Below are 40,516 nucleotides of genomic sequence, written 5' to 3'. Positions count from 1 at the left end.
TACTTGATGTATGCTCCGCTTCGTGCTCAAAAATCAACTTCATTCTGGCTCAATCTAGCGAAATGTTAACAGCCCCTAGTGTAACGCTATAAAATAAAAAGCGAAACTTAATTTTTTTGACGCATTATTGATAAATGGCTGTACAAAAAATAGCCTTTTTATGTGGATTTATTACACTGATTGCGTTAAAATAGTGTTTTTCTTGATTGTGCGTACCTATGCCTACTCCTCACCTTTTATTGGCTCTTTTAGTTGTTCTTGTTTGGGGATTTAATTTTATTTTTGTGAGTTTTGGTCTCACCGAAATTTCTCCTCTTCTGCTTTGCGCTCTGCGTTTTCTGCTGGCTAGCGTTCCAGCCATATTTTTTGTTAAATTGCCAGATGCTTCATTCAAAATGATTGCTTTATATGGCTTAGTAATGTTTGCTTTGCAATTTGCCTTGCTTTTTTTGGGTATGAGCCTTGGTATGCCTGCAGGAATTGCCTCCATTCTGATTCAAGTCCAGGTCTTTTTTAGTATGTTCTTTGCCATTGTGTTTTTAGGTGAACAACCTAATATGGGGCAAATTGCGGGCGCAATAGTTTCTTTTTCCGGAATTGTTTTGGTAGCCATGCATTTTGACAAAGACATTTCCCTTGCAGGCTTTATGTTTATTCTTGCGGCTGCAGCCACTTGGGGAATCGGTAATTTAATTACGAAACAAATAAAAGGGAATAGTAGCAACATGATGGCGTTAATTGTTTGGGGTAGTTTTGTCGCGTGTATTCCTATGTTTCTCATTTCCTTGATTATTGAAGGCCCTGCTAATTTGGTCTCAACTTTTTCTCAGGTAACTTGGAAAGGAATAGGCTCATTATTTTACATCGTGTTTGCTTCAACTTGGGTGGGGTATGGTGTATGGAATTGGTTAATGGCACGATATCCGGTGGGTATGGTTGCTCCATTTACCTTATTAGTACCCGTGGTGGCAATGCTGGGTTCCGTTATATTTTTAGGTGAATCTTTGCAAACGTGGAAGCTTGTCGCTGGGTTGTTGGTGATTGGTGGTTTGTGCATCAATATTCTGGGATCGCGTTTCTTTGCGGCAAAAGTTTCTGTTGAGGCGGCTGAGATTTAAGCGAATTTTATTGCCTGAATGAGCTGGACGTATTGAATGGATGATATATGATAGCGCTTTGTCCTTACGCAATAGGTAATTGGTTGTGATTGCATTAAAAACCATCGTATTATGCGCTGATGATTTTGGGTTAAATGCGGGTGTATCTCAAGGAATTCTAAAATTAGTACGCATGAACCGTTTGTCTGCAGTAAGCTGCATGGTGAATATGCCAGACTTCCTTGTCCATGCCCCGGAATTAAGGGCGTTAAAAAAACAAGTGCAGATTGGATTGCATTTTAATTTAACGGAAGGAACTTTCTTATCAATTCCAGGCAAACCGTGTTTCTCTTTAAATGAGTTATTAATTAAAACGCATCTGGCATCCATTAAATTAGCTTTTATTGCCCAAGAATTTAAACAACAGCTCGAGCAATTCGTACAGGTTATCGGGCGTTTTCCTGATTTTATTGATGGCCATCAGCATGTTCATCAATTTCCCCGTATTAGACAGGTAATTCTTGATCTCTATGAGCAGCAATTAAGACAGCATGGAACGTCTATTCGCGCTACTTATCCGACGATTAGTACGCAGCAATACACGCGTAAAGCAAAAATATTGGCACTAACAGGGGGAAAAGCGTTACGTGCTCAGCTAAATAAAGCATCTATCCCACATAACGACTATTTTTCTGGAATTTATGATTTTGCTCCAAAGACCAATTACCGCTTTTTATTTCGCAGCTGGTTGAGCTCACTCGCACAGTGCGCATTAATTATGTGTCATCCCGGGGAAGCCAGCAGTGAACCAGACGTTATTGCCCCTACACGGTTAATTGAGTTGCATTATTTTTTAAGCGATGAGTTCGTTACCGATTGTCGTGAATATGGTGTTCAATTGGCAGGGACATCAGATAGCAATGTACTATAATTAAATTCTTAATGGACTTCCCTTTATAAGGAGATTGCACTATGGCTATTGATGCATCAATTTTATTCACGCCCTTTGATTTACGCGGACATCAATTAAAAAATCGTATTGTCATGGCCCCATTGACGCGTAATCGCGCAATCCATGGCAGCGATGCGCCTCAGGCTTTAAATGCAGAATATTATGCACAACGTGCTTCTGCTGGTTTAATTATTTCCGAAGCAACACAAATTTCGCCCACAGCGAAAGGCTATGCCTGGACCCCGGGAATTTATTCACCAGAACAAGTAGCTGGCTGGAAGTTAGTTACTGGCGCCGTACATGCTCAAGGCGGAACTATTTTTGCACAGTTGTGGCATGTTGGGCGTATTTCTCATCCTAGCTTACAACCTGGGGGTGTTGCGCCTGTTGCCCCATCGGCGTTGACTCCAGTAGGGCAAAAAACATTTATCGAAAATGGCACCTTTGCCGATATTAGCCAACCCCGTGCCTTGAGGCTGGAAGAAATCCCACTCATTATTGAGGATTATCGTAAGGCCGCGAGAAATGCCATTGATGCAGGCTTTGATGGGGTTGAAATCCATGCCGCCAATGGTTACCTTATCCAACAATTTTTATCTGATGGTGCCAATCATCGTACAGATGCTTATGGTGGTTCGGTGAGCAACCGTTTACGTTTTGCTTTGGATGTGGTGGAGGCGATAACTGCTGAAATTGGCAGTGAGCGGACTGCGATTCGTCTGTCACCGATTGGGGCGATTAATGGCATCGTTGAAACCGCGCCTGCGGCTGTTTATTTTCCTTTAATACGTGAATTGGATCGCTTCGCATTAGCGTATGTTCATATCATAGAAGGAATGACACGCGGCCCGCGTGAATTCTTGGGCTTTGATTTCCATGCTTTGCGTAAGGAATTTAATGGTGCATGGATGGTTAATAATAATTACACCCGTGAATTAGCTATTGAGGCAATTGCTTCGGGTTATGCTGATTTAGTTGCCTTTGGTAGACCGTTTATTGCCAATCCAGATTTGGTCGCGCGCTTCAAGAACAATGCACCACTTAACGAAGCAGAGAGCAGTACTTTTTATGGTGGCACGGCAAAAGGTTATACTGATTATCCTACTCTCTAATGGGCGCTAACCTTACAATATTACCTATTGTCGTAATTTCAAAATTATAAAGTGTGTGCTCTCTTAGAGCTCGTTCGGATTGAACTGTTCTAAGAGAGAAGCGGTTTAGATCGGCACTATATTGTTTGAGCGGTCTAATGGTATATCATTAGTGGTGGTTTAATGCTAAATAAAGAGGCAAAGAACACATTACTCACACCAGCAAAATTAATTAGGCTAGAGATTACCGGGACAGAAATGCTAAGCTAGGATGCATCGTTAGGGATAATAAAGGAGATACGGATGTTGATCCCCCCTGCATTACAAAATTTTTTAGACGAGGTAAATACACAGTCTCCTGTCTATGTCCCACAACGTACTCGTGATTTATTTGAAAAGCTGACAGAACATTTTGCCTTGCCCAAAGTTAATGTATCTTGGATCTGTAATCGTTCCCTACAATTGGTTACCCATGAGGTTGCTGTACGTATTTATCATCCGCATCCGCAAAAAAAATTGCCCGTTATTTTTTATTTTCATGGTGGAGGGCATATGTGTGGAAGCTTGGACTCCTATGATGCCTTGTGTCGACGTCTTGCTGTAACCAGTAATTGTGTGCTGGTATCGGTTGCTTATCGTCTGGCTCCAGAGTTTCCTTATCCTGCCGGCCTATCTGATTGTCTTGCGGTTTTTCAACAGCGCGCCGAGTTATTAAAAGAGATTCAGGTTAAGCCTGAGTGTATCTTTTTGGCAGGGGATAGTGCGGGGGGAAATTTAGCGCTTTCAGTGGCTTATGCAATGAAAAAACAAGGTGATGAAGTTATTAAAGGCTTGGTATTAATTTATCCTTCCGTTGATTATTCAATGAATCATAATTCATTTCAACGCAATGGGGTGGGTTTTTTATTAACCCAGGCAAAGGTTAAATGGTATTTTGATAATTATTTTGCACGAGGTGGCGACCGCATTAACGCATCACCACTGTGTTTTGCTCATTTGAATTTATTACCACCGACGTATCTTGCCGTGGCTGAATATGATCCTTTATTTGATGAAGGCATTTTGTTCGCAAAAAAAATGCGTGACGCAGGCGTTGCGATCGTTGTGGAAGAGTTCGCGGGCATGATCCATGTTTTTGCCCAATTAGAAACATTAGTACCCGCCGAAATAGTTCGCTTGCATCGGTCAATAAAAAACTTTATAAGCCGATTCACTTAATAAGAAATGTACTTGCATTTTATTTAGTCACCAAGCTTTCGTTGAAAACCAATATGTTCTTCGGGTTCATTTGTTGCGTCATTTTGGGGAAAATGAAGCCTGGCATCATGAGGATAAGCAGGTTCTTGGAAATCAAATTGCTCAAATTTCTGGAAGCCACAATTGTTATAAAAAGCTAACGCTGATAAATTATCTTTTCTTGCATACAACTCCAAACCCAGCGAATCAGGATAATGTTTGCTCACTTCGTCCAAAATAATTTTGGCCAGGCCAAGTCGATTAAAGCTCGGTGCAATATTAATGAAACGAAGATAGGTATAGCCAGACTTATAGTTTAATTCGCACGTAAAAAATGCGATGGGTTGCTCATGAAACTTTAAAACCAAGTATTCAATAATAGTATTGTTCTGATGTATTTTATTTTTTTCATGGTCAAAAATTTCTTCAAAATAACTTCTAATCTTAAATAATTTGATTAAATACTCTTGAGTTGCGCTAATATCTTTTTCTTTATCAATAAGATACTCCTTGATGGTATTAATTTCATTGTGTAATGGATTTTTTTCATAAAATACATAACCTTGCAGCGGTTTAATAAAAGAATTCATTATGAGCTCTAGTGCTCGCTCTCGTGGTGAGATACAGGCTTCCTGCCATAATATGCGAGCGTAGGATTCAATCTGAGCACCTAAGGTGGGATTAGAAGAATTCATATAAGTAAACAGGTAAGAATCCACAAAATTCCGTCTAATTTTCAACCAGTCGGATGCGGTTGAGCTATTCCATTCGAAGTAAAGATTATTGGCGTTTCTTGAGAAAAAATTATACTTCATGTGTTGCTATCCTAGATGATAAATTCTATTTATTACACAATTTTTCTGTTAATCGCAATGATATTATTATTCTTTTGTAGTATAAAAAATCACAAGGCTTCGCTGTATAATTAGGATGCCAACACTGCAAGTACGTTTTTAAATTTACGCGGATATTTTTTTTCTGTATTATCAATGAAGAGCAATTGAACGCTAATTTGTAGAAGGATGGGATGTCTTGAATGACACGCTATGGATTTCTTTGGGCGCGATTATCGGTGCCAATTTACGCTACTTCGTTAATCGTTTTTCACTTCGCTATTTATCGTCAGATATTCCATTTGGCACGTTCATTGTGAATATAACGGGCAGTTTTATTCTGGGTTTTTTTCTTGCCTGGACTTTGGAGCGAGTTGAAGTTGATCCGCGTTGGCGCTCTTTTGTCGCCGTTGGCTTTTGTGGCGCGTACACCACCTTTTCAAGCTTTAGTTTCGAAACCTACACGCTATTAGAGCAAAGCGATTACGCTCTTGCTGCGATGAATTTTATCTGTAATAATCTTTTTTCCTTACTTGCTGTTGTTGCGGGGATTACCCTCGCTCGGGCAATCTAATATGAAGCACGTAAAAATTACTATTTATCTGCATGAAGACGACAAATGGCAACACCGGCCGTTGCATCTTGAATTACTTTCGGTGCTTGATCAGTTGGAAATTGCCGGGGGAACCGTATTACGCGCTATCGCAGGGTTTACTTATCATCACCCAGTTGAAACATCCTCATTAGTTGATGTCGGTAGTAAGTTGCCTTTAGTGGTGCAATTTATTGATACCGTTGCCAAGATAGAATCAGTATTACCTACCGTACTTTCCATGGTTGGCTCACGTTTGGTGATTCGCGAACCAGTGCAGGTGTTAAACGGTATCTAGCGGCAGGCCCAATAGCGTGAAAGAATAAAGCTATAAATGGAAACAACGCTTAAAACTAAAAATAAGGCCAGCATGTAGTTTAGATGGGTGAGGCGTAAAACAAGAAAATAAAGGCCTTCATTAATCGCACCAGCAGAAACAGCCACCATAAAAAAATGCGGTAATTTGAGCGTTTTTTGGTCGTGCAATTGTGAAAAGGTTAGATATTTATGACCAAAATAACTGACATTAAACGCAGTAAAAAAAGCAAATATATTGGCAATCAATGCAGAAGAATACACATAACTTACCAGTAGATAGACCATTGCTAAATGTACCAATGCTGCAGTACCGCCAATCCCCACATAATAAATAAGCCGATGTTTTAAATTAAGCGACGCTGTCGTCAAAACTAGATTCCTCATCAATAATATAATGGGGTCTATGCTTAACCTCATCAAATACGCGACCGATGTATTCTCCGACTACCCCTAAGGCAAAAAGCTGCAAGCCACCAAAAAAAGTAATGGTTGTTACAATCGTTGCCCAACCTGGAGTTTTGATTCCGAAAACCAAGGTGCTGAAAATAATCCATAATGCATAGATAATTGCTATGGTTGCGACGCCAATGCCGCCCAAGGCAATCAGTCGTAGGGGAAATGCGGTAAATGAGGTAATGCCTGTTATGGCTAAATCCAACAGGGAATAAAAGTTCCACTGCGATGTGCCGGCTTTTCGCGGTTGTACTTCAAAAGGAATAGCAATTTGTTTAAAGCCAACCCAGCTGTATAAACCCTTCATAAAACGGTTGCGTTCAGGCAGTTTTTGTAAGGCATTTACTATTTTTCGATCTAATAGCCGAAAATCCCCCGCGTTGGCTGGTATGTTAACGCGGTTAATTCTGGAGGTAAATTGATAAAACGTCTTGGCACAGGTTCGTTTTAGCCATGATTCATCGGCACGATTTTGGCGTACGGCATAAACCATGTCATAACCTTCTTCCCATTGGGCAATAAACTCACTTAAGAGTTCCAGTGGGTGCTGAAAGTCGCTGTCCATTAAGATAACCGCATCTCCTTGTGCATAATCAAGTCCGGCGCTGATGGCTTTTTCTTTACCAAAATTACGGCTAAAACGAAGATAACGAAGATTATATTGAGTTTTTAGTTGCTGGATAATAGTAGAGGTGCTGTCTTGGCTGCCATCATCAACCAGCAAAATTTCATAAGCGTAAGGTAATTGCTTGAGGGTATTGTCCAGTGCCGCAACAAATTCAGCAATAACTGTTTCTTCGTTATAAATAGGAACGACGCAGGAGATACGTTTTTTAGCATTTATTGACTTGGGCATGATTTTGTTTAATTGATGTACTTCTTATTTGTTTAGTTGACTATATTAACCTGAATCAGTAGTTCTCGTAAGTAGATTTGCACTTTTTTTAGGAATAGGGAAATCTTCCTTTATTTCACGTAAGATGTATTTTCCCTTGGTCGATTAAAATCTATAAATAATGATTACCTTAAACGAGTCCAAAGCTTAGTGAACGCATGGAAATAGAGCCGTTTTGCATTTCTTCATATTCAAATTGCAGCGCATCATGCGTATCGGTAGCCCCTAAAATATAAAGTAATGGAAAATAATGATCGGGAATGGGCACACTGAGCTGTCCACTAGGAGCATCCCAATAGTCGGTGATTAATGCCTGGAAATCCCGCGTAATTAACTTATTTTTTGCCCATTCGTCAAATTCAATGGCCCAATCATAAGGTTTGGGATGAGCTCCCCAGACAATTTTTGACAGGTTGTGCACGATGTTGCCGCTGCCGACAATTAAAATACCTTGCTGGCGTAAGGCATTTAATTGTTTGCCAATTTGATAATGATATTCACCTGGTTGTTCTAGATAGATACTCAGTTGCACTATCGGGATGGATGCATCAGGATAAAGGTGGCGCATGACAGACCACGTGCCGTGATCCAATCCCCACAAGTCATTATCGGCATGCACTTTGGGATGCAGTACGGTTGTCCTCACTAAATCAGCCAGCATCGGTGAACCCGGTGCGGGGTATTGCGCCGCAAATAAGGCGGGTGGGAAACCATAAAAATCGTGAATTGTTTTGGGCTGCGACATATTCGTCACCCATGTCCCTTCAGTCAACCAGTGGGCAGAGATGCATAAAATCGCCTTAGGCGTGGGGATTTTCTGGCCTAGGCCTTGCAATTTTTTGGTGAATTCATTGCTCGCAATCGCATTCATGGGTGAACCATGACCTAAAAAGAGAACGGGCATGCGCTTTGTATTCATCAGGATGTCCTTAATATCAAGTAATTTATTTAAACATTAGACTAGACTTCTTGTATAACCTTGTTAACGCTCAAAATTATAAATTCCAGCAATCAAATTAAATCTCAATTCAAATCGTTTCATCATACCAATCACATTCTCATTCAAAACAGGCTCACAGGACAACACATGATGGTTCTTTTTATCGTCTTTAGTTAGTGGATTCTTTTTTGTTTTCTTCTTTGGCCGCGCTGAATTAGGACGCAGCTTATGTATGCCTTGATAGTCTGCATCTGTAAGGCTTTTAATTTCTGGATGAATATGAACACTCGATTCCTTAACTAACCTAAAATCATGCTGCTTACCATTAGAGAAGTGAGTACCAATTATTTCCTTCTTTTTCTTGCCTACAATAATCTGCGCTTTTAGGGTATGTCACTTCTTTTTTCCGGAATAAAAGTATTTTTGTTTTTTTAGGTCGTTCAATTGGTGTTTCAGTTGCGTCAATTAGCACCACTTCATATTCAGCATCACTTTTATTCATTTCATTGGGTTGTGCATGAGCCCTAGAAAGTTCTAATTCGAGGCAATTAGAGCTTAATATGGTCAGTCCCGGTTCATATTTCCTTAATGTAAATGTGCTTAAATGCAAATAATAGACAAAGTGCTTTGGAAGTTAACAATGAATGTTGAAAATCAGTTAGGTTCTATATTAACGGCGCTAGATGAATATATGAAAATGCAGGCTGGTGATGTTTACATTACACCAGGACAGAGCTTATTTTTAGCAATACTCGCTTGTGAAAAAAATAATGTACCATCTGAGACTATAAAAGCCCTAAAATCATTATATCTGAATGGTGTTCGATCAGATGATGATAAAAAAGTGATACGCTTAATCGGTAATTATCTGAGTGACAACTTTAATTATAACATAACGACTCACCATGGAGATATTAACAACGACCCACTAAGGCGTTATTTTGAAACACATGCGGCCTACAATATGCTGGAGTGTTCGGCACAATCGTTACAAGTTGAAAAACTAACAGAATTCACCAACCATTTGAAAGAAAATCTATATGAGCATATGTCTCACGATAAAAGAGAAAAAATCGAGTACATTCTTGCGGGTAATATGCATAAATCACTCAATAAATATGAGTTAGAATATGCTGAGATGATTCATAGGTTAAAAAGCCATAGTTTTCACGGATTATCTCCAGCAGCATGTGATAATCTTTGTGAGATTGCTAGAAGCACGATATTAGCAACAAATAACACCATGTTTGATAAAAATATGCCTGCAGATATATATGCAGATAGTATCTTTACTATGGGGATGGATGGTCGAGGAAGAATGAGTCGTGGAGAGCAGAATAGGGAAGGTTCATCATTTAAAGGTTTAATTCGTGAAGGTACTGAACTACCTGAGCATGATATTGCGCGATCTGAACAATCACCCTTTTTGAGATCAGCGGATCAAGCAACTTACATGATTGAGTCTCAATGGTCTCAACATTTATTTGCAAGACAAACACACGTGTTTTCAAATGGGATATCAAGCACAACCTTGGCAACTCTTCGAAATATTCTCATGCAAAAACGTCTTGGACATAACCATCATGTTGATGATTTTCAACAGTATATGACAGCATTTGCATCTTTAATGATTTTTAATAGTGGGGGCCACTCACTCTTTGAAATCTTCGAGGTGTTTAAATTGCCCCAACTTCGAGAAGTGATGGTTGATGCTGGAGTGGAGGAGTTCTTAGATAATGATACTTTGATGGATGAATGGCTTTTAGAAGGTCAATTAGCTGCGCTTGATAAAGCATTTGAATCTAGCAGTAAGTATTATCTAGAATTTGAAACTCATATACTTGAACAGCAGGGACCACGTGAGTCTCTAGACTATCAAGATAGTGGATTGCATCAGAACGTGGTTGAGATGGATGCTGATACATTTCAAGCGTATCTTCAAGGAAATGAAGTGAACTTGGTAAAAAAATTAATGAAGGGAACAAACAGGTTAAATCTATCGACTTGAAAAATAAGTCAGGTTATACGCCATTTATGGTTGCTGCTCAAATCGGAAAGCTTGAGCACATAAAGTTGTTAAAAGACGCGGGCGCAAATGTGACCAGGAACATGCGTCAAAAAGGATGTAATAATGGACTAAGTGCTCTTGAGCTTGCCATTAAGAGTGAGAAATATCCAGTAGTTAGCTATCTCCTGAATGAGGTGTCTGAGCTAACTATCAAGAAAGATAATAGCCATAATTTAAGAGATAGCGCCCCAGCTCTTTATTATGCTTGCCGACAAAAAGATGTAAGAATATTAGATATGGTCATTGACGTCGATAAAATTCGAGGTGAAAAGCTGACCGCTTCTGATAAAATATTGGCTCTTTTAGAAACAGTTCGTTTTGAAAATCTAGATGGAATGGAAAAACTTCTAGATAAATTCAATAAAGAAGGTTTCAAGTTAAATGCTAAGGATCAGCAAATGCTAATACAGACAGCTGCCGGACGAGGTAACGTATTGTTGTTTCAAAAACTTCTTGACTCAGTTGCAATGAGCACACTTAAAAAAGTCAATTATAGTTCCTTGATGGGTATTGCGTCAGATAAATATTATGTGCCAATGATGCGCGAGATATTGAGTAGACAGCACTTAATTGAACATAAAAATGGGGGCCTTTCTCAGGAAAACCTTGAGCAGATGATGAATAAGGCGCTTGAAAAAAGGAAATTTGATATGGCAGTTTTGGCTATCTTATACGGTGCTAATCCTACTAATATTTCTATCATTAACAATAACGCGTTGAGCGCATTTACTGACTATCTTAGAATGGAACCACTAGAGCATTTTAATGCATTTTTTACGGCTAAAGACTGTAAAATAATTAGCCAAAGGCATCAGCAATTACAATCGGTATATAAGGGTACTAAAGGCATACTTGGGGAAAGTTGTTGGCTTTTATTTCCTTGCTTCCCGGTGTTAATTTAGGCACTCAATACGAGAATAAAAAGGAAGTTGTGGCACGAATAACGTATCAATTAGTTGCAGATAAGGACCAATATAAAACAACCGAACAGCTTGGTTTGTTTACAAAATCGACTCATGAAAAAGTATATCAAGTTAGTGGTAGCGGCTATTCATTATTTTCTCAGAAGAAACCATTCGATAGTGGTACACGTCCCAGCCAAGAAAAAGATGACCAATATGACTCTTATGATAGTTATGACACAGGTAAAACTGATATTTCGCACGGCTTTGTTGCTTAGCCCAAAAATCAATCAAAAGCAAGCATAGTAATAACTAAATCGTCATTGACAATTTTTCCTGGGGCCGGTGGGGGCAAGGAACAATAATGCATCTTCACCGGAGCAATTTCTAGTTATCCAGCATCCTTAATTATATCATTTTTCGGGCATATCTTTATGACCATATTAATGGTGAGGGATAATGAGAATAAGCCAAATAATGAACGCATTAATGATTGCCAGCATGACCGCGGCAGAGCCTATGTCTTTTGCTTTTTTAGTTAAGGGATTCCACGCAACATCAATGCGGTTTAGTGCGGTTTCGATGGCCGAGTTGAGCAATTCAATAACGGGAATTAATAAAAAAGAACCAATTAGTGCGATGCGTTCTAGCGCAGTACTCCCTACAAAAAACGCTGCAGGTAAGGCAATTAAACCACACAGTACTTCAAGTCGAAAAGCAAACTCTTCTTTAAAAGCAATGCTCAGTCCTGCGAGTGAATAAAAAGTTGCTTTTTTGATTTGTAGTCCTGCTTTTGCTAAAAATTTCAGCATTCAAATAACCTCTAATTTATCCTGGTAGATGCTTAAGTCTGGCTCAGATTGTCGTATTTTTTTAATCAATATGCCAGAACATGATGAAAAAAATTAAATAAATAATTGTAGGCTGTTGGCAATTGACAATACGCTCTATTAAACGGCTTTATTTTAAGCAAAGACAATGAACGCTCAAATTAAATTACGTGTACATTTTTTTTGGTTCATTTTGACAATATATTGCACATAAGCTACCTTTTATGACATCGAGCCATACCATTTATATGGATGTACTCACGTAGTGCTTATGCAACTTTTCATGCAGCTGGAGAATCTGGTTTTCCTGAGTCTTGCTCGCGAAAGGTGGTTATTTAACTCGCAAGTTAGAGAGAAAGGCATCATGGCGACGTTACACCAAAAGGACACCTCAATACAGGATACTTCCTTTGACAAATCATTGCTTACACATCTGATTCGAACGCCTGCTTATCAATTGCTGGGCTTTATTTTACACCATCGTTTTAAGATTGATGTGTATGGCAGAGAGCATCTCCCTGTTGATAGGCCATTTATTCTTGCTGCTAATCATTCAAGCCATTTAGATAGTCTCTCATTGATTATTGCCGGTGGTTTTTCTTTTGATAAGTATGTTTTTCTGGCTGCAAAAGATTATTTCTTTGACCACAAATCTTTGCGGCTATTGCTGTTGCAAGTCTTTTTTAATTTGGCGCCCTTTGACCGGAGTCCCACGCCATCTGCTATGAAAAATAATCTTAATTGGTGTAGAGCCTGTGTGGTACAGAATAAGAATTTAATTATTTTTCCCGAAGCAACCCGTTCGTTAAATGGTGAACTGCAACCGTTTAAATGTGGATGCTCTTTATTGGCTTATGAATTAAATCTACCCATTGTGCCGGCGTACATTAAAGGCGCATACGATTGTTTGCCCAAGGGGGTGTTCTGGCCGAAAAATGGTCAGATTGCGGTGCGTTTTGGACAACCATTGCTTATGGAGCATTATGCGCAGACAACTTCGAAATTGAAGTCTCAAATTTATAAAAAAATTACTCACGATCTTGAGCAGCAAATTAAATATTTGAGGACGTTTTCTGCGTAGTTTGATTAATATGGGTTCGATTTGTGGTATGATAATGAACAATATTGTTCCTATTGTGAAGGGTTGTTATGAAAGATGTTAACGGAAATCTAATTGGTGTCACTATTTTTGAAAGTTATTTAAGTAAGTTTCTTATTGAAAATGTTCCCTCTTTTGAACCGGTTTATCAAAAAATTCTTAACGCCATCCAAGAAATAATCCTTTTAAATCAGTCGGATAGGACTTTTGATAGAGTAATGTATGGTGTTGATAGTTTAATGCGAGAAGAGTTTAACTATTTTAAAGACCTGCAGGATCTTAAAGAAAATTTTAATCTATTCACAACAAATAATTATATTAAATTATGGTGTGATAATGTCTTTAAAAGCACACTGATAAAAGTTTTACCAACAGAACCGTCGACAAAAGAGATACCCAGCCTTTCAATTCTTTGCCAACACGCATTATTTAAACACCCCAAAAGTAAGAAACAATTAAGCACGTTCCTAAAACCTGAGGAATTATTCCATGAAGATAATCGTGGGGTGAGTGTATTGGATGACGCTCCAATTATTCGCACAAGGAAATTAGGAATAGCTACTCCAGAGTATACACCTGAAGATCTTATAGATTATTTTCCTGAGCCTCATGAGCCTGCGCAATTTGGATATATGCCAAATCGTATGAGTAATGTTGGCAAATGGATGAGTAAGTACAATTTACCTATCATCTCAGGCAGTTCGGGTAGTGCGCGTGAATACCTAAGTACTTTATTGGAATTTGTTAAGCTTGAACCTGAAGAGATACAACTATTGCTGGTATCACAAGCAGCAACCTTAGTTGCGAAGGGGCATCATTCTTATTTTGAAGTAATTATCTTGCTTGACCGATTTGGATTTAAACTGCAAGACGCTCCAGACTTATATGCCTTTTATGAACAGACCCTGCCAAAGTCGATTCTTATCAGTGAATTATATCAACAATTTAAACATTCCAAAGTGGGGGCAATGCTTTTAGAAAATATTTCTGCTAACTCTGATGCTGATTGTCAATCTAAAGAACTTCCTACATTAACGATTGGTACATTGAGTAAGAAATTATAAAAATTTACCTGATAAAATAGAGGATAGGCTATTATTAAATATATTGATGTCCTCTAGAAGTCGGTCATGGCCAAACTCGATGAAACTATTGCAATACCTAGTGCTGAGCTCGAGGTATGTGTTAGCAAGGAAGAGCATGGTTTTGGTTTATTTGAAATGCGAGGTCGGCGCCCATCGCAAGAAGATGCAGCGGCAACACGTTGGTATCCTAAATCTGCATTTTCCTCCTTTACTCCTGAGGAAATAGGCCAGCGCTTATGGACTACATATAAGGTATTGAATCAACACTGTTGCCAACCCCAGTTTGCTGGTGCAACGGCTTCCACCACTATTTATGATGGTAAAGGACATTTAATTACGGCAACTTTGGGAGATACTGTAGCCTTTGCGGTTGTGTACGGAGTTGAGAGTATCCCGCTTTCTGTTACTCGCTTAAATAAAGTAATTCATCATCCTGAGGCAGATAAAGAGCGTCTAAAGAACGCTGGGGGCGTTATTATTCAGGGGCGAGTACAAGGCATCAATGGCACATTGGCTTTGTCGCGCGCTTTGGGTGACTATGAATACAGCAAACTGGGAGTTTGTGATGATGCGCATATTGATATTACTCCGATTGCCGAGTTGGGCGCAGGGCCGCTAGGGAAAATTCAAATTATTACCACTTGTGATGGATTTACTGATCCTGCTCGTGCGCAAACGAAAAAGGGGCATGAATACTGGTTACTGCGTTGTTTACAGGAAATTATCCATCGTGAGCAGATGCCAGAATCTGTATTGGCTAAGCAATTGGCGTTAAAAGCATTTAATGCTCATTCTCAAGATAATATTTCTATTGCCGTGCAAACTTTATCGGCAACCCAAGCTTTTTTATTAGGAATTTACGACGGCCATGGTGGCGTTCATACGTCAACGTATATTGCGGCGCATATTGGTGATGTGTTTGCGCAGCAATGTGCATTAAATCCCCAAAAATATGCGCAGCAACGTTTGAGCGCTGCACGTTACTTTGAGCTCTATTATCGTGATAATAAAGATAAATTCTTTTATGAGTCTCTGCTTACTGAAAAAAAAAGGCGTCTTGGCGAATTATCTAAAACAGGTGGTATTCAGGAGCAATTACAACATCTTAACGTGAAAAAAGATGTCTTTGTTGATGCAGTTGTTGTCGCCGGAGAGGATATCGGTGCGCCGATGCGGGCTGTGCTTGCGATTACCGAGCTCTGTGTTTTTGTTGAATCCTTATGTACCCGGTATGCTGATCTGGAACTCGATAAAAAAGAGTTTTTGGCATGCCTTAAGTACGTTTTAAAAAATGATATGCGCGCGTCATTTGACGCAGAAAAATATCAATTTTTGTCATTTGATTTTACAAAATATCAAGAGAGCGCCAATTTTTTGAAAAAAAATCATGGCTTATCAGAACAGTTGGAGGCTTTATTCTATACATCTCTTGAGCCGGTTACGATGGGTTCCGGCTTAGTTCATCACCATTTATTCAAAGCCGTTGCAAAGCCGACGGGGGATGAGTTACCGCAAGATCGGCATGAGACAGATGAGGATCCATCTCCAGGGTTATAAAACAAAATAAAATGGTTCCCATTTGCTTTATTTACCTCACTAACTATATTTAAGATTAGAGCCAGGTTTACAATCTGGTGAAGAAAATAGAAAAAAACAGGAAATCAAGACAGGAGAGTTGAATATGGATACTCCAAATCGTAGTCACAAATCTCATGTAAGTGAAGCCGCCAGTGATTTATTAAATGAAGGAAAAAAATGGGCGAATGAGGTGCGTGATGAAGGCATGCATAAAGTCAATCAAGCTGAGGACAGCATCAAAGAATGCTCTGATCAATTATTAAGAAAAGTACAAGAAAATCCATTAGCTTCAGTGTTAATCGCTGGGGGAATTGGCTTTTTATTATCTAAAATTTTGAGAAAATAATGGAAGCTTTGAAGCAGGTCGAACATCTTGTTTCAACAAAACTATCTGTTATAAAAGCAGTTTTATCTCTTATGCAGCTGGAAGCACGCCTTGCCGGACTTAGCGTTTTTCCCTTGCTGCTGAATCTATGTATGTTACTTATTGTATTAATGACCTTTTGGTTATCAATTTGCATATTAATCGGATATGAATTTTTATTAGCGTCTAATAATTTCCCCTTAGCGCTGTTCCTGGTGTTCACGCTTAATTTAGGTGTGCTGTGGGGATTAGCTAAGTACTTGGCTTTTAATATAAAAAATATGAGCTTTGAGAAAACAAGATCCCATATTTTTCAAAATAAGGATATGGATGATGAGTGCGAGAAAACAACTTATCGCGCAAATAGCAGCGATGGACAAGATGATACGCCAACAACAAATGCAGGTGAAGATACATAAACAATACTTTGAACGCAGTCGCATAAATTATTCGGCCTTATTTTTTGTTGTTCTGCTTATTCCTATTTTTTGGTTAGGGTGGAAGGCAAGCAAAGGGCAATGGATTAGTAAAATGGCAACACATTTAGTTGAACTAGTCACGTTAACCGGTGTTACTTATTTTAGAAAACAGTTAATCAATTTTTTAAGTAGGTGAGTAAATTAATGAAGGTCGCGGCGCTCCGTTGTTGGGCTTCGCAAGCGCAGTCGCGATCATGGAGCTAAATTACTCCTAATTTTCGGATAAGAAGTTTATGAGACATTGGATTGTAGCCTGGGTTTCGCTGACGCTGCCCCCGGGCTATAATATCTGAGAGAATGGAATTTAGGTACGCACTGGGTAGACTGGTAATACTAACCCACACTGCTTACAGACCCAGTCCATTAGAAACCTTTTCCCCTGGCTCTGCTTTCGGCATAGTCATAAATAGAGGGCTTGTCTGACTGCAGACTTGTCGATAGGCTGGAGAATCCATGAGCTGCTTTTGTAAGAGCCTTACACCCGCTAATTTTACTTCTAAGCTTTTTTCAACCAGTGATGTGAAGCGTTTGTCGTTAGGATGAGGGCATAATCCACCAAATTCAGCATCAAGCCTTATGGTCACTGGCGTTTTAATGTATTCCCAGATAACAGAAATACCTGTTAATTTAATGGTATTCAAAATAGGCATTACTAACTTATAGGCCTCTTCTGTTGTTGGTGAAGCTAAGGACGTTAAATAGCTCATGGCTTCTTCTTCAACAATCGCATTCATTTTCGCTAGTACTTCCTCACTAAGAAATACCTTCGTTACGGTATCATCAAAAGAAATAAAATCTCCTATTTCTTGGTCATAAATCAATACTTCACCTGCTTCAAAATCATAAAACCATGCATAAATCTGGAGCTCATTATTGGTTAGCTTTTCGATTACTATCGGGTGCGTTTTCAAATTGTTAATTTGCACAAGGGTATTTTCTTTGGTAGCACAGACTAAAGGGTGTTCGCTGGATTCATGATGCTTCTCTTTAAGTCTTTCTAATGTTGGTTTGGCATAAATTAGCCAAGAAGCAACTGCAGGTAAGTCTTTTTCAAGATCGGGGGTTAGTAAACCTTGCATCGCCCCACAATGGGAATGCCCACAGACAATGATGTTTTTTATTTGTAGTACTTTTAGCGCATATTCTATTGCTGCAGCTTCCCCTGATGGAATTGAAGAATGAGGAGGGACAATGTTGCCCACATTACGCACAACAAAGATCTCTCCAGGCTCTGTATTCGTTATGAGTGTAGGCGTAATGCGTGAATCAGCGCAGGCTATAACAAGCGCTTTCGGAGATTGTCCGCCCGTTAGCGACGTAAATAATTCTTTCTTTTGGAGGTACTCATGAGCTTTAAAATGCCGTACTCCTTCTACTAATTTGCAGGTCAAGGGCGTTTTGTCATGGGAGACATTAGGTTTTACTTCATCAATCGCAACAAATTGCTTACTTGATGACTCATATGCACGAATTTGTCCTGTTTCAAATTCATAAAGCCATCCATGGATGCTGAGTTGACTCTGCTCTAGTTTTTCAATGATCGCAGGGTATGCATGCAAATTTTTAATTTGATTTAAGATGTTCTCTTCAGACGCTTTGGTTAAAGAATGGATTTCGCTATCTGTATGTTCATGTAATTGTGATTTGGTTTCCGCTAACCAGCCGGCTACTGTGGGTAAGATCTCTTCAAGATGGGGGGTATGTAAACTGTTCATTGCACCGCAATGAGTGTGCCCACAGACAACGATTTCTTGTACGTCCAGTACTTTCACTGCATATTCAATCACTGCCGCGATGCTTGACGACTCGGACGAGGGCAGGGGAATGACATTGCCAACATTACGGCCTACAAATAAGTTGCCTGGATCGGAATTCGTGATCAGTGCGGGAATAATGCGCGAGTCGGAACAGGTGATAAAAAGAGTTGATGGTTTTTGGCCGTTTACTAGTAATGAGAATAATTTTTTCTTTTCTTCATATGCATGAGCTTTAAAATGTTGTATCCCTTTTAGTAATCCTATTAATGTAGCGTACATTTATGTCCTCCTATTAATATTCCTATCATTCAATGAACAAAAAATATGCTGCGTGAATGAATTAATGAGGAACAAATTAATTCATTCACGCAGCATAGGAAATCTCCCAGAAGATTAAGTTTAAGCCAATATGTTATTTATTGGAAACCCTAATATGAGAACCTAGGATTTACATACTATATTGTTAGGATTATAAACGGTGCCATTCGGCAATACGGCACAGTCTAGTTTTTTCACTTGGTTTAATTGCTCAGTTGTTATTTTGGCGCCAATTAAAAGCGCATAAGACAAATTGGCATTGACTAACGTGGCACTAGTAAAATCAGTATTGGATAAATTAGCGTTTACTAGATTGGCATTATTGAGACGGCAATTCTTAAATGAGGCGCCGCTAAAATAGGAATTCTTGCCATCCAGATTAATTAAATTTGCTCCATCAAAGGTTGCCTTCATGAATTTTGCTTTTATTGCTTTGGTACGAATTAATAATGCAGATGTAAAATCAGCCTGTTCAAAATTAGCGTGTGAAAGGGTAGCTTGGGACAAATCGGCTCCTTTTAACAGTGCGTTTCGATGTTTTATCCGTGTTAGTTCGGCTCCAGCTAAATCACAATTTGGGCAGCTGTTTGTTTGGTTAAACTGTTCTAGCTGCTGTATATCATACTTAGGCGCAGAGAATGCTTGGCTATAAAGGCATATCCCGAGAAGAAGAATATATGGTTTCATTGTTTTATTCATCCTGGTAGTTAACAGTTATAAGTTCCGTCAGCTTCATTGAGGCTGCCATCTGGTAAAATGGTACAGCGCATCGATTTAACGTTTTCCAGCTGGGTATCGTTAATGTTTGAGCCAAATAAGATGGCGTTATCTAAGATTACATTTTCAAAATGTGCATTGGTAAAATCAGTGAAGGACAGGTTGGAATCACTTAAATCAACATCAATCAACGTAGCATCTTTAAAATCTACTTTAGTTAAATTGGATTTAGTTAATGATACTTTTTTAAAGGTGGTTGCGGTGAAGCGCGCACTATTGAAATAACAGGCATTAATTTTGGAGTTAATAAAATTTAAAGAGGATAGATTGCTGTTTTCAAAATGCGATGAGTCGATGTTTGCCCACTCAAAATATGCGTGGCTAAAATCACTGTTTTTGGCATTACAGTGATAAATTTGGGCATAAGTAAAATTAGCTCTTTGAAAGTTAACGTTGATTAATTGTAATTCATGTAAAAAAGCATTAGTGAAGTAAGCATCAGTAAAATAATTATCTGGGAAATGCCTATTTTCTATCCGCGTACTCGATAGATCACATTGAATGCAATTTTGCGTTTCATTCAGTTGGATTAAATCCTCCGGCAGATAAGCTGGTTGTGCCATGCCCCCTGCTGATAGTCCCCACATGATTATGCCTAGAGCGGTTTTGCTTCGATGCATTGTAATTCCTTATAAAATAATAGAAATAATTAATTTACCTTTTCTCGATCCGTCTATGCTGAGGAACGAAGTCCTATTCGTCATGACACGAGGTTTCGAGACGGCGTAAACTCTTCCTTAGCCCGAACGGGCCTGGATGGTACTTACGGGCTTTTTAATTTGACGCCTATGTGCCTGTACGGGAATGACCGCTTTTTTTAACTTAATGGCAGCTTATACTAGGGACTCACTCTTAAAAAGAGTATGCACTAAAGATGTGGTGTAACCAATAGGACATATTTATTATGTACACTACTTAATTACACTTAATACTTCCTTAAGCAATTTGCTCTATTATGCGCGCACTTAGTTACATGAAAGAATCAAAGTCAAAAAGATGTTTTTTGCACTTATCTTATTGTTTGTATTGAAATTTGATTAATAATTTTGAGGAGTTTTTTTATGTTCTTTTCGTGTCCACAGAAAGCAAAACATAGTTATTTTTTTGGTAAACAGATTGATGATTTGGCCGCGGTATTATCTTCTTATATAAACCGTGAAGCAGATTTTCCTTATTCTAAGCTCCACGATTTATATACTGCTATTGAGCTAATAGAAAATAATCACATGAAAACTTCATTGTTGGCACGTTTAAATAAAGACGTTATTAGTAGACTTTATCAGCATAATCCTAAACTATATTCACTGTATGTTCATATTAACGCTCATATTACTGAATTGATGGAAGCTGATAGCGCAGATTATGCGACTCAGATCTCTAGCATCCCTTAGTACTTTTGGTGGGCAAGGTCCCATGAGGCTAAATAAAGTTGATAAAAACACCCGTTAGCTATTAACTTTTGGTTCGCATTAACAAATAATAAGGAAAATTTTGTTGTAATAAAAGGAGTTATAAATGCAGCAGCAAATGGAAAATCCTCATATTAAATTAGCTACTATGTCGCGATGGTATGTCGTCTCACGAGCGTTGCATGCCGTTGCGAAGCTCGGTGTGGCTAATCACATGTCATCTGAGCCGATAAGCATTCATGACTTAGCAGCAGCTACTGGCTGTCAGCCTGAATTACTTGATCGGATATTAAAATTTCTTAGCGACTATGATTTATTTCAAAATCACCATGGTGCTTATTCCTTGACGGAATTATCCAAAGCACTACGCGATGATGATCCACATTCCATGCGTGATGTTTTATGTATGGTTGATGACAGTTGGTGGCAAGCTTTTTCGCAACTAGATAATAGTCTGCAGAGTGGAACACCTGCTTTTGATACACAGCATGGTGATAATTTTTTTAATTTTCTTAGTAATAATGTTGAGAAACAACAAAATTTTGATCGGGGGATGGCTAAATTATCTTCTTATGATGTCGCCGCTATTAGCAATGCTTTTAACTTTTCTATTTTTTCTACATTGGTTGATATGGGCGGGGGGCGAGGAGGACTGGCGCAAGCAATTACGCAGCAATACCCTGATTTAAATGCGATTCTTTTTGATTCCCCTGCCGTGATTCGTCAATTGCAGCACAGCAATTTTTCAGCAAATATCACGTTACAAGAAGGTGATTTTTTTGCAACAATACCCCAAGCGGATGCGTATATTTTTAAAGGTGTTTTACATGATTTTAACGATCTAATGATGCAACAAATTTTAACAAATTGTGCGCAGCAAATGCCGAAAGGCGCTACTTTATTTATTGCCGAACAAGTGATGCCTGATGAGCGTAAGCCCCATCCTAATAAAACAATGGATATTGTTATGATGGTATTATTAGGAGGAAGACAACGGACTTTAGTGGAGTGGCAAAAGTCAATTGAATCTGCAGGTTTTTCTTTTAAAAATAGTTATGAAACGAAAAGCTTGTTTACATTAATGGAGTTTAAGCCAATTTAATCGAGCGGCCAGTTTGTTCTACTATAGTTTAGGAAGCATAGGTTAACCTATGCTTCTATTAATTGATGTTCTGGTTTATGCAGCACAGAACAAAAAATATTTCGTGGATCATAGGTCTTTTTTAACTTGAGCCAATCTTTATAGCGTGTGCCAAAATGATTTTTCCAGTAGTCTGTATCAGGCGATTCTCCTAAGTATCCAGAGAGATAACGCTTGCCCCCGCGAGTTAAAAATGTCGCGTCCAAATTTTTAATCGTCTGTAAACAACTTGGAACTAACTGTTCAGACAACCCTGGTGTGAGAATCATGAGTGCAAAAATATCCTGCCCTTCGGGAAGCATCATGAATCCTGTTGGTGCATTATTGGCAACCGAAACAATATGTACTATCGATGTGTAGTGTATTGGTATGATCGCCAATAATTCCTCTAAATTGGCTAGTTGAGCACTGGATACAAAGCATTCATACCATGGGTGTTGCAAGTTCCACTGCCCCGTCATTTTCATGGCGTTAAAACGTGAGTCATGGCGATGCAAATAGGTGTGTATTGACTCATCTTGAGTATGCACTAATTTCCATGGAGCTAATGCCAAGTCACTAAAGTCCGGTGCATCATTATCATATTCTACTGAAACATGAAGCGCGTAAAACCATTGAGAAAAAGGCTGGCGCCCCTGTGCTGATAGCTTTGCACCTTGGATCGCCGAAGTGCAAAACGCTTCGACATGATCTGCATGTTTTTTACAGTTCTGTAGATCATTAAGCCAAGTTTCTTTATCTAAATAAACTAAAAAAAATGTTCGAATGGATTGCAAACAAGGTCTTAAGGCAATGCGTGCTTTAGTGATAAGGCCAAAAAATCCTTGCCCACCTAAACAGGCCTGCATTAAAGGGGAATCCTTATTAATTTGTACTAACTCACCATGTGCATGCATCACTTCTAAATCCGTAACATGCGATACAATGCTGCCATATTTGAATGAGGCAGCGCCAACTCCTCCTGCTGAGAGTATGCCGCCTATTGATAAATTACAATTATGGGGTAAGACATAAGGAATCAGTGCTTGCGGCAGGGTACGTTCTAATAAATTAGCCCAACTGGCATTGGCATCAACCCAAATTGCATACTGATCTGGAGCTTGAGTTTGATTAAAATATTTCATACTTACTATCAATCCCCCCGGTGGTGCGAGGGATTGTCCACTTTGGCTCATGCCATTACCACGAATGGTTACCGGAAGCTGATATTCATAAGCATACCGCATCAGCTCTTGTAGTTCGCTAATGGTGGTCGGCTCACAGACCGCAGCAGGTGTTGAATAGGTTAATTTACCGAAATCTTCACGAAAAAAATGAAGCGCTTGCTCAGTACAGAGCAATGCAGGGCCTAATTTTTTCTCATTATTCGCTATGTGTTGCGTATTCCACTTCATCTCTAGTTGTGGCATTTTGTTGTGTCCTTTGTTGTGCCAATTCCCGTCTGCGATTGCAGGCGATAATCAATCCATCAAACATTTTATTAAAAGCATCATAACAATGGTCTATCATTTGTAATGCATTTCTGCGTACATTTAGTGGTACCACCCTGGCAAATAAAACGCGTTCCATTTCCTCTTCAAACATGGCGTGTGCCATTTCTACTTCCAGGTGTGAATGAGAGAAATATTTCAGATTCTTATCTTCGCCGGTTTGGGCAACTTGTTGGGCCACTTTTTCAAAGAATACATGACCTGAAGATTCAAGAGTTAAGAGTAGGGCAATATTGATAATTTCATCATCGGCTTTATAGACCTCCGCGACTAATGCGTAAGCCGCATCACGTGTTGGCCGTGTCTCTCGACTATAGAGCCAGCTGATGTCATTATTATCACAGTACGTATTCGTACTGGCAGTATCCATGTATTTTTTATCATGTAAAAACCATTTGTCATGGCCTGCATCTTCCTGGCGATGATGACGTGCTATTTTTTTCAAATAGGGATCTGATACGCGCGCTTCATTTATCCTTAAAATATCTTGAAAGGTCATGGCCCAAAAAGTTAATTCAGGAACAAAATAGCTGATTTCTTCTAAGCTTTGTAATTGTTCCAAAATGGCAAAAAAAGGATGATTTCTAAACTCCTTTTGTTTGGAATCAATATAATCTTGTATATGTTGCATAACTATCTCCCTGACATTAAATTTTAATCGCATCCTGCATTACAATTTAGATCTACGCGTCTAAAAACACATGTATGAAGGTGTTTCTTTTCTCGCTTGAATTGATGTAAATTTAGATTAATTTCGCCAATTTTTTGTCATAGTAATTTAGCGATTTTTCCACTTTATACCAATCAATATCTTCAATTCGCTCTACGTGCTCACAAATTAAGTCTAAAAACTCTGCCTGCACATCTCCATACGCCTGAGCTTCGGCATAAGGTATATTTGTAAACATCACTAAGACATGTTTTGACATATAGTGCTGCGGGTAGCGTTGCATCAGTACTTGTTCTAGTTGTTTTTTTAAGTTAAACCGATTATCGCGAATATTTGTTTGGATTTCATGGAAATTGTCCATAGACATTTGCGCCACTGCGTCGGTATTTATTTTACGTGATTGATAAAATATGGGCATTACTTTTGCCCAATCATCCTGATGGGCATCCAAAAGTTCATTGAGGATGCGACAATCTTCAAAAGCACTATTCATTCCTTGACCAAAAAATGGCACCACGCCGTGAGCGGCATCACCGATTAATAGGCACTGATCCTGATAATGCCATTGTTCGCATTTTATGGTGCTCATATTTCCCGTGGGATGTTCCATAAATTCGTTAATTAAATTGGGCATAGCAGAAAATACGTCAGGAAATGCGTTGTTAAAAAATGTTTTAATTTCCAGTTCATTATCTAGCTGGGCAAAACTATTTTTTCCTTCATGGGCTAAAAATAAGGAACCAGTAATGGAACGATCTAAATTGGGATTGCCTAGTAATAAAAATGCATCTCGTGGCCAGAGATGTAAGTGCTCATGTGCCAAATGATTTTGCCCTGGGCCACCAATAGATAATTCTTTGTAGCCATAAGGTAAGAAAGTGCGCGTTGCCTGAATCATCTGCTGTTCTTGTAAGCACTCACGAACTCTGGATCCTGCGCCATCAGCGCCAATTAGGTGTTCATAAGATTTACTAAACGGCAGACTATTTTCAGCTTCGAAAAATATGATTTTCTTTTCAAAATCGATGCGGGATAATTTGGTATTGAAATTAAGTGTTACCCGAGGATTTTTTTCTGCTTCGTTGAGCAATAATTTATTTAATTCATTGCGTTGAATGGCATTAATGTGTTCTTCATGATCGCGTCCAAAAGCTTGATATTTGATTTGTCCTTGAGTGTCATGTATTGCTCGGGCACGCATGGGAACCATAAGTTTTTCTACTTCGGCTCTAATGCCAACACCGGCCAGGCCCGTAATTCCCCGACAGGATAATGCGAGATTAATTGAACGACTATCGTCCGTAGGCATGAGTCGAATGTCAGGTCGTGCATCAAATAATTCAAGTTTATACCCTCTTTTTGCTAAATAAAGAGCAAGTAACGTTCCTGCTAAACCTGCACCAATAATGGTTACTTCGTTCATGACAATCCTCCCTGAGTTACTTTCTTCCATAAAATAATATTTTTAATTAGGCAATTAGCTTTTAAATTAGATTACGATGTTTTCAACTAGCAAAAATCATGCCTATTTTGAGGATGGAGCGAAAAATTAATATTGCTCTATGATTTTGAAGAAATAGGTATTTAAAATCAGGTATATTTAATAAGGAATTCATTCAATTCATTTGCTTTGAGGGGAGGAGTGAAATAATAACCTTGGGCATAATCACAACCATGTTTAAGCATGAATTGGCACTGTAATTCTGTTTCTACGCCTTCGGCCAATACGTCTAAATTTAAGCTATGGCCTAGGTTAATAATCGCTCTTGCAATGGCTGCGTCATTTTCTTTGTTAATTAATTCGCTAACAAAAGAGCGATCAATTTTTAATTTATCCACGGGAAATTGCTTTAGATAGGACAAACTGGAATAGCCAGTGCCAAAATCATCAATAACTAATTTGGCGCCCATATCTTTCAATGCATACAGGGTTTCAATAGAATGTTTTACATTGTCAACAAGCAAGCTTTCTGTTAGTTCTAATTCAAGGTAGTTAGGGGATAAACCGGTTTCAAAAAGCGTTTTTTTAATTAATTCGGGTAAATGACTTTGACGCAATTGTCGACTGGAAAGATTCACGGCCATTGTTAATTTACTGTATCCTAATTTATGCCAGCGCACGAGCTGACAGCAGGCTTCTTTTAATACCCACATACCAATTTCAAGGATTAAACCATTTTCTTCAGCCATGCCAATAAAATCACTGGGCGGTACTGTACCTAATATATGGCTGTGCCAACGTAATAAGGCTTCAAAGCCAACGATCTTATTTTCAGCTAAATTAATGAGTGGTTGATAAACTAAGTGAAACTCATCTTTTTTTAGGGAGTCACGCAACGCATTATCCAGTTGCATGTGATTAATAATGCGGGTGTTCATTTCTTTATCATAAGTACGATAAGTAGCGCGCCCACTATCTTTGGCGTGATACATCGATAAATCAGCACTTTTCATTAACGATTCATAATCGGTACCGTCTTTAGGGAAATAGCTAATGCCAATGCTACCTGTTATTTGTAAATCGTGTTGGTCAATTGGAAATGGTTTGGAAATGGTGCGCAGTATTTTGTCTGCTATTTGTTGCGCTTGTTTTTCTGACCCTATATCTTGCAATAGAATGACAAATTCATCCCCACCTAAGCGACAGACGGTATCAAAATCATTCGTTGCAATCAGTAAGCGATTGGATACTGCTTGCAACAGTTTATCGCCAATGCTATGACCTAAGGTATCATTAATCATCTTAAAGCGATCGAGATCTAAGAATAAGAATGCCAGTATGCTGTTTTTCTTCCTGGCTTGTAAAATGGCTTGATCGACACGGTCAATCAATAATACGCGATTGGGTAAATCCGTTAGTGAATCATGCGTTGCTTGCTGTATTAATTGTTTTTCCATCTCTCGACGTTGAGTAATATCATTAATAAGACAGACATAGTGTTTGACGTTGGCAGAGGAATCACTAACGGGAGCAACACTGATTTCACACCAATAACTTTCATCGTTACGCCGGTACCCCTCAACTTCAACTATTTCCTCGCGCTGTTCTTTTATCGCCAGGGTAATCCGTTTGTGATTCACATCTTCTGTGTGACGACCACGAAGGGCAATAAGATTTTGACCTAATATCTGTTTTTCCGTATAGCCAGTAATCCGCTCAAAAGCTTTATTAACATAGATAATGGGGAAATTAGCTTTACTAATGTCAATAATTGCAACCCCATGGATACTTGCTTCGATTGCTCGTTCGCGAATACGTAGCTCATCTTCATCCATCCGTTTTTGGGTAATATCCCGGAAGCTGTATACGCGGCCAATAATTTCATTCCCTATGCGTTGTGGTTGGGTAAAACGCTCAAAAATGCGCCCATCTTTAAAATGTAAAACCGGTAATTCCCCTTGCCATTCTGGATTTTTATAAAGGTATTCCACATCAGTGATAACTGACTCTGGGTTGGTGAGTTGCTCTAAAATATATTCAAAGCCAATACTTTCGGTACCTGATTCCAACATGTAAGAAGGAATGCGCCACATTTCTACAAATTTCTGATTCCAATCCACTACTTGGCCATGACCATTGACCATCATGATGCCATCACCCGTGGATTCAAGAGTTGCTCGCAATAACGATAGGGATTTTTCTAATTCAATATTTTTTTCGAGAATGTCATCTGCTTTGATATTAATATTATCTGACAGCGGCGCATTAATTGTCCGTTGGAATTCCGGCTGGTTGTGATACCACTTTTCCAAAAGAGTGGGTAAATTCGGAGGCGGAGTAAGAATACCTAATACTTCACAAATGTTCGTAAGCGAAGGCTCACGGCCTTGTTGTTTAATTTTTTGTGCAGCTGCTGCAACTTTTTGATAATGTATCTCGCGTCTGGGCATGGTCTCTCACTAAGAGATTGTTTTTTAGGCTATCTATGTAGTTATGCAATTTTATTAAACAATGCATTTCAAATCATATCTCAATTATATACTGTGAATCTGTTTTTTGCCGAACAAATATATTTTTAAGTAGGATGGATGGACTAAAAAAACAACATAGTTTAAATAGTCTTACGTTAATCAATAAGCGTCTGAGGCAAATTACCATCCTTAAATTACTTCATAATTTCAAACAGAATTGTTTTATTGGTCTATATTATGATAGATAAAGTGCGCATTGTAATCCGCCCTAATTAACTGAAACACTAATTTCTCGGGCACTATGGAGCCTCTTAATTTAAGGAGTTGAAATGAAAAAAATGGAACCGCTCAAACTTGCTACTCCCAATGATTTGGATATAAAAGATCGTCGTGCGATTGCACAAGTCATTAATCCATTGTTAGCCGATACGTTTGCGTTATTTGTTAAAACAAAAAATTTCCATTGGCACATGTCGGGACGCCATTATCGCGATTATCATCTTTTACTGGATGAGCAAAGCGAGCAAATTTTTGCAATGATTGATGTTTTGGCTGAGCGTGTGCGTAAACTAGGTGAAAAAACCATCCAATCCATTGGGCAGATTAAGGAATTACAAAAAATAAAAGATGTAAATGAAACGATGTCAGCAGAAAAAATGCTCAATGATTTATTACAAGATAATAAAGGCTTTTTAATTCGTATGCGCGCGGCTCATGCAGTGTGTAGCGAAGGCAATGATGTGGCAACAACCAGCATTTTAGAAAATTATATTGATGAAACAGAACGTAGAATCTGGTTCTTATTCGAAACTGTAGCAAGTTAAAGCAGGCTAAAGCAGCCTGAAGGCCGGAAAAAAATGGTATTCAGGCGCGTTAAAGAATTATTTTTTTCTACTTTGTTTGAGTTATTAATTGCTATCCTCTTAAGTTTATCTTGAAGCGCTTGCAGTTCCTTAAGACTTCCTTGTCGTGAGGATTGAATTATTTTCAAGTTCTTTCTTTAATTCGTGATGAGACTGTTTTAATTTATTGTCCGAAGCCGTATTGGCAAAAAAGGTTGCAGTGCCGGTTTTCTGATAATTGATATAGTGGGCAGCGCCTAAAGTTAAACTAGCAATGAAGTTTACTACCCCTTTTAACATCCAGCGCATAAGTTTTGACACTGTGCTTTGATCTTGAGATAAAACTGACTTGGAATAGCGAGCCTTAGCTTGTTCAAGTGATTCAATCAGTAATTTCTTATCCTGCTCTTGCGGATAGTTCATTTTTGCAAAGGTATTAAGTGCATCGAAACATGCTTTTAGATACGTAGGCGCGTGAGTCATTGCTAATTTATGTTTTGCTTTTGCATTGGCTAAATTAGAAAGAATATCATGGTGTGTATGATATATTTTCATAATTGCCGGGTATAATTCAGGGCGCTTTGTTAGCGGTAAATAATCAGTACTGTCTTTTTTAAAAATATCTTCGAGCACGGCCATAGCATTTAATTGTAGAGTGTGGTTAATGATACTGGTTGTATACTTTTCAATGACCAAATTTTGCTCAGAAGATGCTAGGCGTCTTATGTTAGTATTTGGCTCGACCATTTCCGCCTCACACAAAATAGGCCCTTTATCGCCGGCAAAAAAGTCAAGGCGTGTTCGTGTGATGGAATCAGGATAATTGCGAAAATAAAAACTCATGATATTTTGGGCAAAAGCGAGCATTCCGGCGGGCAACTCGTCAATAGGTACCGTTGTTCTGGTAACAGTGTCATTGTTTTTAAATCCTCTTGGTTTTACGGTCGCATGGCTAAATTGCTCGTCAATAAATACAAGTTGGTATTCACCACTTTTTTCAACAGCCGGTATAAACGGTTGAATAATAATCCCTCGTGTTCCCTTTGGGGTTAATAGTTCATTGATGCATTGTTCGGCCTGAGAAAAAGCACGATACATCTTCGGATTCTTTTTTAATAAAATGGGGTTATCTGTAAATATATAAGTATTATTGCCATCTGCAGATATTATCGGTTTTATTACAATATCATGAGACCAGACGGGATCTGCTTCTTTTAAGGCGGTTAGCTGTTCCGTAAACGATGGCCTTTTGTCGCCAGGTTTAATAAATATGGACGGTGTAATGGAGCCTTCGGGAGAATCAGTAGCTCCAAATTGCTCTAATAAGAGATTAAGGTATTGATCTTTATTCAAACTTAACTTCAATATTTCAGCTGAATTAATTAATCTTTTTCTACCTTCATCACAACGGTCTATCCATGCTAAAAATTCATCAGGAAAACTAGATGCATTCCATGTAGACGTAACAACAATTGCATCGTATTGAGTTAAATTAATGGCGTCATCCTGCCAGTCAATCACATCTACCTGTATACCATGAGATTCCAGCGCAGATTTTAATAACCAGTCATCAGTAGCATTTGTTGGGGATGTTAATCCTTTTTTTACGGCAATAGCTATTTTCATTAATATTGTCCCCCATAAAAAATTATTCTGATAACTTAAATTTAATGGGAATAATAGCATAATATGCAAATAATATTGACATTTAATTTAAATTAAAGACAAATCAATAATTATTTTCTATAATGCGCGCATCTGGTGTATGAACACTTAAAAGCTGTACGTGATGGAGCACGCGGAATTAAATCACTCGATTGCAAACATAAGGTGCTATTATGAAATATCTTCTGGCTAAAAATAATTTACTTCATAAACTTAGTGAAGATATTAAATTTTACTCTGAGAGAATTAAGGATAAAGTTCAGCGTCCAACCTCCCTTCCTTCTTCTGATGCTCCTTCTTTATCTCAAGACCAGGCTGCCTGCATCATCCAACGAAAGTGGCGCGGGAGAAAGATTAAAGAAACCATTGTTAAAAGCCCATATTTTGCATACCTCTCATTGATCGATCCAGCGGACGAACAGCAGCAACTGTCAGCAATTATGTTTGGACGACACGTCGCTGAAATTAGGCAAAGTGCTCGAGAACGCGTTGATAATCCACTCATTAATGTTCAGGAGGTTTACCATCGCTCGGTTCATTTAGCAAACGCCGTTACCGATGCTTTCTTTAAAGAGTTTGATCTACCTGATTTTGATCCGGCAAAGAATACGTATATGCCAATTACCCTATTAAAAAATAATCCAATACAAGATGTAGTGGATTATTTTAAAGGCTATATACCCGATCTTCAGTTAGTTACTAAAGAGCCTTATTCGATTGCTGTTCTTGTAATTCCTAAGAATGAAGATGAGGCAAAAAAGAAACAAGCCTCTCTTTTGCAAGATAAAGTGAAAAATTTGGGTTTAGTCGCGTCTTCCTGGGAAATTGCCGAAAATTTAAAAGTTACAAAAATTCCTTATGAACAAAGTAATATTGATATCACTTTAGATCCCAAACTACCTAAAACAAAAGAAGCGCTCCTCGATAGCGAGATTATTATAAAATTGAACCGCATTGCTACCAGTGGTGGGAGATATCCTACCAAAATACTTGCTAAATGCTTGCAAAAAATGTTACAAGATTTACCTGAGTTAAGTCCACAGGCGATCCAACGCATTGCTTTAATGTTGGATTTAACGAATACATTCTATAGTCAAAATTATCCACGCTATGCTTTTTGTGTTTATGCAATTATCCATGAAATTAGCTTGTCACTTTTAAAGCAGACCGATGAGGCCACGCTTGAAAAAGAGTTTGCTCGATTTCAAGACGAGTCCTTCACAACGTTATTAGATATACTCGCGCTTAATAAAAGTAAGCTTAAAGAATCTACGTTTATTGCTTCATCAAGTACCTCCGGTGTTAGTGCCTGTGCTGTTGCTATGAAAATTGTTAGTAAAATGCAAACAATCAATGGTGTAGCGCCTAAGGTTAAAATATTTAAACCTTGTTATTATGAGCTGCCCAATATTTCCAACCTTAATACCGCAAACTCTACCGCAGATGCTGATGTGTTTATGATTTCAGCAGGGCCTATTGTTAATCCAGAAGGATTGACCCCAGGAGTTGATATTAATCTTTTTGTAAGAAGAAATATTATCAATGCCAAACGTACTAAACCTGTAGCCATTGTTATCGATGCAACAACTTCTTTATATAAAAATATGAAGTTAGATGATGATGTAAAAAAATTGGTCGAAGAGGGGAACGTATCGATAATTATTCATGAAAGTCACCAAAAATTTGGTTTAATTCATAGTGACCAAGCTCAGTATGGACGCGTATTTGGTTGGTGTTCTAAAAAACACTTTAAGGAAATGGATCTTGAGACGATTCAAGAGAATTCAAGAGATGATTTTTATAAACACGTGGATTTAAGAATAGGTTCTTTTATTAGTACTCGCTGCCAAAAAATACTTGAAGATATCAAAGAACAACATTTTTCAAACGGCGCTATTTTAAGAAATATTTTAATACAAACCTCGCTTATAGCGAAAGATATTGTAACGCATGAGGACATGCAACAAGATTTAAATGAACTTTTATTTTTTTAAATGATGAGGAGCTAAGTCCTGGAACATACACCAGTCGCTTAGAAAAAGCGGCTTTCGGTATCCTTGATTACCGGTCTAGCTTCGGCCATTACTCTCCTACCACAACGGGTGTAATAAACCAAAGACGCTTAAGTCCGGATGCGTCAGATGCTTTAGATTGCTTAGTGCAAGCTTGCCATATTCGTTTATCACTAGAACAGTCAGTAAAAAAAATGATTGGAGAGATTATTGGTGCTGCAAGGGATAAGGATGAAATACCCCTCGAACAACAAATTGTTGTTACGAGTATGTTGCATAATATTATATCGAATACACCTTTATTTCCGACAAATTTTAAAAACGTCAATTTTATATCCCACACGCCAATACAGGAGGATCTACGTTCTCTAAAAAATCAGAACAATATCCTATTTATTAAGGCACCTGGTCAGCGCTTGAAAATGGGTTATTACTCTCATGATAATATCTATAGACAAAGAGAGATATGTGACCCAAGAATACTAAAAATGATGAGTGATGGGACATTTAATAAATCTGACAATTTAGCATATATCAAAGCGAAGTTATCTGCATTGCAAATGGCAGCCTTTCCGGCGAATACAAATTTGGTTGTTATTTTTGCGGCAATAAATAATGCCTTTGAGTGCTGTCCCTTACTGAAAGATCGACAATATGGATTGAAAATTAATCAATGGTTATGGGCTGCTCAAGAGAGGATTCTGTTGCAGTATAAACCAGAAAAGCCACGTCTTTTTTTAGAAACAGCTCGCTATTTATACAACTTAAAAGTTCCATTAAAAGACAATCAACTCGTAATACTTAGTAAATATCCTAATCTATGCCTAGCTATAAAAAATCAAACAAGCAGTCAGGTTATTAAAAGTATGATCGAAATGAGTGTAGTTTTAGGAACCACTATTGATTTGTCACAAGCGATTCAGAACAAAAATTTTGTAATGGCTGTTTTAAAAATACATGATGCTAATGAGGACATTCTCTCGGGTCTTAAGAATGCAGCAGAAAAGTATGAGGCTGCAAGAAATTGCTCCAAAAAATATCTTGAAATATCCTATGCAGCCCTTTTGAAATTTTATAGTGAGCCCAATCCTGGGCCAGGTGCTCGTGCTAACTTACTCGAATCATTTAAGAAAGCTGAGCATTTGTACGCCGAGGTGCTCTCAAAGGATAGAAGTGCGGCATCAAAAACAGCACGATATATTCTTAAAGCAATAACTAATTTTATTGCTGCTTTAACATTAGGTATTGCTCATTATGCTAATTATAAAGCAACAGGCATCGCGACATTCTTTTCTGGCACTACCTCAGAAGGTAAATTAAAAAAAGCGCATGCTGAATTAAATAAAGATATGGATAATTTATCTTTAAGTCGTAATCCTGCCCCAGGGGTATAAATAAAGAAGCGTGGGCTGAGCAATTTTGGCAACTACAAGGTGAGCATCTGCTTGATTATTTGTGTTTCTGGAAGTAGAGCTGCTCCCTTTATACTACTGATAAAAAATATCTTCCAGGTGCAACAAGCTTTAACAAAGTAAACTATACTAACCATGCGGATGTATTTTTAATGTCTATATTTATTAAAATAATTGCAAGGAGTAGCATATGTTAGCAAAAAACATTAAAAAGATTTTAATGATCTTCATTATAAGCGGTTTTGTATCAAATTCTTTTGCCGCTTGGGGATATCATCGAGGCCATACTGCTTGTCACGGGGGTACTTGCCACCATACGAGTGTTAAAAAAGGTTGTGCTAATGGCCATTGCGGTGCTGTACGACGTGGTACTACCTGGCATAGATAATAATAAATTAACAGATTGTTACAATACTTCAAAATGAATGACACACTCTTTGTTTCTGGGGTGGGTTCGGTCGGAGTGATCGGGCTGTTCTACTTGCCCCAGCGGTCTAATGATTACTTAAAAGAATCAAACACACCCATCTGCTGAAATGGGTGCAGGTTTGGTGTTAGCCGGAAAAAGCTAACTGCTTTAAGAAAACTTAAAGCATTAGCATTTTGCGCCGTAAAAAACGTTACATACCAAAAAAACCCATAATTTCTATTGCGGTTTCTTCTTCTGGCTCTATTGTGGTGTAAGAAGAAAAAAATGAAAACCAGCTGTAGTTGGTGCTGCTGTGATTTTGATTCTTTGCTTGAAAGTGTTCCGCCAATTTTCTATTCTGTTCCTGCTTATATTCAAATTTGTAAACAACCTCTTGTTTCTTGGACAATTCTTCATATAAGCGATATGCATCGTGCTTCACTTTCTCTCGCCACAGATGATTGTCATTGGCGAGCTGATTGAACACATTGCATGCCATTGCCAATATTCCAAGCTCTTTAACAGATAAATGAGAAAGTATTTCTAAGATTAATTCAGTTGACAATACTTCAAAAATAAGAGGACTCTCTACTTTTTCATTCATAAATAACGCTCAGAATATTTTTTTATTGGTCAAATTAGGTGAGGCTAAGATTAGCTCTCAGTACTTTACCATGATAGAAAAGAGAAGGGGAGTTTGAATCAGGTTTTTATTTTTTAACCATAATGATTTGGTGGCTATTTTACGGGGATCGCTCCAACTCCTTTGTCAATAGAGCCAAAGCCATTTAATAAAAAAATTAAAGATGAGGCGCTAGAAATCTTTAATCCATCTCCTTTTTCAACCAAAATGACATCATGGTAAAACAGGACGTAAACTCTATTGTAAAAAATTAATTATCCACTGCGCCATTAGAAGGTGTTCATGCTTTAATGCCAAGGACCGCATCGCCTTTGTCATCATGTCTTTTTCAATAGAATCTTCGCGCGAGTGCATTAAATCTTTGGCATAAGCTTTGGTAAACTCAGGATGTCCTTGCACAGTTAACATCGTATTGCCTATTTGCATCATGTAATTGGGGCAAAAATCGCTGCGTGCTAGCAATTGCGCCTTGGGAGGAAGGATGACTACTTGATCTTGATGGCTTGCAAGTAAGTTAAATTGATTTTGTGCGGGGTTCATCCATTGTTTATGACACACTACTTGGTACTGCAGCACGCCAACCCCCCAGCCATTTGGCGATTTGATTACTTTGCCCCCCAGGGCTTTGGCAATCAGTTGATGGCCAAAACAAATACCGATCAATTTTTTTTGCGTTTTATGCAGGCTGCGTACGAACTCTTCCAACGCATCAATCCAGGGATAACCATCATTTACTCCATGTCTGCTTCCGGTAATTAAATAAGCATCAGCGTCGTGAATATCCTTAGGCAATTCACCGTGTAGCGCATTAAAAACAGTATACGTCATTTGGGGAGCCACCGGTTGGAATAGTGTGGCGAACATTTGTGGATATTGCCCATAGCGTATTGCAAATACGTCACTCACCCGATCACAATTCAAAATCCCAAGATTCATCAATGCCCTCAAATACCATTCAACGCTGAATAAAGCATAGCTTTGTATTGCTCTTGTGTAAACAATATGGGATTAGAGGCTGAAGCCGCATCTTCAGTGGCCATCGTGGCTAAACGGTCAATATGCCGGTCATTAATACCAAGCGCTGCCAAAGTATGCTCAATTCCCACCTCTAAACGCAGTTGCAAGATCCACTCTAAAAATCCATCGAACCCATGTTCCAGCGACAAGTACTGGGCCAAATGCATTATTTTATTTTCAATAGACGATCTGTTAGCCAGCAAAACATAAGGCATTAAAATCGCATTAAGACGGCCATGATGCGCATCATAGAGTGCGCCTAAGGGATGTGCCAAGGCATGCATTGCACCTAACCCACGTTGAAAAGCGGTTGCCCCCATGGTTGAGGCAACCAACATATTTGTTCGTGCAACCAAATCAGTGCCTTCATGATAAGCATGCACCAAATTATCCTTAATTAAACGAATTCCCTCTAGAGCAATCCCTTCGGCCATAGGATGGTATGCCGGAGCACAATAGGCTTCCAAACAATGTGACAACGCATCCATACCAGTAGCTGCCGTAATTGGTTTTGGCAAACCCACGGTAAGTTTTGGATCCAGAATGACGAAGGAGGGTAACATTTGCGGATGAAAAATGATTTTCTTTATTTGCTGTTGTGTATCCGTAATCACTGAAGCGCGCCCAACTTCGGAACCGGTCCCGGCAGTGGTTGGTATCGCAATAACTGGAGCCATCGTCGCAACGTTCACCCGCCGCCAATTATCGTCCGCATCTTCAAAATCCCAAAGAGCTCGTTGTTGTCCCACCATGAGCGCAATTGCTTTGGCGGCATCAATTGCTGAACCACCCCCAAATGCGATCACGCCATCATGAGTGCCATTACGATAGACACTAACCCCATCCATTACCTGTTCGCCTGTAGGATTGGCTTTAATTTGCGAAAAGACAGTGACTCGCATTCCCGCTGCACGTACCAATGACAGTGCATTATCCACCAACAATGAATGTGCCAAACCTGGATCAGTAACCAACAAAGGCGCGCTTATCCCCAGCTCCTCACACGCCTCAGGGAGTTCACTTAAGCGTCCAGCTCCCACACGAATTCGGGTTGGATAATTCCAATTAGCGGTCAGGGATTGATTATTCATCTTTTTTATTCCTACATTTTAATATAAAATGATTTAGGTCGAGTTAATGATTCATAACCCAAGGTAGATAAGGTACAGCCTCGTCCTGAGTTTTTTACTCCAGTCCAGGCTAATGCTGGATCCAGATAATCACAACGATTGATGAAAAAAGTACCGGTTTGCAATTGCTCACCTAAAGCGATCCCTTGAGCTATATCCGTGGTAAACACCGCCGCAGTTAATCCATAATCGCTGTCATTCATTAAAGCAACTGCTTCCTCATCAGAACTCACCTTCATGATGCCGATTACAGGACCAAAAGTTTCTTCATTCATAAGGCGCATCCGATGATTCACTTTAGTTAATACTTGGGGTGCCAAATAAGCAGAACCTGGTTTATCCAGAGCAAAATCCTGCGGATGAATATGGGCGATGGCACCTTGCTCCAGTGCTTCTTTAATTTGCCCACGCACAAAATCAGCAGCGGCAATACGTACTAAAGGTCCTAAGGTAGTTTCAGGATCATCGGAGCGTCCTAATCGATATTGTTTTACCAATGCGACTGCTTTGGCCACAAAATCATCGTAGACATCTTGGTGTACATACACACGTTCAATACCACAACACGATTGGCCTGAATTAAAAAACGCCCCATCCACTACAGTTTCTACAGCGTGCTCCAAATCAGCATCTGCTCGAACATAAGCTGGATCCTTTCCGCCTAACTCTAAACCCACAGAAATAAAACGACCTGCGGCAGCACGTTCGACCATTGCACCGCCAGCCACTGAGCCAGTAAACGCTACTGCATTAATCTGTGGTGATCGAATTAATTGTTCTGTATCGGCATGAGTCAAATGCATATATTGAAAAATACCGTCTGGCAAACATGCCTTTTTAAATCCTTCCGCAAATCGTTCGGCAACCAAAGGAGTTTGTGCTGAACTTTTCAACAGCACCGAATTTCCTGCCATAATTGCCGGAATGACGACATTTACGGTTGTTAAAAAAGGGTAATTCCAGGGGGTGATCACTAAATTAATACCCAAAGGTTCCCGCTTAATATAGCGGATAAAACCTGGCTTCTCGGGTAATTCAATTGGTGCTAAGGCTGTTTTTGCCGCAGCAATCATGTATCTTGCTCGTTCTTCAAACCCGTTAATTTCTCCTGGTGTATAGCGAATAGGTCGTCCCATTTGCCAACTTAATTCCAAGGCGATGGCATCTTTATTAGCAACAATAACATCTACGGCAGCACTACAATATTCCTCACGCTCAGCAAGAGAAGAAAGACGCCATAATTTTTGTGCCGTATGTGCTTTAGACAGAGCAAGCTCGATCTCCTGTTGCGTTGCAAAAGGGCGCTCTACATAAACTGAATTATCAATAGGAGAATAGGTTTTAAATTTCATTTTTTGATCCTATATAATTTCAAAGTAGCGCTCTAATTCCCAGTCTGTAACCTGCCTTCTAAACTCTAATTCTTCCCATTCTCGGGTCGCTGCGAAATGAGTCACGAAATCAGAACCAAATAAAGCATGTGCTGCACGTGAAGCTTTAAGATTTTGCGCCGCATCCCATAAAGTACGTGGCAAAGCCAGTTCTTTATTATGGGTCTGCGCATAGGCATTGCCCTTGATTTCGGCGCGAGGATCTAACTCCTGTTCGATTCCGTATAAACCTGAACCTATTGCTGCAGCTAATGCAAGATAGGGATTTGCATCTGCGGAACCTAATCGGTATTCGATACGTTGGGATTTTTCATCGCCAGGAATAACCCGCAAAGCAGTCGTGCGATTTTCCACGCCCCAGGTTGCATCTGTAGGTGCCCAATAACCAGGGATCAAACGCGAATAGCTATTCACTGTAGGTGAAAACATGGCTAACAATTCAGGCATTAATGCTTGTTGTCCGGCTAAAAAATGGCGTTGGATTTTGCTCATGTGGTACGTGTTTTCAGCGTCATAAAATGCCGAACCGCCGCCCAAATGATTTAAGGAAACATGAATGTGTCCACTTTGCCCAGCATAATCCATTGACCACTTGGCCATAAACGTAGCCATTTTTTGATTACGCTGCGCTAGTATTTTCATAAACGTTTTAAATAATGCCGCTTTATCCCCAGCATTGCCCGCTGCATCAACAGCAATAGCGGCTTCAATAACCCCTGGACCTGTTTCCGTATGTAATCCTTCAATGGGGAAATCCATGACCTCACTCATATGCAAAATTTGATGATAAAATTCGGCATGAACCGTATTACGCAATATAGAATAACCAAAATTATCTGGTGTAATGGTCTTTAAATTACGGAATCCTTTAGCGCGAACACTTTCAGGTGTTTCATCAAAAACAAAAAATTCATATTCTAGGGCTGCATATGCTGCAAATCCCATCTGAGCAGCTTTTTCAATGATCCGTCTTAAGACCGCACGGGGACAAAGCGCCTCAGCGCCTTTGGAAAACTCAGCCAAGAATAACAATTGATTTCCTTCTAAAACCAATTCACGACAGCTGGAAGGAATAATGCGGACACAGGCATCAGGATACCCTGTATGCCAGCCGGTATAATTTACATTATCATACAGTTTGTCTTTGATATCCCAACCCAAAACAACATCGCAAAAGGCAAAGCCATGCTCTAATGCGGAGAAGAATTTTTGGCGACTCATGTATTTGCCAAGCATTACACCATCAATGTCAAAAACACCCACTTTAACATGACTTAATTGCCGTTCTTCAACAATACGTTTTGCTTCTTCAATAGTATTCACTTCGCGGGGATTTAACATAATATATCCTTATATTTGTCTTATAGAATACAGTACTCTCAGGCTCTTTAGAAACGCAAAAAACAATAGCAAATGAAAAATCTTAAAATGCTCATTAGTCCAAGATACACACTATAATTCATCTCGGCTAGCTTCTGACACTAATATTTTTATGCTCCTTGTTATTCCTGAAATTGCTTAGGCTTTAGAGATATTGTACCTCCCGTAGTTCTAAATTTCTTAGCGACAAGCCAATGGGGACGGTCCGGGACGCACTGCCCTTAAGTTAAGAAAATCTGTCATTCCCGCGCGACCTTGTTGCGTGGATAAATAGAGTGGTAAATAGCGGGCTATTATGACTACAGTTTAGTCAAAATATTCTGCTCTAC

Annotated in this window: 39 protein-coding genes and 1 pseudogene; 21 read left to right on the top strand and 19 right to left on the bottom strand. The window is 39.0% G+C overall.

All coding sequences use genetic code 11. The annotated features are described in order from the left end of the window. Nucleotides 1-218 precede the first annotated feature (218 nt). The 4 genes from LDG_RS13590 to LDG_RS13575 all read left to right on the top strand — a co-directional run bounded on the left by LDG_RS13590 (nucleotide 219) and on the right by LDG_RS13575 (nucleotide 4,358). Nucleotides 219-1,118, top strand: a complete 900-nt coding sequence (locus LDG_RS13590) for an EamA family transporter (protein WP_006871980.1) — start codon at nucleotides 219-221, stop codon at nucleotides 1,116-1,118. Between the two features lie 85 nt (nucleotides 1,119-1,203). Further along, complete coding sequence (locus LDG_RS13585) at nucleotides 1,204-2,028, top strand: ChbG/HpnK family deacetylase (RefSeq protein WP_006871979.1); 825 nt, start codon at nucleotides 1,204-1,206, stop codon at nucleotides 2,026-2,028. Nucleotides 2,029-2,069: 41 nt separating this feature from the next. Beyond that, nucleotides 2,070-3,161, top strand: coding sequence for an alkene reductase (locus tag LDG_RS13580; protein WP_006871978.1), 1,092 nt, complete (start codon nucleotides 2,070-2,072; stop codon nucleotides 3,159-3,161). 282 nt (nucleotides 3,162-3,443) lie between these two features. After that, complete coding sequence (locus tag LDG_RS13575; RefSeq protein ID WP_006871977.1) at nucleotides 3,444-4,358, top strand: alpha/beta hydrolase; 915 nt, start codon at nucleotides 3,444-3,446, stop codon at nucleotides 4,356-4,358. Between the two features lie 23 nt (nucleotides 4,359-4,381). Here LDG_RS13575 and LDG_RS13570 read toward each other — a convergent pair whose 3' ends face one another. Next, nucleotides 4,382-5,191, bottom strand: a complete 810-nt coding sequence (locus tag LDG_RS13570) for a GNAT family N-acetyltransferase (protein ID WP_083821473.1) — start codon at nucleotides 5,189-5,191, stop codon at nucleotides 4,382-4,384. 217 nt (nucleotides 5,192-5,408) lie between these two features. On the opposite strand from LDG_RS13570, the gene crcB reads away from it, so the two are divergent. Continuing rightward, complete coding sequence (crcB, locus tag LDG_RS13565; RefSeq protein WP_040535969.1) at nucleotides 5,409-5,783, top strand: fluoride efflux transporter CrcB; 375 nt, start codon at nucleotides 5,409-5,411, stop codon at nucleotides 5,781-5,783. Between the two features lies 1 nt (nucleotide 5,784). Next, nucleotides 5,785-6,099 carry a DUF190 domain-containing protein gene (locus LDG_RS13560; protein WP_006871973.1) on the top strand — a complete coding sequence of 105 codons (315 nt, stop codon included), beginning with the start codon at nucleotides 5,785-5,787 and terminating at the stop codon, nucleotides 6,097-6,099. Here LDG_RS13560 and LDG_RS13555 read toward each other — a convergent pair. The 4 genes and pseudogenes from LDG_RS13555 to LDG_RS20370 all read right to left on the bottom strand — a co-directional run. Next, entirely contained in the window at nucleotides 6,096-6,503 is a 408-nt protein-coding gene (locus LDG_RS13555) for a GtrA family protein (protein WP_040535966.1), read from the bottom strand. The two genes, LDG_RS13560 and LDG_RS13555, sit on opposite strands and share 4 nt — an antisense overlap. After that, a complete protein-coding gene (locus tag LDG_RS13550; RefSeq protein WP_006871971.1) occupies nucleotides 6,469-7,428 on the bottom strand; it encodes a glycosyltransferase family 2 protein in 960 nt (319 codons plus the stop codon). Before LDG_RS13550 ends, LDG_RS13555 begins: the two co-directional genes overlap by 35 nt. Before the next feature lie 169 nt (nucleotides 7,429-7,597). After that, on the bottom strand, nucleotides 7,598-8,386 hold the full coding sequence (gene ygiD / locus LDG_RS13545) for a 4,5-DOPA-extradiol-dioxygenase (protein ID WP_006871970.1): 789 nt from the start codon (nucleotides 8,384-8,386) through the stop codon (nucleotides 7,598-7,600). 63 nt (nucleotides 8,387-8,449) lie between these two features. After that, a pseudogene (locus LDG_RS20370) lies at nucleotides 8,450-8,903 on the bottom strand (transposase family protein); the annotation flags it as partial. Between the two features lie 108 nt (nucleotides 8,904-9,011). On the opposite strand from LDG_RS20370, the gene LDG_RS13535 reads away from it, so the two are divergent. From LDG_RS13535 to LDG_RS13525, 3 genes are read left to right on the top strand one after another with little or no spacing between them, the layout of a single operon-like run. Next, nucleotides 9,012-10,415 carry a hypothetical protein gene (locus tag LDG_RS13535; protein ID WP_006871968.1) on the top strand — a complete coding sequence of 468 codons (1,404 nt, stop codon included), beginning with the start codon at nucleotides 9,012-9,014 and terminating at the stop codon, nucleotides 10,413-10,415. Continuing rightward, nucleotides 10,412-11,377: an ankyrin repeat domain-containing protein gene (locus LDG_RS13530; RefSeq protein WP_040535961.1), complete on the top strand. Its 966-nt coding sequence runs from the start codon at nucleotides 10,412-10,414 to the stop codon at nucleotides 11,375-11,377. Before LDG_RS13535 ends, LDG_RS13530 begins: the two co-directional genes overlap by 4 nt. A 29-nt stretch (nucleotides 11,378-11,406) precedes the next feature. Further along, nucleotides 11,407-11,655 carry a hypothetical protein gene (locus LDG_RS13525; protein ID WP_148263591.1) on the top strand — a complete coding sequence of 83 codons (249 nt, stop codon included), beginning with the start codon at nucleotides 11,407-11,409 and terminating at the stop codon, nucleotides 11,653-11,655. 165 nt (nucleotides 11,656-11,820) lie between these two features. Here LDG_RS13525 and LDG_RS13520 read toward each other — a convergent pair whose 3' ends face one another. Further along, entirely contained in the window at nucleotides 11,821-12,189 is a 369-nt protein-coding gene (locus LDG_RS13520; RefSeq protein ID WP_006871965.1) for a diacylglycerol kinase, read from the bottom strand. Nucleotides 12,190-12,571: 382 nt separating this feature from the next. On the opposite strand from LDG_RS13520, the gene LDG_RS18650 reads away from it, so the two are divergent. The 6 genes from LDG_RS18650 to LDG_RS20365 all read left to right on the top strand — a co-directional run bounded on the left by LDG_RS18650 (nucleotide 12,572) and on the right by LDG_RS20365 (nucleotide 16,948). Further along, on the top strand, nucleotides 12,572-13,288 hold the full coding sequence (locus LDG_RS18650) for a lysophospholipid acyltransferase family protein (protein ID WP_158307888.1): 717 nt from the start codon (nucleotides 12,572-12,574) through the stop codon (nucleotides 13,286-13,288). 68 nt (nucleotides 13,289-13,356) lie between these two features. Next, nucleotides 13,357-14,370 (top strand): hypothetical protein, encoded by a 1,014-nt coding sequence (locus tag LDG_RS13510; protein WP_006871963.1) that lies wholly within the window; start codon nucleotides 13,357-13,359, stop codon nucleotides 14,368-14,370. Nucleotides 14,371-14,436: 66 nt separating this feature from the next. Then, nucleotides 14,437-15,948 carry a PP2C family serine/threonine-protein phosphatase gene (locus tag LDG_RS19100; RefSeq protein ID WP_006871962.1) on the top strand — a complete coding sequence of 504 codons (1,512 nt, stop codon included), beginning with the start codon at nucleotides 14,437-14,439 and terminating at the stop codon, nucleotides 15,946-15,948. 124 nt (nucleotides 15,949-16,072) lie between these two features. Further along, entirely contained in the window at nucleotides 16,073-16,315 is a 243-nt protein-coding gene (locus LDG_RS13500; RefSeq protein ID WP_006871961.1) for a DUF883 C-terminal domain-containing protein, read from the top strand. After that, nucleotides 16,315-16,752 carry a hypothetical protein gene (locus LDG_RS13495; RefSeq protein WP_040535958.1) on the top strand — a complete coding sequence of 146 codons (438 nt, stop codon included), beginning with the start codon at nucleotides 16,315-16,317 and terminating at the stop codon, nucleotides 16,750-16,752. The genes LDG_RS13500 and LDG_RS13495 overlap by 1 nt, the downstream gene beginning before the upstream one ends. Beyond that, a complete protein-coding gene (locus tag LDG_RS20365) occupies nucleotides 16,715-16,948 on the top strand; it encodes a hypothetical protein (protein ID WP_006871959.1) in 234 nt (77 codons plus the stop codon). The genes LDG_RS13495 and LDG_RS20365 overlap by 38 nt, the downstream gene beginning before the upstream one ends. A 211-nt stretch (nucleotides 16,949-17,159) precedes the next feature. On the opposite strand, the gene LDG_RS18645 is transcribed toward LDG_RS20365, so the two are convergent. The 3 genes from LDG_RS18645 to LDG_RS13470 all read right to left on the bottom strand — a co-directional run bounded on the left by LDG_RS18645 (nucleotide 17,160) and on the right by LDG_RS13470 (nucleotide 20,284). Continuing rightward, on the bottom strand, nucleotides 17,160-18,848 hold the full coding sequence (locus LDG_RS18645) for a carbonic anhydrase (RefSeq protein ID WP_006871958.1): 1,689 nt from the start codon (nucleotides 18,846-18,848) through the stop codon (nucleotides 17,160-17,162). 162 nt (nucleotides 18,849-19,010) lie between these two features. Beyond that, nucleotides 19,011-19,574, bottom strand: coding sequence for a pentapeptide repeat-containing protein (locus LDG_RS13475; RefSeq protein WP_050805574.1), 564 nt, complete (start codon nucleotides 19,572-19,574; stop codon nucleotides 19,011-19,013). Between the two features lie 20 nt (nucleotides 19,575-19,594). After that, nucleotides 19,595-20,284 (bottom strand): pentapeptide repeat-containing protein, encoded by a 690-nt coding sequence (locus LDG_RS13470; RefSeq protein ID WP_006871956.1) that lies wholly within the window; start codon nucleotides 20,282-20,284, stop codon nucleotides 19,595-19,597. A gap of 441 nt (nucleotides 20,285-20,725) precedes the next feature. Between LDG_RS13470 and LDG_RS13465 the strand changes: the two genes are divergently transcribed. After that, nucleotides 20,726-21,055: a hypothetical protein gene (locus LDG_RS13465; protein ID WP_006871955.1), complete on the top strand. Its 330-nt coding sequence runs from the start codon at nucleotides 20,726-20,728 to the stop codon at nucleotides 21,053-21,055. A 124-nt stretch (nucleotides 21,056-21,179) separates the two neighbouring features. Next, entirely contained in the window at nucleotides 21,180-22,175 is a 996-nt protein-coding gene (locus tag LDG_RS13460; RefSeq protein WP_006871954.1) for a methyltransferase, read from the top strand. A 47-nt stretch (nucleotides 22,176-22,222) separates the two neighbouring features. Here the strand turns inward: LDG_RS13460 and LDG_RS13455 are convergent, their stop codons facing one another. The 4 genes from LDG_RS13455 to LDG_RS13440 all read right to left on the bottom strand — a co-directional run bounded on the left by LDG_RS13455 (nucleotide 22,223) and on the right by LDG_RS13440 (nucleotide 28,265). Then, nucleotides 22,223-23,623, bottom strand: a complete 1,401-nt coding sequence (locus tag LDG_RS13455; RefSeq protein WP_006871953.1) for an FAD-binding protein — start codon at nucleotides 23,621-23,623, stop codon at nucleotides 22,223-22,225. After that, nucleotides 23,577-24,335 carry a hypothetical protein gene (locus LDG_RS13450; protein WP_006871952.1) on the bottom strand — a complete coding sequence of 253 codons (759 nt, stop codon included), beginning with the start codon at nucleotides 24,333-24,335 and terminating at the stop codon, nucleotides 23,577-23,579. The genes LDG_RS13455 and LDG_RS13450 overlap by 47 nt, the downstream gene beginning before the upstream one ends. A gap of 112 nt (nucleotides 24,336-24,447) precedes the next feature. Beyond that, the gene (locus tag LDG_RS13445) at nucleotides 24,448-25,797 is read right to left on the bottom strand and encodes an FAD-dependent oxidoreductase (RefSeq protein ID WP_006871951.1); all 1,350 of its coding nucleotides are present in this window, start codon (nucleotides 25,795-25,797) and stop codon (nucleotides 24,448-24,450) included. A 167-nt stretch (nucleotides 25,798-25,964) separates the two neighbouring features. Further along, on the bottom strand, nucleotides 25,965-28,265 hold the full coding sequence (locus tag LDG_RS13440) for a sensor domain-containing protein (protein ID WP_006871950.1): 2,301 nt from the start codon (nucleotides 28,263-28,265) through the stop codon (nucleotides 25,965-25,967). 350 nt (nucleotides 28,266-28,615) lie between these two features. Between LDG_RS13440 and LDG_RS13435 the strand changes: the two genes are divergently transcribed. After that, nucleotides 28,616-29,110, top strand: coding sequence for a Dps family protein (locus LDG_RS13435; RefSeq protein WP_006871948.1), 495 nt, complete (start codon nucleotides 28,616-28,618; stop codon nucleotides 29,108-29,110). A gap of 129 nt (nucleotides 29,111-29,239) precedes the next feature. On the opposite strand, the gene LDG_RS13430 is transcribed toward LDG_RS13435, so the two are convergent. Continuing rightward, entirely contained in the window at nucleotides 29,240-30,754 is a 1,515-nt protein-coding gene (locus LDG_RS13430; protein WP_006871946.1) for an ATP-grasp domain-containing protein, read from the bottom strand. Between the two features lie 212 nt (nucleotides 30,755-30,966). Between LDG_RS13430 and LDG_RS13425 the strand changes: the two genes are divergently transcribed. The 3 genes from LDG_RS13425 to LDG_RS13415 all read left to right on the top strand — a co-directional run bounded on the left by LDG_RS13425 (nucleotide 30,967) and on the right by LDG_RS13415 (nucleotide 34,605). Beyond that, entirely contained in the window at nucleotides 30,967-32,787 is a 1,821-nt protein-coding gene (locus LDG_RS13425) for a hypothetical protein (RefSeq protein ID WP_006871945.1), read from the top strand. A 212-nt stretch (nucleotides 32,788-32,999) separates the two neighbouring features. Further along, on the top strand, nucleotides 33,000-34,199 hold the full coding sequence (locus LDG_RS13420; protein WP_148263589.1) for a hypothetical protein: 1,200 nt from the start codon (nucleotides 33,000-33,002) through the stop codon (nucleotides 34,197-34,199). A 208-nt stretch (nucleotides 34,200-34,407) separates the two neighbouring features. After that, nucleotides 34,408-34,605, top strand: coding sequence for a hypothetical protein (locus LDG_RS13415; RefSeq protein WP_006871943.1), 198 nt, complete (start codon nucleotides 34,408-34,410; stop codon nucleotides 34,603-34,605). A 232-nt stretch (nucleotides 34,606-34,837) separates the two neighbouring features. Here the strand turns inward: LDG_RS13415 and LDG_RS13410 are convergent, their stop codons facing one another. From LDG_RS13410 to LDG_RS13390, 5 genes are all read right to left on the bottom strand, one after another. After that, nucleotides 34,838-35,230, bottom strand: a complete 393-nt coding sequence (locus LDG_RS13410; protein ID WP_006871942.1) for an F-box protein — start codon at nucleotides 35,228-35,230, stop codon at nucleotides 34,838-34,840. A gap of 276 nt (nucleotides 35,231-35,506) precedes the next feature. Further along, the gene (locus LDG_RS13405) at nucleotides 35,507-36,205 is read right to left on the bottom strand and encodes a glutamine amidotransferase-related protein (RefSeq protein ID WP_040535947.1); all 699 of its coding nucleotides are present in this window, start codon (nucleotides 36,203-36,205) and stop codon (nucleotides 35,507-35,509) included. A gap of 8 nt (nucleotides 36,206-36,213) precedes the next feature. Then, complete coding sequence (locus LDG_RS13400) at nucleotides 36,214-37,377, bottom strand: iron-containing alcohol dehydrogenase (RefSeq protein ID WP_006871940.1); 1,164 nt, start codon at nucleotides 37,375-37,377, stop codon at nucleotides 36,214-36,216. Between the two features lie 11 nt (nucleotides 37,378-37,388). Then, the gene (locus LDG_RS13395) at nucleotides 37,389-38,768 is read right to left on the bottom strand and encodes an aldehyde dehydrogenase family protein (protein WP_006871939.1); all 1,380 of its coding nucleotides are present in this window, start codon (nucleotides 38,766-38,768) and stop codon (nucleotides 37,389-37,391) included. Nucleotides 38,769-38,777: 9 nt separating this feature from the next. After that, the gene (locus LDG_RS13390; protein ID WP_006871938.1) at nucleotides 38,778-40,148 is read right to left on the bottom strand and encodes a glutamine synthetase family protein; all 1,371 of its coding nucleotides are present in this window, start codon (nucleotides 40,146-40,148) and stop codon (nucleotides 38,778-38,780) included. Between the last annotated feature and the right edge of the window lie 368 nt (nucleotides 40,149-40,516).

This window comes from Legionella drancourtii LLAP12 (assembly GCF_000162755.2).
GTDB lineage: Bacteria > Pseudomonadota > Gammaproteobacteria > Legionellales > Legionellaceae > Legionella > Legionella drancourtii.
The sequence above is the reverse complement of the archived record's forward strand: the minus strand, read 5'-3'. Positions and strand labels throughout refer to the sequence as shown.

Bases quoted from the DNA above. Each gene is read 5' to 3' on its own strand.
- LDG_RS13590 (WP_006871980.1), top strand. From the start codon at position 219: ATGCCTACTCCTCACCTTTTATTGGCTCTTTTAGTTGTTCTTGTTTGG.
- LDG_RS13395 (WP_006871939.1), bottom strand. From the start codon at position 38,768: ATGAAATTTAAAACCTATTCTCCTATTGATAATTCAGTTTATGTAGAG.
- LDG_RS13410 (WP_006871942.1), bottom strand. From the start codon at position 35,230: ATGAATGAAAAAGTAGAGAGTCCTCTTATTTTTGAAGTATTGTCAACT.
- LDG_RS13400 (WP_006871940.1), bottom strand. From the start codon at position 37,377: ATGAATAATCAATCCCTGACCGCTAATTGGAATTATCCAACCCGAATT.
- LDG_RS13580 (WP_006871978.1), top strand. From the start codon at position 2,070: ATGGCTATTGATGCATCAATTTTATTCACGCCCTTTGATTTACGCGGA.
- LDG_RS13420 (WP_148263589.1), top strand. From the start codon at position 33,000: ATGATTGGAGAGATTATTGGTGCTGCAAGGGATAAGGATGAAATACCC.
- LDG_RS13495 (WP_040535958.1), top strand. From the start codon at position 16,315: ATGGAAGCTTTGAAGCAGGTCGAACATCTTGTTTCAACAAAACTATCT.
- LDG_RS13445 (WP_006871951.1), bottom strand. From the start codon at position 25,797: ATGAACGAAGTAACCATTATTGGTGCAGGTTTAGCAGGAACGTTACTT.
- LDG_RS13475 (WP_050805574.1), bottom strand. From the start codon at position 19,574: ATGAAACCATATATTCTTCTTCTCGGGATATGCCTTTATAGCCAAGCA.
- LDG_RS13425 (WP_006871945.1), top strand. From the start codon at position 30,967: ATGAAATATCTTCTGGCTAAAAATAATTTACTTCATAAACTTAGTGAA.
- LDG_RS13465 (WP_006871955.1), top strand. From the start codon at position 20,726: ATGTTCTTTTCGTGTCCACAGAAAGCAAAACATAGTTATTTTTTTGGT.
- LDG_RS13405 (WP_040535947.1), bottom strand. From the start codon at position 36,205: ATGAATCTTGGGATTTTGAATTGTGATCGGGTGAGTGACGTATTTGCA.
- LDG_RS13435 (WP_006871948.1), top strand. From the start codon at position 28,616: ATGAAAAAAATGGAACCGCTCAAACTTGCTACTCCCAATGATTTGGAT.
- LDG_RS13455 (WP_006871953.1), bottom strand. From the start codon at position 23,623: ATGCCACAACTAGAGATGAAGTGGAATACGCAACACATAGCGAATAAT.
- LDG_RS20365 (WP_006871959.1), top strand. From the start codon at position 16,715: ATGATACGCCAACAACAAATGCAGGTGAAGATACATAAACAATACTTT.
- LDG_RS13575 (WP_006871977.1), top strand. From the start codon at position 3,444: ATGTTGATCCCCCCTGCATTACAAAATTTTTTAGACGAGGTAAATACA.
- LDG_RS13535 (WP_006871968.1), top strand. From the start codon at position 9,012: ATGCAAATAATAGACAAAGTGCTTTGGAAGTTAACAATGAATGTTGAA.
- LDG_RS13520 (WP_006871965.1), bottom strand. From the start codon at position 12,189: ATGCTGAAATTTTTAGCAAAAGCAGGACTACAAATCAAAAAAGCAACT.
- LDG_RS13415 (WP_006871943.1), top strand. From the start codon at position 34,408: ATGTTAGCAAAAAACATTAAAAAGATTTTAATGATCTTCATTATAAGC.
- LDG_RS13470 (WP_006871956.1), bottom strand. From the start codon at position 20,284: ATGCATCGAAGCAAAACCGCTCTAGGCATAATCATGTGGGGACTATCA.
- LDG_RS13450 (WP_006871952.1), bottom strand. From the start codon at position 24,335: ATGCAACATATACAAGATTATATTGATTCCAAACAAAAGGAGTTTAGA.
- LDG_RS13500 (WP_006871961.1), top strand. From the start codon at position 16,073: ATGGATACTCCAAATCGTAGTCACAAATCTCATGTAAGTGAAGCCGCC.
- LDG_RS19100 (WP_006871962.1), top strand. From the start codon at position 14,437: ATGGCCAAACTCGATGAAACTATTGCAATACCTAGTGCTGAGCTCGAG.
- LDG_RS13460 (WP_006871954.1), top strand. From the start codon at position 21,180: ATGCAGCAGCAAATGGAAAATCCTCATATTAAATTAGCTACTATGTCG.
- LDG_RS13390 (WP_006871938.1), bottom strand. From the start codon at position 40,148: ATGTTAAATCCCCGCGAAGTGAATACTATTGAAGAAGCAAAACGTATT.
- LDG_RS18645 (WP_006871958.1), bottom strand. From the start codon at position 18,848: ATGTACGCTACATTAATAGGATTACTAAAAGGGATACAACATTTTAAA.
- LDG_RS18650 (WP_158307888.1), top strand. From the start codon at position 12,572: ATGGCGACGTTACACCAAAAGGACACCTCAATACAGGATACTTCCTTT.
- LDG_RS13550 (WP_006871971.1), bottom strand. From the start codon at position 7,428: ATGCCCAAGTCAATAAATGCTAAAAAACGTATCTCCTGCGTCGTTCCT.
- ygiD (WP_006871970.1), bottom strand. From the start codon at position 8,386: ATGAATACAAAGCGCATGCCCGTTCTCTTTTTAGGTCATGGTTCACCC.
- LDG_RS13440 (WP_006871950.1), bottom strand. From the start codon at position 28,265: ATGCCCAGACGCGAGATACATTATCAAAAAGTTGCAGCAGCTGCACAA.
- LDG_RS13430 (WP_006871946.1), bottom strand. From the start codon at position 30,754: ATGAAAATAGCTATTGCCGTAAAAAAAGGATTAACATCCCCAACAAAT.
- LDG_RS13555 (WP_040535966.1), bottom strand. From the start codon at position 6,503: ATGAGGAATCTAGTTTTGACGACAGCGTCGCTTAATTTAAAACATCGG.
- LDG_RS13570 (WP_083821473.1), bottom strand. From the start codon at position 5,191: ATGAAGTATAATTTTTTCTCAAGAAACGCCAATAATCTTTACTTCGAA.
- LDG_RS13510 (WP_006871963.1), top strand. From the start codon at position 13,357: ATGAAAGATGTTAACGGAAATCTAATTGGTGTCACTATTTTTGAAAGT.
- LDG_RS13560 (WP_006871973.1), top strand. From the start codon at position 5,785: ATGAAGCACGTAAAAATTACTATTTATCTGCATGAAGACGACAAATGG.